This is a genomic window from Altererythrobacter ishigakiensis (assembly GCF_001663155.1).
In the GTDB taxonomy this organism is placed as follows: domain Bacteria; phylum Pseudomonadota; class Alphaproteobacteria; order Sphingomonadales; family Sphingomonadaceae; genus Erythrobacter; species Erythrobacter ishigakiensis.
On the sequence record NZ_CP015963.1, the window covers coordinates 225,697 to 283,367 of the forward strand.

52 protein-coding genes (2 of these 52 only partly in view) are annotated in these 57,671 nt (G+C 57.6%); 31 read left to right on the forward strand and 21 right to left on the reverse strand.

What is annotated here, in order from left to right; genetic code table 11:
* On the forward strand, positions 1 to 949 hold the 3' portion of the coding sequence (locus A6F69_RS01135) for an ABC transporter permease/substrate-binding protein (RefSeq protein ID WP_067596571.1). It extends 587 nt beyond the left edge of the window; 949 of the gene's 1,536 nt are visible here — the last part of the coding sequence; its start codon lies off the left edge, out of view; its stop codon occupies positions 947 to 949.
* Here the strand turns inward: A6F69_RS01135 and A6F69_RS01140 are convergent.
* Positions 946 to 2,010, reverse strand: coding sequence for a class I SAM-dependent methyltransferase (locus tag A6F69_RS01140; RefSeq protein WP_067596572.1), 1,065 nt, complete (start codon positions 2,008 to 2,010; stop codon positions 946 to 948). The two genes, A6F69_RS01135 and A6F69_RS01140, sit on opposite strands and share 4 nt — an antisense overlap.
* Positions 2,007 to 2,891 (reverse strand): prolipoprotein diacylglyceryl transferase, encoded by an 885-nt coding sequence (gene lgt, locus A6F69_RS01145; RefSeq protein WP_179946162.1) that lies wholly within the window; start codon positions 2,889 to 2,891, stop codon positions 2,007 to 2,009. The genes A6F69_RS01140 and lgt overlap by 4 nt, the downstream gene beginning before the upstream one ends.
* 160 nt (positions 2,892 to 3,051) lie before the next feature.
* Between lgt and A6F69_RS01150 the strand changes: the two genes are divergently transcribed.
* From A6F69_RS01150 to A6F69_RS01160, 3 genes are all read left to right on the forward strand, one after another.
* Positions 3,052 to 4,758 (forward strand): class I adenylate-forming enzyme family protein, encoded by a 1,707-nt coding sequence (locus A6F69_RS01150; protein WP_067596573.1) that lies wholly within the window; start codon positions 3,052 to 3,054, stop codon positions 4,756 to 4,758.
* A gap of 25 nt (positions 4,759 to 4,783) precedes the next feature.
* The gene (locus tag A6F69_RS01155; RefSeq protein ID WP_067596574.1) at positions 4,784 to 7,543 is read left to right on the forward strand and encodes a [protein-PII] uridylyltransferase; all 2,760 of its coding nucleotides are present in this window, start codon (positions 4,784 to 4,786) and stop codon (positions 7,541 to 7,543) included.
* An 82-nt stretch (positions 7,544 to 7,625) separates the two neighbouring features.
* Positions 7,626 to 9,941, forward strand: a complete 2,316-nt coding sequence (locus A6F69_RS01160) for a TonB-dependent receptor (RefSeq protein ID WP_067596575.1) — start codon at positions 7,626 to 7,628, stop codon at positions 9,939 to 9,941.
* Positions 9,942 to 10,004: 63 nt separating this feature from the next.
* Here the strand turns inward: A6F69_RS01160 and A6F69_RS01165 are convergent, their stop codons facing one another.
* Together A6F69_RS01165 and A6F69_RS01170 are read right to left on the reverse strand one after the other, a co-directional pair.
* The gene (locus tag A6F69_RS01165; protein ID WP_067596576.1) at positions 10,005 to 10,463 is read right to left on the reverse strand and encodes a hypothetical protein; all 459 of its coding nucleotides are present in this window, start codon (positions 10,461 to 10,463) and stop codon (positions 10,005 to 10,007) included.
* On the reverse strand, positions 10,460 to 11,137 hold the full coding sequence (locus tag A6F69_RS01170) for a YggS family pyridoxal phosphate-dependent enzyme (protein WP_067596577.1): 678 nt from the start codon (positions 11,135 to 11,137) through the stop codon (positions 10,460 to 10,462). The genes A6F69_RS01165 and A6F69_RS01170 overlap by 4 nt, the downstream gene beginning before the upstream one ends.
* A gap of 22 nt (positions 11,138 to 11,159) precedes the next feature.
* Between A6F69_RS01170 and A6F69_RS01175 the strand changes: the two genes are divergently transcribed.
* The 6 genes from A6F69_RS01175 to A6F69_RS01200 all read left to right on the forward strand — a co-directional run bounded on the left by A6F69_RS01175 (position 11,160) and on the right by A6F69_RS01200 (position 17,747).
* Positions 11,160 to 11,696, forward strand: a complete 537-nt coding sequence (locus tag A6F69_RS01175; RefSeq protein WP_245638309.1) for a thiamine phosphate synthase — start codon at positions 11,160 to 11,162, stop codon at positions 11,694 to 11,696.
* Between the two features lie 78 nt (positions 11,697 to 11,774).
* Positions 11,775 to 14,126: an FtsK/SpoIIIE family DNA translocase gene (locus A6F69_RS01180; RefSeq protein WP_067596579.1), complete on the forward strand. Its 2,352-nt coding sequence runs from the start codon at positions 11,775 to 11,777 to the stop codon at positions 14,124 to 14,126.
* 56 nt (positions 14,127 to 14,182) lie between these two features.
* Positions 14,183 to 14,473 (forward strand): hypothetical protein, encoded by a 291-nt coding sequence (locus A6F69_RS01185; protein WP_067596580.1) that lies wholly within the window; start codon positions 14,183 to 14,185, stop codon positions 14,471 to 14,473.
* 297 nt (positions 14,474 to 14,770) lie between these two features.
* Positions 14,771 to 15,706, forward strand: coding sequence for a hypothetical protein (locus tag A6F69_RS01190; RefSeq protein WP_067596581.1), 936 nt, complete (start codon positions 14,771 to 14,773; stop codon positions 15,704 to 15,706).
* 22 nt (positions 15,707 to 15,728) lie between these two features.
* Positions 15,729 to 16,775 (forward strand): 7TM domain-containing protein, encoded by a 1,047-nt coding sequence (locus A6F69_RS01195; protein ID WP_218916039.1) that lies wholly within the window; start codon positions 15,729 to 15,731, stop codon positions 16,773 to 16,775.
* A 3-nt stretch (positions 16,776 to 16,778) separates the two neighbouring features.
* On the forward strand, positions 16,779 to 17,747 hold the full coding sequence (locus A6F69_RS01200; RefSeq protein ID WP_067596583.1) for a sugar-transfer associated ATP-grasp domain-containing protein: 969 nt from the start codon (positions 16,779 to 16,781) through the stop codon (positions 17,745 to 17,747).
* Between the two features lie 6 nt (positions 17,748 to 17,753).
* Here A6F69_RS01200 and A6F69_RS01205 read toward each other — a convergent pair whose 3' ends face one another.
* The 6 genes from A6F69_RS01205 to A6F69_RS01230 all read right to left on the reverse strand — a co-directional run bounded on the left by A6F69_RS01205 (position 17,754) and on the right by A6F69_RS01230 (position 25,586).
* Positions 17,754 to 18,947 carry a fumarylacetoacetate hydrolase family protein gene (locus tag A6F69_RS01205; RefSeq protein ID WP_067596584.1) on the reverse strand — a complete coding sequence of 398 codons (1,194 nt, stop codon included), beginning with the start codon at positions 18,945 to 18,947 and terminating at the stop codon, positions 17,754 to 17,756.
* Positions 18,948 to 19,065: 118 nt separating this feature from the next.
* Complete coding sequence (locus A6F69_RS01210; protein WP_067596585.1) at positions 19,066 to 20,109, reverse strand: substrate-binding domain-containing protein; 1,044 nt, start codon at positions 20,107 to 20,109, stop codon at positions 19,066 to 19,068.
* 117 nt (positions 20,110 to 20,226) lie between these two features.
* A complete protein-coding gene (locus tag A6F69_RS01215; protein WP_083984625.1) occupies positions 20,227 to 21,615 on the reverse strand; it encodes an OprO/OprP family phosphate-selective porin in 1,389 nt (462 codons plus the stop codon).
* A gap of 136 nt (positions 21,616 to 21,751) precedes the next feature.
* Positions 21,752 to 23,002: an NADH:flavin oxidoreductase/NADH oxidase family protein gene (locus tag A6F69_RS01220; protein WP_067596586.1), complete on the reverse strand. Its 1,251-nt coding sequence runs from the start codon at positions 23,000 to 23,002 to the stop codon at positions 21,752 to 21,754.
* Positions 23,003 to 23,007: 5 nt separating this feature from the next.
* On the reverse strand, positions 23,008 to 23,412 hold the full coding sequence (locus A6F69_RS01225) for an acyl-CoA thioesterase (RefSeq protein ID WP_067596587.1): 405 nt from the start codon (positions 23,410 to 23,412) through the stop codon (positions 23,008 to 23,010).
* Positions 23,409 to 25,586 carry a S9 family peptidase gene (locus A6F69_RS01230; protein ID WP_067596588.1) on the reverse strand — a complete coding sequence of 726 codons (2,178 nt, stop codon included), beginning with the start codon at positions 25,584 to 25,586 and terminating at the stop codon, positions 23,409 to 23,411. Before A6F69_RS01230 ends, A6F69_RS01225 begins: the two co-directional genes overlap by 4 nt.
* A 130-nt stretch (positions 25,587 to 25,716) precedes the next feature.
* On the opposite strand from A6F69_RS01230, the gene A6F69_RS01235 reads away from it, so the two are divergent.
* From A6F69_RS01235 to A6F69_RS01255, 5 genes are all read left to right on the forward strand, one after another.
* Positions 25,717 to 27,522, forward strand: coding sequence for an aminopeptidase P family protein (locus tag A6F69_RS01235; protein WP_067602163.1), 1,806 nt, complete (start codon positions 25,717 to 25,719; stop codon positions 27,520 to 27,522).
* Between the two features lie 79 nt (positions 27,523 to 27,601).
* Positions 27,602 to 27,994 (forward strand): VOC family protein, encoded by a 393-nt coding sequence (locus A6F69_RS01240; protein ID WP_067602166.1) that lies wholly within the window; start codon positions 27,602 to 27,604, stop codon positions 27,992 to 27,994.
* A gap of 209 nt (positions 27,995 to 28,203) precedes the next feature.
* Positions 28,204 to 28,872, forward strand: a complete 669-nt coding sequence (locus tag A6F69_RS01245; protein ID WP_067596589.1) for an EF-hand domain-containing protein — start codon at positions 28,204 to 28,206, stop codon at positions 28,870 to 28,872.
* A 62-nt stretch (positions 28,873 to 28,934) separates the two neighbouring features.
* On the forward strand, positions 28,935 to 29,678 hold the full coding sequence (locus tag A6F69_RS01250; RefSeq protein WP_067596590.1) for a response regulator: 744 nt from the start codon (positions 28,935 to 28,937) through the stop codon (positions 29,676 to 29,678).
* Positions 29,679 to 29,680: 2 nt separating this feature from the next.
* A complete protein-coding gene (locus tag A6F69_RS01255) occupies positions 29,681 to 31,081 on the forward strand; it encodes a sensor histidine kinase (protein WP_067596591.1) in 1,401 nt (466 codons plus the stop codon).
* Here the strand turns inward: A6F69_RS01255 and A6F69_RS01260 are convergent.
* Positions 31,078 to 32,604 (reverse strand): helicase HerA-like domain-containing protein, encoded by a 1,527-nt coding sequence (locus tag A6F69_RS01260; protein WP_067596592.1) that lies wholly within the window; start codon positions 32,602 to 32,604, stop codon positions 31,078 to 31,080. The two genes, A6F69_RS01255 and A6F69_RS01260, sit on opposite strands and share 4 nt — an antisense overlap.
* 116 nt (positions 32,605 to 32,720) lie before the next feature.
* Here A6F69_RS01260 and pabB point away from each other — a divergent pair, with 116 nt between their 5' ends.
* The 5 genes from pabB to A6F69_RS01285 all read left to right on the forward strand — a co-directional run bounded on the left by pabB (position 32,721) and on the right by A6F69_RS01285 (position 36,662).
* Complete coding sequence (pabB, locus tag A6F69_RS01265; RefSeq protein WP_067596593.1) at positions 32,721 to 34,511, forward strand: aminodeoxychorismate synthase component I; 1,791 nt, start codon at positions 32,721 to 32,723, stop codon at positions 34,509 to 34,511.
* Positions 34,508 to 35,230 (forward strand): RluA family pseudouridine synthase, encoded by a 723-nt coding sequence (locus A6F69_RS01270; RefSeq protein WP_067596594.1) that lies wholly within the window; start codon positions 34,508 to 34,510, stop codon positions 35,228 to 35,230. Before pabB ends, A6F69_RS01270 begins: the two co-directional genes overlap by 4 nt.
* Positions 35,223 to 35,639 carry an alternative ribosome rescue aminoacyl-tRNA hydrolase ArfB gene (gene arfB / locus A6F69_RS01275; protein WP_067596595.1) on the forward strand — a complete coding sequence of 139 codons (417 nt, stop codon included), beginning with the start codon at positions 35,223 to 35,225 and terminating at the stop codon, positions 35,637 to 35,639. Before A6F69_RS01270 ends, arfB begins: the two co-directional genes overlap by 8 nt.
* Positions 35,640 to 35,760: 121 nt before the next feature.
* Positions 35,761 to 35,928, forward strand: a complete 168-nt coding sequence (gene rpmG, locus A6F69_RS01280; RefSeq protein ID WP_010233410.1) for a 50S ribosomal protein L33 — start codon at positions 35,761 to 35,763, stop codon at positions 35,926 to 35,928.
* 68 nt (positions 35,929 to 35,996) lie between these two features.
* The gene (locus tag A6F69_RS01285) at positions 35,997 to 36,662 is read left to right on the forward strand and encodes a LolA family protein (protein WP_067602170.1); all 666 of its coding nucleotides are present in this window, start codon (positions 35,997 to 35,999) and stop codon (positions 36,660 to 36,662) included.
* Positions 36,663 to 37,021: 359 nt separating this feature from the next.
* Here the strand turns inward: A6F69_RS01285 and A6F69_RS01290 are convergent, their stop codons facing one another.
* Positions 37,022 to 38,452, reverse strand: a complete 1,431-nt coding sequence (locus tag A6F69_RS01290; RefSeq protein WP_067596596.1) for an alkaline phosphatase — start codon at positions 38,450 to 38,452, stop codon at positions 37,022 to 37,024.
* Between the two features lie 104 nt (positions 38,453 to 38,556).
* On the opposite strand from A6F69_RS01290, the gene A6F69_RS01295 reads away from it, so the two are divergent.
* The 8 genes from A6F69_RS01295 (at position 38,557) to A6F69_RS01330 (ending at position 46,033) form a co-directional block, all read left to right on the forward strand.
* Positions 38,557 to 39,351 carry an exodeoxyribonuclease III gene (locus A6F69_RS01295; protein WP_067596597.1) on the forward strand — a complete coding sequence of 265 codons (795 nt, stop codon included), beginning with the start codon at positions 38,557 to 38,559 and terminating at the stop codon, positions 39,349 to 39,351.
* Positions 39,300 to 40,424: a GTP cyclohydrolase II gene (gene ribA, locus A6F69_RS01300; RefSeq protein WP_083984626.1), complete on the forward strand. Its 1,125-nt coding sequence runs from the start codon at positions 39,300 to 39,302 to the stop codon at positions 40,422 to 40,424. The genes A6F69_RS01295 and ribA overlap by 52 nt, the downstream gene beginning before the upstream one ends.
* A complete protein-coding gene (locus A6F69_RS01305; RefSeq protein ID WP_067596599.1) occupies positions 40,421 to 40,918 on the forward strand; it encodes a GNAT family N-acetyltransferase in 498 nt (165 codons plus the stop codon). The genes ribA and A6F69_RS01305 overlap by 4 nt, the downstream gene beginning before the upstream one ends.
* Positions 40,919 to 41,050: 132 nt before the next feature.
* Entirely contained in the window at positions 41,051 to 41,365 is a 315-nt protein-coding gene (locus A6F69_RS01310; protein WP_067596600.1) for a hypothetical protein, read from the forward strand.
* Between the two features lie 161 nt (positions 41,366 to 41,526).
* Positions 41,527 to 42,705, forward strand: coding sequence for an acyl-CoA dehydrogenase family protein (locus tag A6F69_RS01315; RefSeq protein ID WP_067596601.1), 1,179 nt, complete (start codon positions 41,527 to 41,529; stop codon positions 42,703 to 42,705).
* Entirely contained in the window at positions 42,705 to 43,937 is a 1,233-nt protein-coding gene (locus A6F69_RS01320; protein ID WP_067596602.1) for a CoA transferase, read from the forward strand. Before A6F69_RS01315 ends, A6F69_RS01320 begins: the two co-directional genes overlap by 1 nt.
* The gene (locus A6F69_RS01325; protein ID WP_067596603.1) at positions 43,934 to 45,163 is read left to right on the forward strand and encodes an acetyl-CoA C-acetyltransferase; all 1,230 of its coding nucleotides are present in this window, start codon (positions 43,934 to 43,936) and stop codon (positions 45,161 to 45,163) included. The genes A6F69_RS01320 and A6F69_RS01325 overlap by 4 nt, the downstream gene beginning before the upstream one ends.
* An 18-nt stretch (positions 45,164 to 45,181) precedes the next feature.
* Positions 45,182 to 46,033, forward strand: coding sequence for an HTD2 family dehydratase (locus A6F69_RS01330; protein ID WP_067596604.1), 852 nt, complete (start codon positions 45,182 to 45,184; stop codon positions 46,031 to 46,033).
* On the opposite strand, the gene ppk2 is transcribed toward A6F69_RS01330, so the two are convergent.
* Positions 46,030 to 46,818 carry a polyphosphate kinase 2 gene (ppk2, locus tag A6F69_RS01335; RefSeq protein WP_067602173.1) on the reverse strand — a complete coding sequence of 263 codons (789 nt, stop codon included), beginning with the start codon at positions 46,816 to 46,818 and terminating at the stop codon, positions 46,030 to 46,032. The two genes, A6F69_RS01330 and ppk2, sit on opposite strands and share 4 nt — an antisense overlap.
* Positions 46,819 to 46,873: 55 nt before the next feature.
* On the opposite strand from ppk2, the gene phhA reads away from it, so the two are divergent.
* Entirely contained in the window at positions 46,874 to 47,815 is a 942-nt protein-coding gene (gene phhA / locus A6F69_RS01340; protein ID WP_067596605.1) for a phenylalanine 4-monooxygenase, read from the forward strand.
* 17 nt (positions 47,816 to 47,832) lie between these two features.
* On the opposite strand, the gene A6F69_RS01345 is transcribed toward phhA, so the two are convergent.
* The 4 genes from A6F69_RS01345 to A6F69_RS01360 all read right to left on the reverse strand — a co-directional run bounded on the left by A6F69_RS01345 (position 47,833) and on the right by A6F69_RS01360 (position 53,045).
* Positions 47,833 to 48,087 carry a GlsB/YeaQ/YmgE family stress response membrane protein gene (locus A6F69_RS01345; RefSeq protein WP_067596606.1) on the reverse strand — a complete coding sequence of 85 codons (255 nt, stop codon included), beginning with the start codon at positions 48,085 to 48,087 and terminating at the stop codon, positions 47,833 to 47,835.
* Between the two features lie 71 nt (positions 48,088 to 48,158).
* The gene (locus A6F69_RS01350) at positions 48,159 to 48,953 is read right to left on the reverse strand and encodes an undecaprenyl-diphosphate phosphatase (protein WP_067596607.1); all 795 of its coding nucleotides are present in this window, start codon (positions 48,951 to 48,953) and stop codon (positions 48,159 to 48,161) included.
* An 81-nt stretch (positions 48,954 to 49,034) separates the two neighbouring features.
* Positions 49,035 to 51,182, reverse strand: coding sequence for a M13 family metallopeptidase (locus tag A6F69_RS01355; RefSeq protein ID WP_067596608.1), 2,148 nt, complete (start codon positions 51,180 to 51,182; stop codon positions 49,035 to 49,037).
* A gap of 132 nt (positions 51,183 to 51,314) precedes the next feature.
* Entirely contained in the window at positions 51,315 to 53,045 is a 1,731-nt protein-coding gene (locus tag A6F69_RS01360) for an ABC transporter transmembrane domain-containing protein (RefSeq protein ID WP_245638310.1), read from the reverse strand.
* A gap of 301 nt (positions 53,046 to 53,346) precedes the next feature.
* On the opposite strand from A6F69_RS01360, the gene A6F69_RS01365 reads away from it, so the two are divergent.
* The gene (locus tag A6F69_RS01365) at positions 53,347 to 54,582 is read left to right on the forward strand and encodes a polyhydroxyalkanoate depolymerase (protein WP_067596609.1); all 1,236 of its coding nucleotides are present in this window, start codon (positions 53,347 to 53,349) and stop codon (positions 54,580 to 54,582) included.
* Between the two features lie 11 nt (positions 54,583 to 54,593).
* Here A6F69_RS01365 and A6F69_RS01370 read toward each other — a convergent pair whose 3' ends face one another.
* From A6F69_RS01370 to A6F69_RS13235, 4 genes are all read right to left on the reverse strand, one after another.
* Complete coding sequence (locus tag A6F69_RS01370) at positions 54,594 to 55,175, reverse strand: carboxymuconolactone decarboxylase family protein (protein ID WP_067596610.1); 582 nt, start codon at positions 55,173 to 55,175, stop codon at positions 54,594 to 54,596.
* Between the two features lie 37 nt (positions 55,176 to 55,212).
* Positions 55,213 to 56,394 carry an acetyl-CoA C-acyltransferase gene (locus tag A6F69_RS01375; RefSeq protein WP_067596611.1) on the reverse strand — a complete coding sequence of 394 codons (1,182 nt, stop codon included), beginning with the start codon at positions 56,392 to 56,394 and terminating at the stop codon, positions 55,213 to 55,215.
* 81 nt (positions 56,395 to 56,475) lie between these two features.
* Positions 56,476 to 56,925 (reverse strand): MaoC family dehydratase, encoded by a 450-nt coding sequence (locus A6F69_RS01380; protein ID WP_067602180.1) that lies wholly within the window; start codon positions 56,923 to 56,925, stop codon positions 56,476 to 56,478.
* Between the two features lie 247 nt (positions 56,926 to 57,172).
* A complete protein-coding gene (locus tag A6F69_RS13235) occupies positions 57,173 to 57,295 on the reverse strand; it encodes a hypothetical protein (protein ID WP_281179643.1) in 123 nt (40 codons plus the stop codon).
* Between A6F69_RS13235 and A6F69_RS01385 the strand changes: the two genes are divergently transcribed.
* A protein-coding gene (locus tag A6F69_RS01385) for a hypothetical protein (RefSeq protein ID WP_144573548.1) crosses the window boundary here: on the forward strand, positions 57,294 to 57,671 show its 5' portion. It continues 177 nt past the right edge of the window; only the first 378 of its 555 coding nucleotides appear in the window; its start codon is at positions 57,294 to 57,296; its stop codon lies off the right edge, out of view. The two genes, A6F69_RS13235 and A6F69_RS01385, sit on opposite strands and share 2 nt — an antisense overlap.

Consider the following 57,671-nt stretch of genomic DNA (forward strand, 5'->3'; position numbering starts at 1 on the left):
AGGCCTGGCGCTGATTGCAGACGCTCTGCTGGGCCTGATCGAGCGCGGGATGGCGAGCCGCAAACGCAGCCTGGCGTTTGGTGGCCTGTTAGTGGTCGCGCTGGGCATTGTCTCGGCGCTTTTCACACAATTTGGCGGAGGCGAGCGCGACCGCATCCTTATCGGAGCGAAGGGATTCTCCGAACAATATGTGCTCGTGCGGCTGATCGGACAGCGGCTGGAAGCTGAAGGATACTCGGTCGAGTACCGTGACGGGCTGGGTTCGGCCGTTGCACATAGCGCGGTTTCCAGCGGCGATATCGATCTGCTGGTCGATTACACCGGCACGATCTGGGCCAATCAGATGAAACGCAGCGATAACCCGCCTCGCGAAGAGATGCTCAGCGAGATTGAGAGTTGGGAGCGCAAAACAAGCGGCACACTCGTTCTGGGTCGTTTGGGCTTTGAGAATGCTTATGGGCTGGCAGTCCGGGAAGATGTTGCCAATGCGCGCAATCTTCACTCGATCGCTGATTTGGCAGCTGTAGCGCCCGGGATGACGATTGGCGGCGACCCCGAATTTTTTGAAAGACCGGAATGGATTGCAGTGCGCGATGCCTACAGCTTGCGCTTCGGCCAGACCCGCAATTTTGCCCCCACGTTCATGTATAACGCGCTCAGATCAGGCGAAGCAGATGTGATCAGCGCATATACGTCAGACGGGCGCATTGCAGCTGACAATCTGGTCGTTCTGGAGGATCCACGCGGTGCATTCCCCAATTACGATGCAATCCTGCTGGTCAGTCCCGAGCGTACAGATGACGCAGCGCTGCGCATGGTGCTTGAGCCGATCATCGGTGCAATTGATGTCGATTCGATGCGCGAGGCGAACTACGCGGTTGATCGTGACCAAGACAAGATGACGCCTGAGAAAGCAGCGCGGCTGCTGGCGAAGCGGATCGGAATCTAGGGCGCGAAGCCAGCTGCGCCAGTGGGCCATCCTGTGCCTGCAACACCCAATACTTTGAAAAGCTCACCCATCTGATCAGGCGCCGTCAATCGCATGGACTGCCGGTCAAGCACCTCTGCCTTGTCGGGGGATTGCCGTTTGAGAGCTGCGAAACGCATCTGCGCGCCCAAAGCAGCCAACCATTCGCCTTGCGTGGACAGGCCCAACACATGGGCCCCCTGCCGCGTCGCCACATCCCGCAGAGCGCCGAAATCGACATGCGCGGTCAAGTCCATCTCTCCCGGCTGCGCCAAGACACTGAATTTCTGGTGTGCTCTGATCGCCTGCAATGTCGAACCCGCTTGCAGTTCCATCGCGCCATAGTCGATTATCAGCGCAGCACCGCCCTGCGTGACCAGACGATCCGTTAGCTCTGACATGACAGCAGCCGCAGCCGCGCAGGTTTCCAGCACCGTGCCAACCTCGGCATCGGCCCGCGCCTGAGGAACAACAACGTCCATCGGTTTGTCCCCCGCAATAAATGCCAGTTCGCCTTCAGCAAGCCCGACCATTCGCTCTCGCCAACCGGATTCGACCCGCAGCAACTGCCGGATCGGCAGCGCGTCGAAGAATTCATTCGCGATGATCAGCAATGGGCCGTCTTCGGGTAGACTGGTGACATCGGCGTGATGCACTGCATGCGGCAACGCCCGCTTTTGAACTTTGCGTAAGGTTTCAGACCCCTCAACGAAATGTACCTTCGGCTGCAAGCCATGCTGAGCAGCCGCACGCAAGGCATCGCTGGCCAGGGTGCCTCGCCCCGGCCCCAACTCGACATAGTTCACCACCTCTGGCCGCCCCGCGCGCATCCAGATATCGGCAAACCACAGACCGATCAGCTCGCCGAAAACCTGACTCACTTCCGGCGCAGTGATAAAATCCGCATCACCGCCCAGCGGATCGCGACTATTGTAATAGCGCGCATTGCTCTCACCCATATATTGAGCCAGGCTGATTGGCCCGTTTTCGCGGATCAGGCGGCAGAAAGACTCGGCCAAATCCCCCTGAGATGGATCATTCATGCTTGCGCGGGGCTGTTGCCGCCTGAACCAAGTGGCGCTTTGCGCAGCGCGTAGACAATTACTGCGAATCCCAGAACAATCAGGGGGATGGTCAGCCACTGGCCTTGGCTCAGCCCCGTCTCAATGACGCGGTCAGCCAGGTGTTCGTCCGGCTCGCGGAAGAATTCGTTGATGAAACGCGCTGCGCTGATCCCGGTAACAAAGATGCCTGTAAGCAATCCGGGGCGAAAGCGCGCACTTGTCTTCCAGAACAAAAGTGTCATAGCGACGAGCAGCAATAGGCCTTCAAGTCCCGCCTGATAAAGCTGACTTGGATGGCGCACGACATCGCCACCGCCAGGGAATATCATGCCCCATGACACATCTGTGGCGCGGCCCCACAATTCGCCATTGGTGAAGTTTGCAAGGCGCCCCAGCATCATGCCCATCGGCACACCAACGGACACGTAATCTGTAACTCTCAGGAACGACAGCTTCCCGCGCCAGCTGACCCACATCATTGCAACCATGACACCCAGCAGCCCGCCGTGAAAACTCATCCCGCCATCCCACAAGCGAAGCAGATCCCAACTGACAAAACCTTCGCCATTAAAGCTGGTGAACAGTTCCGGGCGGTAGAATGTCGCATAACCCAAACGCCCGCCCAAAATTACGCCCAGAGTGCAATAAAAGAACAGGTCATCGACGTGACGCTGCGCCATCGGTGCGCCGGGCTGCTTGATCATTTTGGTCACATGCCAATAGGCAAACAACACGCCCAGCAGGTAAGCGAGCGAGTAGAATCGCAGAGTAAAAAAGCCAAGATCGATCCCCTCTGTAAAGCCCAGATCGGCCCAATAGATCGGATCAGCAGCGCCAGTGGCGGCAAGTAGTGACAGCACGAAGCGAACCTCTATATAGAAGACACGTCAACCGGACATGCCAGTTCGGAAAGCCGCTATTGGCACAGCCAGAGAATTGGGGAAACCCCGTTGGCTTCGAGCGTTAGCTTGAAGAAGGGTCTTCACGGCTGTGACCTGAAAAATTTGGAGAGAGAACCTAATGCCCACTGAGCTGGACACCGCGCTTGAACACATCATTGGCGAACTGACTAAGGAAGGCCAGCCATTCGAAACAATACCCTTTGACCGCAACGGCGTATCAATGCCGTCCTTCAAGAACGCGCCACCCAGCCTCGCACATTATTTTGCGCATTTCTGCAATGAAAACAAAGATTTGACATTCCTGGTTGATGGCGATGTACGGCTAAATTTCGGCGAAAGCTGGGCAGCGGCAAGCTGTGTCGCACACGGTCTTGCGACCAAACATGGTGTCAAGAAGGGCGACCGCGTGGGGATCGCTGCACGCAATTCATCAAATTGGATGATCGCATACATGGGCATCGTCATGGCTGGCGGCTGCGTGACCTTGCTGAACGGTTTCTGGTCAGGTGACGAACTTGCCTATGGCATTCGCCTGGCGGAATGCGATCTGGTGCTTGCTGATGCTGGCCGCGCCAAGCGACTCGAAGGTACCGATCATCCTGCGAAGATCGTTTTGTTCGAGCATGACAGCACGCCGGCATTAGGCCTGGCGGAGGTCTGGGCCGAAGGTGACACCGCGATGGCGATGTTGGCTACACTTGGTCCTGATGATCTCGCCACCATCCTCTACACCTCCGGCTCAACTGGTAACTCGAAGGCGGCATATTCTGACCACCGCGGCGTTGTAAGCGGCGTATTCAGCTACATCTCGCAAAGTGCGATGGCCAAGGTGTTGATGGAATCGCGCGGAGAAGACGTGAGTGCTCAGCCTTGCGCGCTGATCGCTGTCCCGCTGTTTCATGTGACCGGCGAAGTACCACTCTTCCTGCAAAGCTTTGGCATTGCGCGGAAACTCGTGCTGATGCCGAAATGGGACGCGCGCGAAGCGCTGCGCCTTATGGAAGCGGAGAAAGTGACGTACTTCGTTGGCGTTCCCTTGATGAGCTATGAAATCGCGACGCATCCCGATCGCGACAGTTTCGACGTATCAAGCTGTAAGAGTTTCGCCGCTGGCGGCGCACCCCGCCCGGTCGATCATGTGAACAAGATCAAGGAAGCGTTCCCCGAAGGCTTCCCCTTGCTTGGTTACGGCCTGACCGAAACCAACGCAGTTGGCTGCGGCAACTTCAACGAGAACTACATGGCGAAGCCGGGGTCTACCGGGAAGGCCAGTGTGCCGCTGGTTGATTTGGCCATTCTCGACAATGATGGAAACCCACGCCCTAAAGGCGAAGTCGATGAAGTCTGCATCCGTTCAGTCGCCAACTTCCTTGGCTATTGGAACAATGAGGAAGCGACCAGTTCTGCTTTCACTGATGACCAGTATTTCCGCACGGGTGACCTGGGCTATCTCGATGCAGATGGCTACCTCTTCATCGTAGACCGGAAGAAAGACATTATCATTCGAGGCGGCGAAAATATTTCCTGCATCGAAGTCGAAGAAGCGATCTATGGCCACGATGCTATCGCCGAATGCTCTGTGTTCGGCATTCCCGATGATCGGATGGGCGAAGTGCCTGCGGCTGTATACTACCAGAAGGACGGGAGCACACCGATCAGCAAGGAAGAGCTCCGCGAGTATCTGCTTTCACGCATCGCGCCATTCAAGGTGCCGCTGCCCGAGCATATCTGGGTATCGGACAAAGCATTGCCCCGCCTCGGAACACAGAAGATCGACAAACGCACCGTTCGAACCATGTTCGCCGGTGATCTAATGGACGCTTAGGGCTGGATCGAAGGAGCAGGCTCGCTTGAATTCCGTCAAAGTCCCGCGCCAACGCGCGATAATCGATCGGCGCAAGACCGCCGAGGCGATAAACACGTTGGTAGAGGGTAAGGGCGACAAGGCCCGGGCGGAAATCGTCTCACTGCTTCGCGAAAAGCTTGCTTCAGGTCGCGCTGAGATCGCCAGCCGCCTGCAGGAGAAGCCCTCTGCGGGGCACGAGTGCGTGGCTGCGCAAGCTCTGCTGATCGATCAGCTGATCCGGTTGGTGCACGACCATGTTGTCGAAAATGTCTATCCGGTTGCCAATCGATCCAGCGCAGAACGGATCGCGATTTTGGCCGTAGGCGGCTACGGTCGCGCCGAAATGGCACCGCATTCGGATGTCGACATTGCTTTTATCACACCTACAAAGCGCGCGCCCTGGTGCGAGCAGGTGATCGAGGCAATGCTCTATTTCCTATGGGATCTTGGTCTGAAAGTCGGGCAGTCGAGCCGTACTGTTGATGAAACCATCCGTATGGCGAAAGAGGATCTGACGATCCGCACTGCATTACTTGAAAGTCGTTTCATCTGGGGGGATCGCGGACTTTATGAAGAGACCGGTCAGCGATTCTGGGCGGAAGTCGCCAAGGGCAGTGAACGTCAGTTTCTTACGCAGAAACTGGAAGAGCGTGATGCACGGCACAAACGCATGGGCGATAGCCGTTATGTCGTCGAACCCAATATCAAGGAAGGCAAGGGCGGCCTGCGCGATCTTCAGACGCTCTATTGGATCGGCAAATATATCCACCGGGCCCGAAGCGCGGCAGAATTGGTCGATGTTGGACTGCTGACCAAGGCCGAATACAGTAGTTTTCGCCGTGCCGAAGGCTTTCTGTTGGCTGTCCGCAGCCACATGCACATTATAACCGGGCGCGCCGAAGACCGGCTCACCTTTGACCTTCAACGCGAAGTAGCCTCCCGGATGAACTTCGCGGATCGCCCCGGCAAAAGTGCGGTCGAACGCTTCATGCAGTTCTATTTCATTCAGGCAAAGCGGGTTGGCAGTCTGACCGGCGTGTTCCTGTCTCATCTGGATGAGGAATTTGCCAAGAAACGCGCCCGCACTGGCTTCTTCGCCGGCTGGAAGCAGAAGGCACGCACTCTCAAAGGCTATCGGGTTTTTGGCGGAAGGATCGCCGCACCATCTGATTATTGGTTCAAGAATGATCCAGTCCGGTTGATCGAAATCTTTCAGCTTGCTGAGGCCAACGGTCTGGAAATCCACCCTGACACCATGCGTCAGGCAGACAGAGACAGCACGCTAATCAAAGCCGACATCCGCAATGACGAACGGGCCAATGCGTTGTTTGTTGAATTACTCTCTGGTCGCAACGACCCCGAGATGGTGCTGCGCTGGATGAACGAGGCCGGCGTATTCGGACGATTTGTACCGGATTTTGGCAAGGTCAACGCGCAGATGCAGTTCGACATGTATCATCACTACACAGTCGATGAGCACACTATTCGCGCGATTGGTTTGCTCTCGCGGATCGAGAAAGGCGAGCTAAAGTCTGACCATCCACGCTCTTCTCGCCTGATTCACCGGATCAATTCGCGCCGTGCGATATATGTTGCCGTCCTGCTTCATGATATCGCCAAAGGACGCGGCGGAGATCACTCTACACTCGGAGCTGAGGTGGCAGAACGGCTTTGCCCACGTTTTGGATTATCCGAAGACGAGACAGACTTGGTAGCGTGGCTGGTTCGGTATCACCTGCTGATGAGTGCGACAGCATTCAAGCGAGACTTGACCGACCCCAAGTCGATCGAAGACTTCGTTGGAGAAGTCCAAAGCCTAGAGCGCTTGCGCAATCTGATGATCCTGACAGCAGTCGACATCCGCGCGGTTGGACCGGGAACCTGGAACAGCTGGAAGGGACAACTGCTGGGCAGTCTTTACGATGCCGCGCATGAACGCCTGCGTCTTGGTCATATGAAGCATGGTCGGGATCAACGCATCGCCGCCAAGCAAGAGGCAGTTTCCGCTTTGCTGGGCGATAAGGTCGAGCTCTTGGATGAAGTCGGCAAGCTGTTCGATGATTCATACTGGATCGCCGAACCAGAAGATATGATTGCAAGCAATCTGATCCAGTATGAGGTTGCGCGAAAAATCGAAGAGCATCTTTCGATTCATTGTGAGTTTGACGAAACCCGCGGAGCAACTTTGGTCAGCGTAATTGCGGCTGATCACCCGGGCCTGTTCTTTCGCATCGCGGGCGGAATCGCGCTGGCTGGCGCGAATATCATTGACGCACGCATCCATACTACGCGCACCGGTTACGCGGTCGACAACTTCCTGGTGCAGGATCCGCACGGTCAGCCATTTGCCGAGGGCCAACAATTGAATCGGCTCGAAAAGTCAATTCGGGAAGCTCTTGCCAATCAGGGCGAGTTGGTACCGAAGCTTGCTGCTCGGCCCTTGCCAATTTCCCGTTCCAAGGCATTCAGGATCGCCCCGCGCGTCACCTTTGACAACAACGCATCGGGCCGTTTCACAGTGGTTGAGGTGAATGCTCGGGATAGACCGGCGTTGCTCAATCGGTTGGCCAGAGCGTTATTCGAAAGCAGCCTGGTGATACATTCCGCGCATATCACCGCCTATGGCGAACGCGCCGCTGATACGTTCTATGTCACTGATCTGCTTGGCTCGAAAATCACCAGCAATGATCGCTTGAAAGAGATAACAGAAAGATTGCTGCACGCAGCCAGCGACGAGCGACAGAAGCAGCTTGAAGAAGCCTGATTGGCGTTCGTCTGCTATTAGTTGCTTTTCAAGACTTTCGCGCTAATAGCGCGCCTAGAGGACTGAGAGGAGACCCCCCCAAATGAATACCAAATTTTCTTCATTGAAGACGCTTGCCCTGCTTGGCGCCGGCATGGCGATGCTGCCTGCATCTGCCTACGCACAGGACGCTGAAGAAGAGGAAGAGCAACAGACTGGCCGAACCAGCATTGCCGATGCGACCAACGTGATCGTGGTGACCGGCACTAAAACCCAGAACGCCGAAAACGTGCAGGATGTCCCGCTTGCAGTCACCGCATTCAACGCGGAAAGCCTAGAAGCACTCAAGGTTCGTGACGTTCAAAGCCTGACCTATTCAGCGCCCAACGTATCGCTCGACCAGATTGGCACCAGCCGCGGCACAGCCAACTTCTCGATCCGCGGTCTAGGCATTAACAGCTCGATCCCGTCAATCGACCCGACAGTGGGCGTGTTTGTTGACGGCGTTTACCTCGGGTTCAATGGTGGCGTTGTTTTCGACCTGTTCGATTTGGAAAGCGTTGAAATTCTGCGCGGCCCTCAGGGCATCCTGTTCGGCCGGAACACCACCGGCGGCGCGGTGTTGATCAACACCGGCAACCCGACTGACTACCTGACCGGGAAATTCCGTGCGGCGGTCGATGGACCGCTGTTGGATGGTGGCCGTGGCGGCGCAAATTATACCGTTAGCGGCGTAGTTTCAGGTCCGATCGTTGAAGACACCCTGCTGTTCAAGCTGGGCGGATATTACAACAAGGATGAAGGCTACTTCACTAACCTGTTCGATGGCTCGAACCACGGCAAGGCAGAGACCAAAATCCTGCGAGGAGCGCTGGAAGGTCGCTTTGGCGATCTTACGCTGACCGGCAAGCTCGACTATTTCACCAGCGATGGCGACGGCCCTTCAGGCCAGAACCGCGGTCTGTTCGAGCGTGACACTTTCGATCTGTCGATCGACGAGCGCGGTAACTACGACAACGAAATCTGGACCGGCTCTTTGACCGCTGAACTGGACATCGGCCCGGGCACGCTGACGAACATCTTCGGCTATCGCGAATATTCAGCGACAACGCTGGGCGATATCGACAGTCTGCCGATCTTCGGTTTCCATTCAAGCACAGAAACCGAGCAGGATCAGATTTCGAACGAGATCCGTTACGCGATCTCTACCGACAACTTCGATCTGACAATCGGCGGGTTCTACTTTGACCAGTCGATTGCCTACACCGAGACTCGTGACCTGCCGCCGCTCAGCCCGCTGACCTTCTATGGCGGCGGATCGCAGGACCACGAAGTCTTGGGCGCATTCGCGGCAGGTCAGTATTACCTGACTTCGGACTTTTCCGTTATCGCCGGTATCCGCTGGAGCCGCGAGGAAAAGAATGCGGGCGTGACTTATGTTCGCCCGCGTCCGGAATGTTCAGTTGTTGGCGGCACATGCCCAACCAGCGGCACAAACCCATTCATTCCGACCGAAAACAACGGTTTCGAAGATGGCCGCAGCTGGACCAACTGGTCGCCGAAATTCGGCTTCCAGTATGAATTCGACGACAGCCAGATTTATGCACACTGGACCCGCGGCTATCGCAGCGGTGGCTACAACTTCCGTATCACCAACGCGACGGTGTTTGAGACTGTAGTTGTTCCGGCAACTGGCGGTAACTTCGGCTTCGATGAAGAGCGCGTAGACAACTACGAGATTGGCGGCAAGTTCCAGACCAGCGATGGTGCATTGACCGTCAACGCTGCCGTCTATCTGACCAAGATCGATGACATGCAGCGCGAAGTGAACCAGAGTTCGCCAACTGCTGGTGTCTCGCAGTTCATCCTGAACACGGCGGACGCCGAGATCCTTGGCTTCGAAGCTGAAGGGCGCGCGCGGGTAACCGACAATCTGATCTTCACGGCGAACCTTGGTATCATCGATGACGACTACAAGAGCGTAGCCTTTGATATCTCCAGCGACGGCGCGATCGACGATGCAGACACTGCTCTGCGTCTGCCACGTGTGCCCGAAATCACCTGGGGCGTCGGCCTTATCCATGAGCTGATCTTGCCTGCAGGGGCGATCGTCAGCCGCGTGAACTATCAGTTCCGTGACGAATTCGCCTACACGGATAACAACTTCGGCTGGATCCAGGCTGCTGACAACCTTGATGCCAACATCACTTGGGAAACCCCGATGGATGGCCTGTCGGTATCAATCTACGGCAAGAACCTGCTCGATCAGGTTCAGGCTGGCGGGGACACCCAGCTCCCGTTCGGCGGCCCGCTTGGGAACGGCGTAAACCGTCCATTCGATGCCTACCCAGCTGCAGGCACTCTGTCGCCGCTGTCGAAGGGCCGCCAGATCGGTGCGGAAATGACCTTCGAATTCTAATTCGAGCAACATCGGAGATTATGGGAAGGGCGCTTCTTCGGAGGCGCCCTTTTCTTTTGCAGGCTATCTCTGCTCTGCGATCAGGAGCAGCGCGATATGCTTGTCATCAAAGCAGACAAAACCCCATTCCACGCTGACATTTGAGATCGGGTTCCACAATCCGTCATAACGGTTCGAGACAACTGTCAGCGAAGAGCTGTCGAATGCTGACAAGAAGTCCTGAGCGCAGCGAGACGCAGCGGTGAAACCAAGCCATTCCTTCGAGGGGTTGGAGATGTCGTTTGCGATCGCCTTTGTGATCTCGCCAAACGCTGTACGCGGGCTATCCGAGTCACCATGCGCATCAAGCAGTTCCCAATTGAAGCCGATGGGCAAGTATCCGTGCTTCTGTACAAATGCGTCAGCCACCGCAGAATGTAGTCCTGCGTCAGGTTGTGTCAGCCCATGTTGAAACGAAGTGCGAGCGCCTGCGTTCAGGCGAGGCAGCCATTCGGCTTCAAACCGCGCCAGCGCCTCACTCACTGCTCTTGCTTCCGCCGCTCGCCAAACAGAGCGGTCCCAACACGCACATGGGTCGAGCCGAGCATCACAGCGGTTTCGTAATCACCGCTCATGCCCATGCTCAGCTGCTCAAGGCCATTGTCGGAAGCCAGCTTGGCCAGATAAGCAAAGAATGGTGCAGGCTCGATGTCGAGAGGTGGGATACACATCAGGCCCGCTATCGGAATGTCGGCAGAATGCGCCAGTTCAATCAGCGAAGGCAAATCGGAGACTGCGCAACCGCCCTTTTGTTCTTCCTGGCCAATATTGACCTGGATAAAACACGGCACCCGCTTGCCTGCCTTATCCATGGCTTTGCCAAGTGCTTTGACAAGGCTCACTCGATCCAATGCGTGTATGCAGTCAAATAACGCTATAGCATCTTCGGCCTTATTTGATTGCAGCTGACCAATCAGATGCAGCTCGACCCCGGGATAGGCTTCGCGAATTGCCGGCCATTTCTGTTGCGCTTCCTGAACCCGGTTTTCCCCGAACACGCGATGCCCAGCTTCCAGCAGGGGTGAGATCTTCTCTGCAGGATGAGTCTTGCTGACTGCAATCAGTGTGACGCCATCAGGATCGCGGCGCGACGGCTTGCACGCCTTTTCAATATTGGCGCGGACATCTTCCAGGCGAGTTGCAGCTTCATTTGCCATGACGGCGCGCTATAGCGTGACGATGGCACAGTTCCAGTCCCTACCTGCGCTTTGGCTGCTTTCTGACGAACGCAACGATGCGGTTCTTGAATCCGCTTTGGCGCGATTGCCGCGCGGTTCTGGCTTCGTTTATCGCCATTATCATCTAGGCGATCCGCAGCGCTGGACCCGGTTTCGGGAACTAAAGCATAGCTGCCGAGCTTATGGCCATGCAGTCATTCTGGCAGACAGCGCATTGACGGCGCGCGAATGGGGAGCAGACGGGATCTACGGATCACCGCGCGCGCTATATCCGACCAGGCAAGACTTGCTGACGATCGCGACGGCGCACGACATGCGCGAGATTGGGGACGCGCATCGGGTCAAGGCCAATGCAGTGATGCTGTCACCTGCGTTTGCCACCAACTCGCATCCGGGCGCGCCGTGCCTTGGCACCAGCCGGTTCAAGATGCTCGCCCGGCACTCTCAAGTGCCGGTTATTGCGCTGGGCGGCATGAATGTTCGCAATGCCAAGCGCCTGAAATGCTCGCGCTGGGCGGCGATCGACGGGCTCAGTTAAGCAATCAGCATTCCGCACTTCGCTTGACCGCGAGTCCGGGAAGATTCATGGTGTGTTCTTACAGGAGATTTTGGCACCATGGCGACACGCTCGATGCGCAAAAAAGGACAGGCAGATTGGCGGGCGGCATTTCGTCGCTCGATGCGCCGCGCTGCGCAAATGGCGGGCGCAGGCGGCCTGCTGATCCTGCTGGTCTTTCTGACTCTGGCAATGGCCAGCTATACACAGACTGACCCGTCTGGTTCTACCGCCGCATCAGGCACTGACATTCGCAATTGGATGGGCGCGAGCGGGGCGTGGGCTGCGGACAAGGTCCTGGGCACATTCGGCATCACGTCAGTGCTGCTGCTGCCGCTCATATACATTGGCGCGCGCAAGCTGTGGCAAGGGATAGAGCACGAGGACGAAGAAGACACGACGCGCTGGTGGCTGCCGCTGGGCATGCTGCTGATCGCAATGGTGCTGCTTTCAACCTTCCTTTCGCTCGTCTTTGAAGGCCCCAACAGTACCTTGCCAGCCCAAATGGGCGGTATTTCGGGCCTTTTAGGCGCCAGTGCCATAGATGCCATCGCGAACCGATTTGGTGATGATTTGTCTGGATGGGTCACTGGTGGCCTGGTGGTTACCTGTCTTGCAGGCGGCATCGGCTTAACCACAAGGGTTTTCGCAATTGACTGGAGGAGCTTGCTGACTCTGCCTGATTTTGTTCGCGGTCTCTTGCCGGAGCGTTCAACGCGCGAAATCACCGATGACAATTCGGGTTCAACGATCAAGCGCGTCAAGGCCAAGCGCGCGAAGTCTGAAAACGAAGCGGTGCCGGAACCCACGCCGCGCCGTTCGCCAACGATCAGCGATCCCACGGCGGCGCCGAAGAAAGCCGTGCTGGCCAAGGCCAAGCAACGCGACATGTTTGCGAATTTCGATCTGCCTAATCTGGATCTGCTAGAGGACATGCCGGAGGATAAGGCGGTCAAGCTCGACAAGATGGCGCTGGAACGTAATGCGCGCCTGCTCGAGAACGTGCTCGACGATTTCAACGTCAAGGGTGAGATTACCGCGGTGCGCACTGGTCCGGTTGTCACAATGTACGAGCTGGAACCGGCGCCGGGGATCAAGGCCAGCCGGGTGGTGGGACTAGCAGAGGACATCGCCCGCAATATGAGCGCTATCTCCGCGCGTGTTGCGCCGATCCCGGGCAAAACGGTGATGGGTATCGAGCTGCCCAATGCTGAACGGCAGATCGTCAGCTTCAAGGAACTTGCCGCATCCGCTGCCTTTGCTGAGAACAAAGGAACGCTGCCGATCATTCTGGGCAAGGATATTGCGGGCGAGCCGATCGTCGCAGACCTCGCCGCGATGCCGCACTTGCTGGTCGCCGGTACCACCGGTTCTGGTAAGTCGGTTGGCCTCAACGCGATCCTCTTGTCGCTGCTCTATCGTTTCACGCCAGCCGAATGCAAGCTGATCCTGATTGATCCTAAGGTGCTGGAATTAAAGAGTTATGATGACATTCCGCACTTGCTGTCGCAGGTGGTAACAGAGCCGCACAAGTCGGTTCGTGCGCTCAAATGGGCGGTCGAGGAAATGGAGCGCCGCTATCGCATGATGAGCAGCGTCAATTCGCGCAATATCGGCGGTTTCAATGAGAAGGTGCGCGCTGCCGCAGCGAAGGGCAAGCCGCTCGGCCGGCGGGTGCAGACCGGCTTTGATCCGGAAACGGGCGAGGAGCTGTATGAGGAAGAGCAGCTCGATTACGAGCCACTGCCGATGATCGTGTTGATCGTTGACGAGCTGGCCGACCTGATGGTCACCGTCGGCAAGGAGATCGAGGTGCTGATCCAGCGGCTGTCGCAAAAGTCGCGCGCGGCGGGCATTCACCTGATCATGGCGACACAGCGCCCTTCGGTCGATGTCATCACAGGTGTGATCAAGGCAAACCTTCCCACCCGTATCAGCTTCAAGGTGACCAGCCGGATCGACAGCCGCACGATCCTGGGCGAACAGGGCGCGGAGCAGCTGCTGGGGCGTGGCGACATGCTCTACAAGCCGAACACGGGCGCGCTGATCCGCGTTCACGGGCCCTTCGTCAGTGATGACGAGGTGGAACGGGTTGCCAACTATTGGCGCGGCCAGGGCAAGCCCGAATACATCGACGCGGTCACCGAAGAGCCCGAAGATGGCGGCGGGCTTAGCTTCGAAGACGAGTTGACCGCGTCTGACAGCCCGGAAGAGCGCAAATACCGCCAGGCGTGTCAGATCGTGATCGAGAATCAAAAGGCTTCTGGATCATGGCTGCAGCGCCAGATGGGTGTAGGCTACAACACGGCAGCCAAATGGATCGAGCGGATGGAAGCCGAAGGGCTGGTTGGCCCCGCAAACCACGTTGGCCGCCGCGATATCTACCGCGACCAAGACGGCAATCCTATTTAGCGTCTATAGAGCTGAAATTGGGTAGAAAGCGGTCATCAAGCGTGTAGGATTAGCGGATGACTGGTCGCCCCAAGTTTAAGCTTTCGAGGCTTCGTGAAATTGGTTGGGCGAAGTGGGACCCAATTGGACTGAGTGGGACCGAAGATTGGTCCGAAGATGAATACGACAGTTATCTACTCCAAGCGGCTGGGCGCTTGTGGAATGGCGAGAGCCGACAAGAAGTGACGAGCTACTTGGTCAGTATTGAAACTGAATACATGGGCCTTGGCGAGGCACCCGGCATTCATCAACGGGCAAATGAATTTGCTGACGCGCTGAGTAATTATGTAACCGAGCTCCGCGCCTGATGTCCGCTATTGGGTCGTTAGCGGACAATCGTGGATCGCACGGATCTTGGTATCCAATCACCCTCAAGATCATTGGTTAGCGGGTTTTGGCGGAACGCCGCATTGACGTCACAATTTGTGACGCTTTTGGAACTATTTTAACACCTTGAATAACCGATTTGGCTCACAAAATTGGGGGTCTGCTCGCACGGGGTGTATATACCCGCGTGTATCGGGCGTGCGACCCGCGCATGGTTCGCGCGTGGTTTAAAATCAGGGTTAGGAATTTCTAAACGACATCTGCGTATTCGTGCGTAGATGACTAAGAACAAAGCCTACAGGGGGATAGGCCGCGCTTTCATGCTCGTCTTGAGCATCGCGTGCCTCGGTTTCACACCAGCAAGTGCCATGGCGCAGGAAGGGGGGTGGACCCTCGAGCCAAGTGCCCGCGTCGAAGCGGGCGTGGTCAGCGCGGAAACAGCGACACGTGACGAGCAGATCGTGGTTGACGGCGACGCGCTGACCTTCCGCAGTCAGCTCGCTTTTGATCTCGAGGACGAGGATACACGGTTCCGCCTGGAGGCCGACCGGATCGAAGTCGTTCGCCTGGGCGATGGCCGCCGTGACAGCAACCGTAATCGCATCACCGCGCAGTTCGATCAGGAACTGAACGAAGACTGGGATATCCAGCTCCGTGCCCGATACTACGACGATCTGGTGACCGCGGAATCCTCCGATACCGACGAGATTCAGGGTTCGGTGCAGGTCACCTACGAGCCGAAGCGCGCCCACCGCTTCCGCGCCAGAGCCACCTGGCGAGAGCGTGAATATGACAACGGGACCGGCGGCGCGCAGACCACCGGCGAAGGGCCGCGGCTTGATGTGCAGTATCGCCACCGTCTTGGCCGCTACCACTACGTGACCCTAGATGCGCGCGCCGAAGAGATCAATTCGGATGATCCCCGTCGCGGTTACCAGCGCCAGTCTGCCAAGGTTTCCTACACCCATCCGCTGACCCGTGACCTGCGCGTCCGGCCTGCGGTCGAATATCTCAACACAAAGTTCGACGGACGACTGACCGAAACCGGTGCGCGTCGCAATGACGAACTGTTCGTGCCGGAAGTCGAGCTGATGTGGTGGCCCGACCGCTGGCGCATCGAAGCCGAAGCCAAATATATCACTTCGAGCAGCAACCTCGCGACCCGTGATCGTGAGGGATACCGTTTCACTCTGACGGTTGGGTATGCTCTCTGAGCTGATCTCTAATCTACGCCGAGTGTGGGGGCGCGCCACGCCGCAAGTGCGGCGCCCCTTCTACATCGGCCTTGCCGTCGGGGCTGTCCTGGCGGCGCTTGTGCTTGCCGGTTTCCTGAACACCGGCAGCTTTTTCGCCATGCCTTCCTCCTTCGAAGGTACGGCAACCTCCTACGCAATCTGGGGCCTCAGACCATCCAACCTGTTGATGGTCTTGCCCTTGGGCGCGTTCCTCGTGGTGCTCGCCCGCAGCTTTGTCGGGGTGAAGGCGTTTGGTCTGTTCACCCCCATGCTGATCGCGTTGGCCTTCCTGCAAATCGGCCCGATCATGGGCCCGATAGTTCTGATTTCCTCGGTGCTTACCGGAATGATCGTAACCCCAACCTTGCTAAAATTGCGGATGACGCGCGTTGGCTTCCTGGGTGTGCTGATCTCACTCGTTGTGCTTGTCCTTGTGGGCCTACAGATCATCCTCGATACCAACTTGCAGGTGGACGCATTCCCCGTGATCGTGACCGCGCTGGTCGTTGAGCGCTGGTGGAAACAGTGGGAAAAGGACGGACCGAAAGAGGCCGCCTTCATCGCCTTCAGCACGTTCATTCTCGCACTGGTCATCCAGTTTGTGATGGTCTCGCAATTTGCGCTGGCTCTGATCGAGATGTCACCGCTGTTGATGCCGGCGTTCACCGCAGTAGCGATCGCGATACTCGGCCGATACCGCGGGTTGAGACTTTCGGAGATCAAGCGCTTTGCACCGATCTGGCTTGAACGGCGACGAATGGCGCGCGAGCAAGCACTGGAAGACGACGAAGTTGAAGAGCTGTTCAAACGGCGCGCCGGCATCGGGATTGAAGAGGCCAAGGAACGCGCGCCTCCGGTCGAAGGTATGTGGGTCATCCGCTCCGCGGAAGATCTGACTGATCGAAGGCGAAGGCGACGCGTGCCGCAGCCAATCCGGAAACCTGATAGCGGGGCTCAGTTTGAGCCTCGCATTGGCGCATCTGAGGCCAAGCGCAAACGCCCGCTTGTCTACAACGCGTGGATCGTCCGCGAAGAAGAGGACGTCTGACCCATGTTCATGGATTTGATGAAACGCTTTGAACGCAAGCATGCGAGCCCTGCCGCCGCTCCTGAAGCGCTGCGCCCGGCACACAAGCCCAAACCACAGGACCTGAGTGCTTTCGAGGAAATTCTTGGCATCAACCAGCGCAATGCCATCATTGCCAAATACAATCCGCGCATCGCGATCGAACGGGCACGTGACAAGGTCGCAGCGAAGGTGGCGCTGGAGGCCGCGGGGATCGCATGTACCGGGACAGTTGCGGTAATCGATGACTACCAGTCGATGATGGCGTTCAAGCCAGAGCGAGACATGCCTGATAGCTGGGCGATCAAGCCCGCCCGCGGCTCTCAGGGCGACGGGATCCTGCTGGCGCTGCGCCGAGAAGGGAATACGTGGTACAAGGGATCTGGCACGCCGATGACGCCTAATGACGTCATCAACCACATCAACAAGATCATCGACGGCGGTTTTTCAGGCGACTCTGCGAGCGAAGACGCCGCGCTGATCGAACCCTTGATCCGCGCCGATCCGGCAATCGCCCATCTGGTGCCTGAGGGGCTGCCAGATCTGCGCGTAATTTGCCTCCACAACACGCCGCTGATGGCCATGCTGCGCCTGCCAACCAATGAATCCGATGGTAAGGCCAACCTGCACCAGCGCGCCATTGGCGCGGGCGTTTCTCTCGAAACCGGGCGAATAACGCGAGCGCTCGTGAAAGGCGAAGTCATCACACATCACCCTGATACTGGCAAAAAACTGATCGGTTTTCAGGTCCCGCATTGGGATCGCGTGCTTGAGCTGGCCGGCAAGTGCGGACCTGCGATCGGGCTCGGCTACTCGGGCTCAGACATCGTATTAGACGTCAATGACGGGCCGCTAATCATTGAAGTAAATGCCCACCCCGGCATCGAGATTCAGAACATAAACCAGGAAGGCCTGAAAGCGCGTATGCATGCCGCCGGCGAGGATTTCAAATGAGTAGCGTTACTCCGCAACTTCGATGCGTATGTCACCAAGCCGCGTAGAACGGTAAGTCACGACATCACCCGGCTGAAGGAAATGTCCGCCTTCGAATTCGTTCTCTAAGAAGGCCTCGATGATTGTCGGTATCAGGCCCTCGCCACGCGCCCAGCCGCCCCCGAAAACCCAATTCGCGCCGCCTTCGATGATGTCACCGCGTGTGGGAGAAGTGAAGATGACCCCTTCCGCTGTACCCGACATCAACGTAATGCCCGCATCAATCTGCGATTGTGGCGTCATCTCGAAGTAATTCCCTTGATACAGGAAGCGCGCGGTACCCATCTCGCCAAACGCCTTTTCAGCCAGCTCACGAAAATCGAGTGTCATCTCACCGCCGCGGGCATCCTGGCGTGGCTCTCCATTGACGAAAGTCATGAATCGCTCACTAGCAATGAAGCTCTTCCAATCGCGTGGAATCACCAGGAATGCCCCTGAAGGATAGAAGTCCGCGCGGCTTTTGGAATCGCTGAAGCCGCTACCGGAATCGAGATTGTCCGGATCGACCATCCGTGTGAGCGTCGCGCGATCGGTAAAATCACCGCAAAGGAACACGCCCTTGGTCGCAGCATCAAAATCTTCAAGCGACGCGACAGGCCGATCAAAGCGCATGCACAGTTCGATCTCATAGTCGAGCAGCACATCATCACGCGCCTCAACCCTTGTCCGCGCCGGAGTGGCCATACCGAATTTGGGGAACATGAAGACCGCGCTGCTCGACGCCTCTTCGGCGTGCTCAGGGAAATTGGTGCCGGTCCCGATGTGCCGGTCACCGGCGGGTGCAGCCGGAAGCAGGTCGGACATCTGATAAACTGCCTGCAGACCGTCGAGCTCTGCAAGGGCAATCAATTGTTCGTCGGATAATAATGCCAACACCTCGAATGGATCTGCGCTCGAATTGCCTGTCGCTTGTGACAGGTTTACCGCGCGAATAGTGTCACCGGAAAAATCCGTCACCATTAGTGTCGCAGGCTGAGCGTTCGCCTCCATAGTCTGCGCTAAAGTGACCGCCTCATCCAAAGGGGCGATCTTCATTTCCAGTGGCGCGTCCTCGAAACTGGCCGGATTGAACCTGGGATCGGGTGACGTCGCCCATAGTGCCAGCAGTATCCCGCCCGCTAACAGGGTCAGTATTGCAGATGCCTTTGCCAGCTTTGCCATGCTTTGCCCTCCAACCGGTCTTGAGCCGAGCCTAACGTCATTCGCCGGCAAAGAAAACGCCGCCCTGCCATTGGGGGCAGAGCGGCGCCACTTTTGAAGCAATCGGGAGGGAGAGGGATTACTTCAGATCTTCGCCCGTCATCGGTGTGTATTCATTAACTGCAGCTTCGTTCTTGGCGCGCTCTGCATCCGGTGAAGGGACAAGGCCGATCTCGCTGAGCGAACCGCCCGGCCCCCAGCTCTTGGCCCACTCTTGCAAATACTGATCCAGACCCGGGATTGCATTGCGATGCGCTGCCTTCACATAAACGTATAGCGGACGTGCGCCCGGATATGAGAAGTTCGAGATGTTCTCATAAGTCGGGTCGACGCCGTTCATCGGCAGGCCCTGCACCTTATCCGCGTTTTCTTCGAGATAGCTGAAGCCGAAGATACCGATCGAACGCGGGTTGTTCTCGATTTTCTGAACGATCAGATTGTCCTGCTCGCCCTGGTCGACATATTTGCCGTCAGCGCGCACCTCGGTGCAGACCTGATCATACTTGTCTTCGTCGCTCTCCTTCAGAGCTTCCATCTCTGGATTGCTCTTACAGCCAACTTCGAGAACGAGTTCCTTAAGCGCATCGCGCGTGCCAGAAGTGGACGGCGGGCCGTAGACAAAAATCGGCTCGTTCGGCAGTGACGGATCAACGTCTGACCATGTTTCATTGGTCTGCTCGCCGCCATAGGGGCTTGCCGCCAGTGCTTCGTAAACGATCTTTGGCGAAAGGTTCATCATGATGCCGCCTTGCGCCGAGGCAAAGGCAAGACCGTCCAGGCCGACCTGCAATTCAACGATGTCTGTGACGCCGTTTTCCTGACATGCTGCAAATTCGCTCGCCTTCATACGACGTGATGCATTGGCCATATCTGGTGTGCTGGGCCCAATGCCCGAGCAGAACAGGTTCATGCCGCCACCAGTTCCGGTCGATTCAATCAGAGGCGAGTTGAATTCGGGGTTTGAGCGCGCAAAACTTTCCGCAACCAGCTTGGCGAACGGAAACACCGTTGAGGAGCCAACTGCGCGGATTGAATCGCGGGTTCCACCGCCGGCGCTTTCACCGCACGCAGCGAGCGCGAGGCTTGAAATTGCAAGAAGTCCAATAGTTTTAATGTGACGCATTGAGGTAGTCCTTGATTTGATCCCTGGAGAATTGTCCTCTGCCTAAGGGAACTGCGTGACAGGAATATGACAGTTGTGAGTCGGTCATGAGCCTATTCTCATGGCCGTCTCGATTGATCAGAAGTCGATCTGCGCGCGCACTCCGACGACATCTACGTTATAGTCCGTGTCGCCGGTTGCAGTCGGATGTACCGCATTCGAATAGTCGAGCTTGCCATAGTTCGCGAGCAGCATGGTGTAGTCAGTCGGCTTCCAGACCAGCGAGAGGAAATAGCCGTCCTGTGTCCCGCCAACGATCCCAGCGTCGCTCAAGTCGAGGCGATCATAGCGGGCGTTGAGCTGGACCGAGCCCATACCGCCTTCACCCACTGGATTGGCTGGCTTCGTACGGTCAAACTTGCCGCCTTTGTAGCCACGTGTGTCGCCTTTGGTGAGGAAGTAGCCTACCTCTGCGTAGCCGCCAAAGAATGTCGGGTCGGCCGCGCCCATCGGCAAATTCACATTCTGCCAATGCCCTTCAACCACGCCGTGGAACGGACCCGCAATGAATGCGCCTTCAAGTCCAAAACCGAACTCGCTGGTCGCGCCCAGATTGCCGGTGTTGACGAAGCGTTCCGAGGTAAAGTGGACCAACGGACGCTGGCGATAACGAACGGTCTCACCAGCTTCGAGGTCTGAATAATGCACTGAACCACCAAAGTGTAGCTGAGCGTCGCCCGCCTTGGGGCTGAAAACAACGCGGCCATCCGCGCTCCAGTTCTTGTTGGAGAGGTCTTCCATATTGTCCGTGAAAAGACCGGTCTGGATCAGAACATCGCCGCTGCTGAAAGTGGCCGCTGCACCTACACGACGCTCGAATCCGAACGCATCGGTGAATGCCGCACGTTCGATAAAGCTGGTGTGAAGCGAGCTGGTCAATTCTTCCAGTGACTGGAAATTGTTCATCTGGCCAACCGCGATTTCAGCATCGCCGGCTTCGTAAGAAATCAAGGCATCCGTCACGGCAACGTCATTGCCCGCGAAATCGACTTCGAACTTGTAACCGAAACCGCCAGGCATATCGCCTGAAACGCCCAAACGTGCGCGGCGCGCTTCGCTGCCAAAACCGTCACTACGCCCTGTCGAAGATGGCACCGAGGTGAAACCAGCATCATATTGCAGGCGCCCACGCGGCTTGAAGCTCCAGCCCCCATCCGCTTTGATCTCCGGCGCGCCTTTGAAGGCGATGCTTGCGCCAGCGCCAGCTGCAGCAACTGCCGCAGTTGCTGTCTCGCTTGCGGTGGATGCAGCTTGCGATGCTGCTGCGGCCTGCGTAACTGCGACGTCTGCCTTGGCTTCCGCCTCAGCCAGTTCCGCTTCGAGCGAGTCGATGCGTTCAGCCATTGCAGCCATCGTGGCGCGCATTTCAGCCAGTTCTGCAGCAAGTTCAGCGTTATCTTGCGCCAGAGCCGGCTGAGCAAACAACATTGCGCTGACAGAGGCGGCGAGAAGCAAATTACGTTTCATTTTTGTGATAATCCCGTGATCGTTCTGCAACGCACCTATGACGAGAAAATTACAGTTTTGAGACAGGGCAAAGCGCCGCATCTTCAGCGGACTTAAGGCTCGGAAATAAAGAGATAATAGTTTTTCACAGGGCGAGCTATCTTGAGCGCCAGGCGCGGTACTTTTTGGCCCGTCGCGCCGCACGCCATTGATCAGCAACAAGAGCAATTGTCGCTGAACCGCCGTCGCCTGGCGCCTTGCCCTTTGCCATTTTCTCAAGCTGCTGCTTGGTCAGCGCCATAGTGGCGAGGCCATTGAGAGTCGCGCTTTTGAATCCGGCCTGGGGAAGCGAAACTTCTGCGTTTGTACCTTCACGCCAATGCTTTGGCAGATTCGGATCGCTGGCCAGCGCACGCGCAATTCCCAGCAATTGCACCCCAAAACCCGCTTCATCTTTCGCCAGCGCTGCTTCAGCAACTTCCATCTTCGTGATGCCGCCGGTCACCATGATCGGCATATCGGCAACCTTCGCGATCTGACGGGCGAAATCGATAAAGTAAGTTTCCCGCTCTCCAGTTGAGCCTTCCTGCGGATTTCCTTGCATGGCAGGGCTTTCATAGCTGCCGCCGGAAAGCTCGACGAAATCCAGCCCGTGACCATTGAGCCATTCAACCACCTGGCGTGCGTCTTCGAACTCAAAGCCGCCGCGTTGGAAGTCCGCCGAATTGAGCTTCAGGCCCACGCCGAAGCTGAGCTTCACACGCTGGCGCACCGCTTCGACAATCCGCAGCAAGAAGCGCGCGCGGTTTTCAAGGCTACCGCCCCACTCGTCATCGCGCTTGTTGGTCAGCGGCGACAAGAATTGACTGATCAGATAGCCGTGAGCGCCGTGGATTTGCACGCCGTCAAAGCCAGCCTCCTCCGCCATCTCCGCCGTATCAGCAAAGCGCGTGATGATTGCTTCGATTTCGTCTACTTCCAACCGGCGGACCGGTGCGAAGAGCGAGGAAAATTTGCCAAGATTGAGCTCCACACCCGAAGGCGACACTGCGGTTTCGCCCAGGCTCTTGTACAGCTGGCGACCGGGATGGCTGATCTGCAGCCAAAATTGCCCACCATAGGATTGGCCGATCTCCGCCCATTCCTTGAACGGCGCCAAATCAGTACCCTTTTGCAGCACAACACCGCCCGGGCCAGTCAGCGCAGACGGATCGACCATGACATTGCCTGACAGCAGCATGCCCGCGCCACCAGCCGCCCACTGACGGTAAAGCGCCAACAGCTTCTCACTCGGATATTGCCCCGGCTGTACCGCCATGTTCTCCTCCATCGCCGCCTTGCAGATGCGGTTTGGGAGCGTGCTGCCGTTGGGCAGCGTTAATGGCTGAAACAATGGGCTCTTGGTCATGTGGCTTAATCCCCCGATAGCTGAAAGGGCGCTATCACTTCTGGGCGTACGCGCACAAGCCGCTGGGTTTGCCGATCAAGCATCGCCCATGTGGTGCGGGCAGACACGATGACCTTGCCTGTTTCGTTTCTGAAGTCGACCCGACGGTCAGACTTGGCGCCCTTGGCTGCGCCATCGATCCAGGTTTCACCCGTCACGCTTTCGCCAGCAGCGATATTGCCGCGATAATCAATCTCGTGCCGGATCACGACCCAGAAGTATTTCGCATTGTCTTCCGATCTCGCTGCAGTATCCCAATGGGCCGTCGCGATATCCTGAACCCAGCCAACCCAAACCGTGTTGTTGACATGCCCGAGCTCATCAATGTGCTCGGGCAATGCCGTGAATGTTCGAGTGAAAAGAGAGGTCAATCGGCCCCCTCAATGTCCGTCAGGCCCATCTGCCACAGGATAAAGGCGAATTCTTCCGCCACTTCATAGACCGAGTTCCAGCGACCTGATTTGCCGCCGTGCCCTGCGCCCATATTGGTTTTCAGCAGTAGCTCGTTGTCATCGGTTTTTAGGTCACGCAGCTTGGCAACCCATTTGGCCGGCTCCCAATAGGTGACGCGCGGATCGTTAAGGCCAGCTGTCACGAGGAGTGGCGGGTAGTCCTGTGCCGTCACCTGATCATACGGCGAATAGCTGAGAATGTAGGCAAAGGCTTCCTTGCTCTCGATAGGGTTGCCCCATTCCTGCCATTCCCCTGGGGTCAGCGGCAGGCTTTCATCAAGCATCGTGTTGAGCACATCGACGAAGGGTACATGGCTGACAACTGCGCCATATTGCTTGGGATCTTGATTGATGGCTGCGCCCATCAGTTCACCGCCGGCAGAACCGCCTGACGCCGTGACCTTGCCTTCGCTGGTATAGCCCAGCTCAATCAACCCGCGCCCCGCATCAACGAAATCGTTGAAGGTGTTGCGGCGCTCAAACATCTTGCCTTGCAGATACCAGCGACGACCCAGATCATCCCCGCCACGAATATGCGCGATGGCATAGGCAAAACCGCGATCAACCAGGCTGAGGCGTGTGGTCGAGAAGCCCGGCGGAACGGCATAGCCGTAGGAGCCGTATGCATAGAGATGCAGCGGGCCGCCCATCTCTCTGTCTTTGCGCATCACAATGCTGACGGGGACCTTGGTGCCATCCCGCGCAGTGATTTCGACCCGCTCGGTCGTATAGAGTGAGGCGTCATAACCGCTCGGGATTTCCTGTTGCTTCAACAGCTCAAGCTCGCCCGATGCGAGATGATAGTCGTAAACCGAATCCGGCGTAACCATGCTTTCGTAGGCAAGCCGCAGCTTGCTGACATCATATTCGGGATTGTTCGAAAGGCCGGTGTTGTAGCTGGCCTCTGGGAAATCGATCGACTTTATGTCGGAAGCATCGGCGTAACTGCGGATCTGGATCTGGTCCAAACCCTTCAACCGCCCTTCGGTGACATAGAAATCCTTGAACAGTTCAAATCCGGTCAGATAGAATTCGTCTGATCCGGCGATCACGGTTTCCCATTCGCCGGGGTTTTCCAGCGAAGCCTTGGCGAGGCGGAAATTGATGTGATCGTCGTTGGTCCAGATGAAAATTTCACCGTCGCGCACATCGACCGAATATTCGACACCTTTCTGGCGCGGTTTGATCAGGATCTGCTCACCGGTCGGGTTATCCGCGCGCACCAGCCGCACTTCGCTGGTCTCATTGTCGCCTGCACCAATGATCAGCCAGTCGTCCTGCGCACTGAGGCCGGACCCTACGCTGAAAGTGATGTCTTCTTCCTTGTAGATAATGACATCGTCTTCAACAGGCTTACCAATCGTATGCAGTCGCACATTGTCGACCCGCCAATTTTCGTTGGTCTTCCCGTATGCGATCATGGTGTCGCCCGCGAGCCAGATCAGCCCGGTACGCGTTTCGGGAATCTCGTCGGATAGCATCTCACCGGTCTGCAGATCCTTGATCCGCGCGGTATAGCGCTCGGCCCCGCTCGTGTCGGTTGAATAGGCCATAAAGCGGCCATTGTCGCTGATCGAAAGCGCACCGAGGCGGAAGTATTCATGACCTTCCGCCAACTCATTTTCATCCAGAATCATCTCTACATCACCGCCCGCGGCCGGACGACGATAGTGCTTGCGATACTGCGCACCTTCTTCGAATTCGGACCAATAGACCCAGTCGCCATCCTTTTGCGGAACGGTGCTGTCATCTTCCTTGATCCGCGCCTTCATCTCTTCGAACAAGGTATCCGTCAGCGCCTTCTGCGGTGCCATGCGTGCTTCGAACCAGGCATTCTCCGCTTTGACGTAATCAAGCACGTCCTCATCATCTATCGTCGGATAGGACTGGTCTTTGAGCCAGTGATAGGGATCGGAAATCGTGATTCCGTGATGCGTGTAAGTATGCTCGCGCTTTTCTGCGATTGGCGGCGCGGCGGGTGCCTCGCTGGTCACTATGTCTTTGTCCTCTTGATTGGCGGCATGGGCGGCGGCGATCGGCATCGCCATAAGGCAGGCCGCGATCGCACTCGACGCGATGCGTGTGAAACTCATGGGATTTGCATCCTTCCTTGCGACCCCGGCGCGGGTGGAAACATGCGCCAGGTAAGACTATGTGATGAGTCGTTTAGAGATTAGCGCGCATGCCGCAAGCATGAAGCGAACAACACGCAGGATCGATTATATGTTGATGCAAACCCACGAAGCGCGACTGGACGCACTCAGGCAGGAATTGAAGCGCCGCGAAATCGACGGATTCATCATACCCATTTCGGATGAGCATATGAGCGAATACGTCGGCGCCTATGCCCAGCGGCTCGAATGGCTGACCGGCTTCGGCGGCAGCGCGGGTAGCGCAGCTGTACTGCTGGAGACCGCAGCGATATTTGTGGACGGTCGCTACACTGTGCAAGTGCGTGAGCAAGTGGATGAAAAACTGTTCGAATATCGCTCCGTTCCGAAGGATACGATCGGCGGATGGATCGCTGCCAATGCCAGTGAAGGTGCGCGCATCGGCTATGACGCATGGCTGCATAGCCACGCATGGGTGAAAACAGTCGAGAAGCAAATGGCGAAGATCGGGGCAACGCTCGTTCCGGTTGACGGCAACCCCCTAGATGCTGTGTGGCAGGATCAGCCGGAGCCCTCGGACGCTGTGGCGATAATTCAGGATGACGAGCACGCCGGGCGTTCTTCAGCTGAGAAACGGGCCGAGATTGCCGATTGGCTCAAGGCCGAGGGGCATGATGCAGCGGTTGTATCCGCGCTTGATTCGGTGGCATGGTTGCTCAACATCCGCGGATCCGACATTGCGCATACACCGGTCGCACTAAGTTATGTCATCGCGCATGCGGACGGCACCGCAGAATTATTCATCGGCGAGGAGAAAGTGACTCCAGAGCTGACGCAGCATCTGGGCAATGCCGTCACAATCCGCGAGCGCGGCACTTTTGCTGACGCGCTGGGTCAGATGGCGGGCAAAAAAGTTGCGGTTGATCCGAACTATGGCGTGGCGGGGATTGCGCAGGCGCTGGAGGCAGGTGGCGCGACCGTCAGTTTCGACCGCGATCCCACCATCTTGCCGCGCGCGATCAAGAACGCGGTCGAGCAGCAAGGGCATCGAGATGCGCAGGCACGCGATGGTGTCGCTGTCAGCCGATTCCTGCGCTGGATCGAGGAAACTGCGCCATCTGGCGAAGTGGATGAGCTGGCTGCGGCCGCCAAATTGCTCGAATTCCGCTGCGAACTGGGCAACCTAAGAGATATCAGCTTCGACACGATTTCTGCCGCGGCAGGTCACGCAGCGCTGCCGCACTACAAAGTCGATGAAGACAGCAATATTCCAATTCCGCCCAGCTCTATCTTCCTGTGCGACTCGGGTGGTCAATATCCGGCGGGCACAACCGATATCACGCGCACCGTCTGGGTTGGACCCGGTGAGCCGACTGCTGAAATGAAGGACCGTTTCACCCGTGTACTCAAGGGCCACATCCAGATTGATCGCGCTATCTTCCCCCAAGGGACCTGCGGCGGTCAGCTGGATGCTTTTGCGCGGCAGTATCTGTGGGAGGCAGGTGTCGATTATGCACACGGCACTGGGCACGGCGTGGGCAGCTTCCTTTCAGTCCATGAAGGGCCGCAGCGTATCGCCAAACTTGGTGGTGGTCAGCCCGGAGCGGATGAGGAACTGTTCGAAGGCATGATCCTCTCCAATGAGCCCGGATATTACAAGGCAGGCGAATTCGGCATTCGTATAGAGAACCTGATCCTGACAGTACGGCAGGACATCGAAGGTGCAGAGGGCGACTATCTTGGTTTCGAATGCCTGACCTTTGTGCCGATCGACCGTGCACTGGTTGAGAAGTCCCTCCTGACCGCTGACGAGATCACGTGGTGGAATCATTATCACGCCAAGGTGTGGGACATTCTCAGCCCGCAGATGGAAGGCGAAGATCTGGCATGGCTTGAAAGGCATTGTGCTAAGCTTTGAGCTTGTAGCACACCGTATGTTCCCTTAATGTTCTCACGCTACAAGTCGCGACAGACGCGACTACACTGGGAGAGACATGATGATCGGATATGTAACGCTTGGCACGAACGATCTGCCACGTGCGGCCAAATTCTATGACGCGATTGCAGCAGAAATGGGCGTCGGAAGAATGATGGACTTCGATACGTTTATCGCGTGGGGTGCGTGGGATGGAGGCGCAGGTATTGCCGCTACCAAACCGTTCGACGGCAAGGAAGCCACAGTCGGGAACGGTACGATGGTGGCGATTGAAGCCAAGGACAAAGAACAGGTCCACCGGCTTTATGACATTGCCATGGCGCATGGCGGCAGCGATGAAGGCGCGCCCGGACCTCGCGGTGAACCCGATGAAAATGGCAAGGTCTTCTACGCAAGCTATTTCCGTGATCCGGACGGTAACAAGCTCAACGCATTCTTGATGGCGGACGCGTGATCCGGATTGCGGTCAGCTGAACGCACGGCGTCGCGCGATACAAACTGCGACAAATCTTGCGCTGAATGACAAAATCCTGCGACAAGCACTCGCTAGGATTCAGATACGAACTGCACAGGATCGGCGGGCGAACGTGACGACCCCCTACCCCAAGCTTGCCGGTCGGCTCCTGCGCAGTTCATCTGAATCACTCGCAGGAGAATTGCAGAATGCGTAAACTCACAAACACTCTCGCCGCCAGCGCACTAGCCTTGAGCACCGCCAGCATCGCATTGGCCGACGATCACCACGGCAAGCGCGGGCCCGATGCTAATGGAGACGGCGAGATCTCTCTCGAAGAAGCGCAAGCTCATAGCGCGAAGATGTTCGCGCGCGCGGATGCCGATGGAAACGGACAGATCGACGAAGCTGATCGTGCGGTTCGGCAGGCTGAACGCTTTGCCAGAATGGATGCGGATGGCGACGGAGAGGTCTCGCAGGCAGAGATGCAGGCTGCCCGTGAAGCACGCCGCGCCGAGCGCAAAGAACGCAAGGGCGAGCGTGCAGAGCGCATGTTTGCCCGCGCGGATAAAGATGGCAGCGGCGGCTTGAAAGAAGCCGAAATGCGCGCCGCCCGTGAAGCAAGGCGCGCACGTATGAAAGAACGCCGGGACCATGAAGGACGCCAAGGACGTCGAGGACCAGCACGCGCCATGGCTATGTTGCGTCGGGCAGACACAAATGGCGACAAGATTGTGACACGCGCCGAATTCGACACAGCAGTCGAGGCCCGCTTTAATCGGATGGATTCCGATGGATCCGGCGTTATTACCGCCGAAGAGCGAAAGGCGGCGCGTGAAGCTCACAAGGGAAAACGAGAAAAGCGCGGCGCACGCTGATAGCAATAATTGACTGGCATACGGTTGAGCCCAAGCGAATGCTACGGCAAGAGTGACGCAATATGTCTGAGCAAGCAGCGCCAAAAAAAATCCTGCTGGTCGATGATGAACCGACTTTGCGCGAGCCCCTGGCCGATTACCTGACCGGTCAGGGGTTTGACGTCATCGACGTAGAAAGCGCCGCTCTCGCCCGTAGCTATCTCATGCGCGAACATGCCGATCTGGTCCTGCTCGATATCATGATGCCGGGCGAAGACGGCCTGTCTCTAACGCGACATCTGGTTGAGAATGGCGACACCCCCATCATCCTCTTGACCGCGCAAAGCGAAGCCATGGATAGGATCCTTGGGCTTGAGATGGGTGCGGACGACTATGTCACCAAGCCTTTTGAGCCACGCGAGCTGGTTGCACGCATCCGCAGTGTCTTGCGTCGCGCCACAAAGAACGCAGACATGAGCGACGCCGAAGAAGATTGGCAATACGTGTTTGAAGGCTGGAAGCTCGATCCACTAAAGCGTCGCCTGACTGATCCCGCAGGGGTTCTGGTTCCTGTCTCTACCGCCGAATTCCGTATGTTGCGCGCCTTTCTCGATCGCCCTCGCATTGTGCTCGACCGCGACCAATTGCTCGATATGGTTCAAGGCCGTGAAGCACATCTGTTTGACCGCGCGGTAGACAACCAGATCAGCCGTCTGCGCGGCAAGATAGAAAGCGACCGCCGCAACCCGCAGTTGATCCTGACTGTGCGTGGCGGGGGCTACCAATTGGCAGCTGATGTGACCCGCGTACCAGCTGAGGCTAGCTGAGCATGCGTTTGTTACCCAAGAGCTTGCTCGGCCAGGTGATGCTGGTCCTCGCGCTGGGGCTGTTCATTGGCCAGGCGATATCCGGTGTCCTGCTGTTTCGTGCGGCGGAGCAGCGCCGCGATGAGATAGCAATCAACCAGATCGCGTTGCGCGTTATCAATGCCGAGGAGCGGGCGGCTGAACGACGAGCGCTGCGCAATGCTATGCAAGAAGAACGCAACAATGCTGTTTCACGCCAACCACAGCGCGCGCGCGCCAACGCATACTCCTGTTCGGAAAGTTCCCCTGTCAAGAACAGCGAAAAGCGTGTTGCTAGGTATGAAGAAGCTTTGCGCGAAACGCTTCTCGACCAAGAGATCCAGCCTCAGCAAGTTGTGGTCACAGTGCGGCGAGCAGGCGATGATCCAGCAATCGCGAACCGGCCCCGCTTACAGAAGAGGCTGGGCCCAGGCGATTGGTCGCGAAGACAGATAATCGTCGCCGGCATAGAGCGCGCTGATGGTTCCGGCTGGGACGTCGTTCGCCAACCTCTGCCAAGACGACCGGACGGAGCTGTGCGTACGATAATATTCCAGACTCTGGTAACCTTTGCCGTCCTGTTCGCCTTGCATTTCCTTGTTCTCAGGCGGATTACGCGCCCGCTCGCTGCCTTGACAACGCGCGTCAGCGATTTCTCGGAAAACCCGGACAAAGCGGTGCACCTTGAAGAGCGCGGACCGGCCGATACCCGCCGATTGATCGCCGCACACAACGCCATGGAAGCGCGGATTGCTGCCTTGCTCGACGAGAAGGACGTCATGCTTGGCGCTATCGGGCATGATCTGAAAACTCCGCTCGCCGCATTGAGAGTTCGCATCGAGTCCGTTCCTGATGAGACACAACGAGCGCGCATGGCTGACAGTATAGAGGATATCACCCGTACGCTGGATGATATTCTGGAACTTGCGCGCGTCGGCAGACCGGGCGAGCAGCTTGAGAATACGGAACTGAGTGCGCTGGTCGCTTCGGTTGCAGAGGAATATGAGGATCTGGGCAAGCCTGTCACTTTGGGAGATATCCCGCGTATTGCCTTGCCGCTTCGCTCTACTCTCCTGCGCCGCGCAATCCGCAATCTGATTGATAACGCGCTGCGATACGGCAAGGAAGCGCGCCTTAGTCTCGCAGAAGACGATGGGCATGCGATGATTGCAGTCGAAGATAATGGCCCGGGTATTCCCGCGCAGCAGATCGCCGCGATGCTGGAGCCTTTTCAGCGGGGCGAAGGCAGCCGCAATCGCGCCACGGGAGGCGCAGGTCTGGGATTGACGCTCGCGCGCGCCATTGCACTTCAGCACAATGGCCAGCTGACCCTTGCAAACCGGCCGGAAGGGGGGCTGCGCGCGGAGATCCGTTTGCCGTTTTAACGCATCAGACTGCCAAGGACATTTCGCACAAAAGCGTTGGCACCGGTGCGCACAGGGTCTGCACTCGATTTCTTACCCATCGCCGCGGCAACGCCGATTGACACAAGCGACCCGGCCGCGGCCTTGATCCCAGCTTTGCCGGCCTTCTCCCACCAGCTGGCAGTCTTTCGGCTGCGCTTGCCGACTTCCTCCTCGCCCTTCTCTTCGACTTCCTTGGCGGTTTCTGCGGCATCCAGCGCTTTTGCCGCCAGCACTTCTTCAGCGCTTTGACGGTCCACCCGCTCATCATATTTGCCTTCGACCGGAGAGATCGACTGGATGATCGCACGTTCCTTTACGGTAACCGGGCCAAGGCGAGAGCGTGGTGGCTTGATCAGCGTGCGCTGAACCACAGTAGGCGCGCCGTCTTCGTCCAATGTCGACACAAGCGCCTCACCAACCTTCAGCTCTGTAATCGCCTCAGCAACATCGAGATCGGGGTTGATACGGAACGTCTCCGCCGCGGCTTTGATCGCGCGTTGATCGCGCGGAGTGAAAGCACGCAGGGCGTGCTGCACGCGATTGCCCAACTGGCCCGCGACCTCTTCCGGTATATCGATCGGGTTTTGCGTGCAGAAATAGACGCCAACGCCTTTCGAACGGATGAGGCGGACGACTTGCTCGATCTTTTCTTCCAGCGCCTTGGGCGCGTCATCGAACAACAAGTGGGCTTCGTCGAAGAAGAACACGAGCTTGGGTTTTTCCGGATCGCCCACTTCCGGCAAGCTCTCGAACAGCTCAGCGAGCAGCCACAGCAGGAAAGTGGCATAAAGCTTCGGGCTTCGCATCAATTTGTCCGCGGCGAGCACATTGATATTCCCGCGCCCTTGCTCATCACATTTCAGGAAATCATCGATTTCCAGCGCCGGTTCACCAAAGAACATGTCCGCGCCCTGGCTTTCGAAGCTTAGCAGCTGGCGCTGGATGGCCCCCACTGATTGCTTTGAAACATTGCCGTATGTGCCGGACAGCTCCTTTGCGTTCTCTGCCGCCCACATCAGCACCGCCTGCAAATCTTCGAAGTCCAGCAGAAGCAAGCCGTTGTCATCTGCATGGCGGAAAATGATCTGCAACACGCCTTCCTGCGTGTCATTCAAATCGAGCAGACGCGAAAGCAGCAGGGGCCCCATTTCGGAAACAGTCGTGCGAATCGGATGGCCTTGCTCGCCGTAAAGATCCCAGAAAACCGCCGGATTGTCTGAATAGTCATAATCGTCCATGCCGAGTTCTTTGGCGCGGCCTTCCAGCTTGTCAGCATGCTTGAACTTAGGGGAGCCGGGCATGGAAATGCCCGACAAATCGCCCTTTACGTCCGCAACGAATACGGGGACCCCATTGGCAGAGAAGCTTTCAGCCAGTCCCTGCAAGGTCACAGTCTTACCCGTGCCGGTCGCACCAGCGATAAGCCCGTGCCGGTTCGCGCGGCTCAGATCGAGATATTGCTTCTCACCATTTGCGGCGAGCCCAATGAAAATACTGCTCATGATGTGTTCTTGCGTCCCCAACGCCTAAAGAAATTGCGCTAAACTGTCTGGCGCAGCCTAGCACAGGTGGTCAAGTGATAGACTTGTCGCCACGATTGGCTAAGGCTGCGTGAGCAATGGGACAGCCTACGCCTTTTATCTTGCTTGATGATGCTCGCCGGGAAGGCGGCGCGGCTGCGCATCTTTTCGAGAATCCGCGTCAAATATTTGTCGCAACCCGCGGGGATGAAGTCGCCAGTATTTTGCAGGATGCAGATAACGCGAGGCGGAGCAGCGGCGGGACGCTGGCTGGCTATATCGCGTATGAGGCCGGATTGGCGCTGGAGCCAAAGCTTGCCCCCTTGGTCGACACGCGCGGCGGTGCGGTTGGGCCATTGGTATGGCTCGGCCTGTTTGAAGATGAGCAAGAGATCGCCGCTGAGGATGTGCCGCAATGGCTCGCATCGCGCTCTGAAGGCTCGGGCTCGCTAGGCCCGCTTGAGCCGCAGCTGTCAACCGGGGGATATATCGAGGCTTTTGCGCGGCTGCAGGAAGCAATTCACGCCGGCGACATCTACCAGGTCAATCTGACGTATCAGCTTGATGGCGCCTATCGCGGCGATCCGGTGGCACTTTATTCCCAGCTGCGCCCTGCGGCCGAAGCGGGCTACGGCGGGCTGATCTTTGACGGTTCGCATTGGCTATTGAGCCTTTCGCCCGAGCTCTTCGTCTCGCTCAAAGGTGATGCGGCGAAGGTTAAGCCGATGAAGGGCACAAGGCCGCGCGGTGACACGGCTGAAGCCGATGAAGCGTTGGCTGACGAATTGGCCAATTCGGTCAAGGACAAGGCTGAAAACCTCATGATCGTTGACTTGATGCGCAATGATCTGAGCCGGGTGGCCGAGGCGGGCAGTGTGCGGGTGGAGGCACCATTCACTGTAGAGAGCTATCCGACCGTGCATCAAATGGTCTCGAGCGTGCACGCAAAGCTGCAATCGGGCAAAACCGCCATCGATCTGATCCGCGCGATTTTTCCCTGCGGCTCGATCACCGGTGCGCCCAAGATACGCGCGATGGAGCTGATCAACGAGGTCGAGCGCGATGCTCGCGGCCCTTATTGCGGGGCAATCGGGCGCATCAGTGCAAATGGTGATGCGGCGTTCAATGTTGCGATCCGCACGCTTCGCCTGACGCCGGAAGAGAACAATCGCGGGCGTGCGGTGATGGGCGTCGGCTCTGCGATTGTTGCTGATAGCGAAGCCATGGCAGAGCGGCGCGAATGCGAGATAAAAGCCGGTTTTGCACGCCGCCTGAGCGATTGCGATCTGATCGAAACGATGCTGTTCGACCCGGAAAGCGGGATTGATCTGCTGGAACTGCATTTGGAGCGGATCAAGGCGTCGGCTCAGGAACTGGGGTTCTCGTTTGATCGACATGCTGCGCGCAACCAGATTCAGGCGCTGTGTTTTGATCTGGAGCAGCGTAGCAAGGTGCGTCTGCTTGCTTCGCGGCGCGGGGAATTGGCGCTTGAGACTGGGCCCGTTCCTGATGCGAAGGACGATCCCATTAAGTGCATTGCACTGCCGATGCCGGTCGATCCGGGCGATTGGCGCTTGCGCCACAAGACGACAGATCGCGGCTTTTACGAAGAGGCGCTGGGCGCTGCAAAGGCCGAGGGCGCGAACGAAGCGCTGCTCGTCTGTCCCGAAGGTTTCGTGACCGAAGGTAGCTTCAACAATATCTTTGTTGAGCGCGATGGAGTACTATTTACTCCACCCGCCACTCTGGGCCTGCTGCCCGGCGTGCTGCGACGCTCGCTTTTGGAAAGCGGCAAAGCTCGCGAAGAGCAATTGACCCTAGATGACCTCGAAAACGGCTTTTTGCTCGGCAATGCTGTGCGCGGGCTGATGAAAGCTGAATTGATATGAATATCGAAATACTTTTCGAAGACGGCGAAGCGCTCGTGATCAACAAGCCAGCGGGGCTTCCGGTTGATCGCCCCAAGCGCGGCGGTCCCGCACTTTGGGACCATATCGAGCAGCTGAAGCTGGGTTTTCAACGCCCGCCGGTTGCCGTGCACCGGCTCGACACTGATACCAGCGGCTGCCTGATCCTTGCGCGCAACCCGAAGGCGCTGAAGCGTTTCAACAAGGCCTTCGAAGATCGGCTTGTTGGCAAAACCTATCTGGCAGTGATGGATTTTGAGCCATCCGAGCAATCCGGCACTATCGAGCTGAACCTTGCGAAGATCAGCTCTGCAGAAAAGGGCTGGCGCATGATTGCTGCCAAGAAAGGCAAGCCGGCCATCTCGCATTGGGAGCTGCTGCAGACGATCGGAGAGGGAGATCGCAAACGCTCGCTCATTCGTTTCCGTCCAGAGACGGGCCGCACGCACCAGTTGCGGGTCCACGCCTTGCAGGGGCTCGGCGTCCCGCTGCTGGGTGACCCGGTTTACGGACCAGTGCGCGGCCAGAACAAGGGCGCTCCGCGCACCATGCTGCACGCTGAAGCCATTCATATGACCCGTCCGGGCAAGGATCCGGTCAGCGCGTATGCTCCGTTCCCTGAGGATTTTATCCGCGCGGGGCTGACCGCGCCCGAACCACCCCCACCGCCCATCCGAATTCCTGTTTCCGACGATGGATGACGATCTGATCGCCCGCGCGCATGCTTTGGCCGAAGAGAGCTTTCTCGCCGGCAGTGGGCCGGGTGGACAGAATGCGAACAAGGTCGCGACTGAAGTTCAGTTGCGGGTCAATCTCTACAAGCTGCGCCTACCGCCGCCGGTATTTGCGCGCTTGAAAGACATGGCAGGGAGCAAGCTGACTGCGTCCGGCGATCTCCTGATCACGGCCAAACAGCATCGCACGCAAGAGGCCAATCGCACCGCTGCGCGGGGCAAGCTCGAAGAATTGCTCAAGAAAGCGCATGAACGCCCAAAGATACGCGCGAAGAGCCGCATAAACCGTGTCGGCAAGGCCCAGCGGCTCAAAGAGAAGAAAGCGCGCGGGGAAGTGAAGGCAAAAAGAGGCAAGATCAGCCGGTCCGATTGGTGAGTCATGCTTGACTTTTGCCCCAGAATCACCCAATGGCGCGCCTCTGGATGGCGGCGCTGCGCGTGCCGCCTGTATTTTTTCGGCTGAACATCAGCCTTTTTACAAGTTTTAGGATACCGTCATGGCGAAGCCAGCAACCGTCAAGATCAAGCTCGTCTCGACTGCAGACACGGGCTTCTATTACGTGACGAAGAAAAACCCACGTAACATCACAGAGAAGATGACCTTCCGTAAATATGACCCGGTTGTGCGCAAGCACGTCGAGTTCAAGGAAGCCAAGATCAAGTGATCTTGCTGAACAGTCGCAGAGCCACAGGTTCAGTGACAGTTCAACGCAGCGCGACTAGACAGCGCAGCATGAGCATCTTTGCATTTCTTTCCAAACGCCCGCTGCGCGCTGCGCTGGCGGGTGTTGTTTTGTGCGCCCTTCCTGCTTCGCTGGCGCCCACTGCCCCCGCAGTCGCACAATCCGAAGCCGGGGACCTTAACCGCGCGGTGAGCGCGCTCCGCCAGATTTCGACGTTGAAAGCCGACTTCTCGCAGACTGACCGTCTGGGACAGACCGCCAATGGCGTGCTGACGCTGAAGCGCGGCGGAAAAATCCGGTTCGATTATGGCGAAGATCAGGATCTGCTGGTCGTCTCGAACGGCCGCTCACTGTATCTGGTGGATTACGAAGTAAGCCAGGTGCAACGCTGGCCCATCCGAAATTCGCCTTTGGGTGCTCTGCTCGATCCAGAACGCGATATTTCCCGCTACGGCAAGCTGGTCCAAACCGGGAATCCTGACGTTGTCAGCATCGAGGTGCGCGATCCCAAACGTCCGGAGTTCGGTATGATTACCATGATCTTTGTCCGTGACGTGACGGCGCCGGGAGGACTGGAGCTCAATACCTGGGTGGCGCTGGATGCACAGAACAACCGTACAACTGTGCGGCTAAGGAACCATCGTTACGGCGTGACAGTCGCTGACAGCGAATTTCGCTTCCGCGATCCACGACAATCGTCTCGTCGCCCGCGCTGAACGGTTCAACTTCGCGCGGTTGTAAGAACGCGACAAGACGCAGTTCGCCATTCATTTACCTGAAAGCTGAGAAGAGGTAGTTTCCTCTTGTGAATCGGACGAAGGCGGGTTTCCCCCCTGTTGCCCAGCCTTCAATAAAGGTCCGTTTTGCCAAGCGTGACGAACGCTAACACTGAACCCTCGCGCCAATGCCCCCGGTGCGAGGGTTTTTGTTATCCGCCCTGTTTTGCGCACTCGACTCCGCGAGCGCGATTTCCTCGCGGCCTGCGGACAAGTCTGCGCCGCTGCGGGCGGCCGGTCGGCCTTGTGGTCTATCTACAGATAGCCCGATCCAGTTCTTAGATTATCACCTTGGCCTCTTAGTCATCCCATCCAAACGCGTTGACAATTATGTCATAGATCACGTTCTGCTCGATAACGCCGCGCACACGCTCTGAACCGGGGCCATGACCATAAAGCGCAACATCTTCGCCGCCATGCGTTTCGCTGCTGGTGGGGATCGCAGCCTGTTGCCGCGCCTGTACGCCGGTGTCAGGAACCGGCCGCTCCGCCATATTGGAGATAGCCCCGGGGCCGTTGTGGTATCCCAGAGTGGTGTAAGGCTTGCCATCGGTTGCCGTTGTGGCCTGAGCCAGTTCTTCAGAACCGCCTTCGGGTGGAACTACCAGGCCCAGGATGTCATTCCCGCGCCGCGGATAACCCGACATGGTGAATACATGGCTGTGATCCGCGGTGACCAGGATCAAAGTCTCCGCCGGATCGGTATTGTCGATCGCGTATTGGATCGCATTGGCAAACTCGACCGCTTCTTCGAGCGCGTAGCCCGCCTGCCCCGCATGGTGACCGTGATCAATCCGGCCCGACTCCACCATCAGGTAATAACCCTCAGGATCGCCCTTCAGCCGCCCGATCGCCTGCTGAGTCATCTCGGTGAGTGTCGGCTCGGTAGAATCTTCCGCGCGATCCACGGTGTATGTCATATGACTAGGCGAGAAGAGCCCGAATACGGGCTTGTCAGATGGTGCAGCGGAAAGCTCTGCTGACGTCGAAACGAAGCTTCCGCCTGTGCGCTGTACCCATTCGACCGGCAAGTTGGCATCTGCGTCGATACGTCGTCCGCCGAGATCTGCGCCGAAAAACGCAGCTGTGCCGCCTCCGAGGGCGACGTCGAACGTGCTGTTCACGAGCTGCGATGCAATATCATCGCAGCCTTTGCCTCGCTGATCCTCGGGAATCCACGCATCGGCCTCCCAACCGCGATCAGGTGAACGCGCATAGACACTTGCAGGGGTGGCGTGGGTAATCCGCGCGGTGGACACAATGCCCAGCGCCATCCCACGCTCGGTAACTTGCTCACCCAGGATCGGCAGCGCGTTAGCTTGTCCACTTTCGCAATCACCCGCCCTCACATCAGGGCCAACACCCAATACGCCGATTTTGGTCTTTACGCCCGTGTGCATCGCGCTCGCGGTTCCTGCGCTGTCGGGAACCTGCGCGTTGCTGTTATAAGTCTTGACCAGCGCGACATTGGCAAAATTCTCGAACGGCAGGACATATTCCTCTCCGCTTTGCCCTTGCTTTTGCCCTGCATAGATCCGCGCAGCCGTGACCGTTGAAACGCCCATTCCGTCACCGATAAACAGGATGACATTCTTTGCCTTCGGTTCTTGAGCTTCGACGGGCGCTGCTGATGCGCTGGCAATGCCTTGCTGTCCGTAACTGGCAGGCGAGCAGGCTGCGAGCGGCAAAGCGGCGGCAGCGGCAAGAATGATAGATCGGCGCAGGGTCATCGGGTTATCTCCTCTTGGGGCAGCACCGCTATCCCTAATCTTTGTGACGGGAAAGCTAAAGGTGTGCTGGACCGAAAAGAATCCCGCCCCTAAGTGCTGTGGCTATGGTTTCTATCTCGACTTGGAATATCAACTCTGTGCGGCTGCGGCTGCCAATCGTGGAACGCTTTCTGAAAGAGGAAGCACCCGACGTACTATGCCTGCAGGAAATCAAATGCCAGGAACATCAGTTCCCCGCAGCTGCCCTGGCAGAGCTTGGTTATGAGCACCAGGCTATACATGGCCAGAAAGGCTATCATGGCGTCGCCACCATCAGCCGTATTCCGCTGAAAGAGTTCAGCCGCCACGACTGGCAAGCAAATGGCGAGGCGCGGCATGTCGGTGTCGAGTTGCTTGGCCCCGGCAAGGGCATGGTGCTGGAAAATGTCTATGTACCTGCAGGCGGAGACGAGCCGAACCGCGCGAAGAACCCCAAATTCGGACAGAAACTCGATTTTCTAAGTCGGATGACCGATTGGGCTGCGCAGATTGATCGCCCGACCATGATTGTAGGTGATTTCAATATCGCGCCGCTTGAAAGCGATGTGTGGAATCACAAGCAATTGCTCAAAGTGGTCAGTCACACGCCGATCGAAGTAGAAACGCTCGCCAATTTCCAGGCCGCACATGATTGGGTCGATCTGGGGCGCAAGTTCATTCGTGATCCGGAACGCTACTACAGCTGGTGGAGCTACCGCGCTAAGGATTGGAAAGCGAATGACCGCGGGCGCAGGCTTGATCACATGTGGGCGAGTCCTGAGCTTGCAAGGCAAGCCAAGAGCCACAGATTGCGCGAAGATGCGCGCGACTGGGAAAAGCCCAGCGATCACATCCCGCTAATTACGGAGTTTGCACTCTGACGACGGATGCAGCCTCTCCCACCCCTTCGCGGCGTGTCGCGCAGGCTATTGATGCGTTGCGCCACGGCTGGCCGATTGCATTTGAAGACGGGCCCGTGCTGCTGCCCGCAGAAACCGCAATTGCGAGCAATGCCGTTTCGGCCAAAATGCTGATCTCGGCAGCACGTGCGGTCACGTTGAAGCTGGCCAATCAGCGCGAATCCGCGGTCCCAAATGCGCCAGCCCTTATCCGCAGCGGCGACCCGTTTGAATTGGCTGAAGCCCGCGCGGTGGCAGACCCGGCGTTGGATCTGAAACATCCCTTCAAAGGACCCTATAGGGCTGAGGCGTTCGAATGGCGCTCTATCGCAGAAGCTGCATTGGAATTGGCTCGGCTCGCAGGGATCCTGCCCGCGTTTCTGGTCGACCCCGAAAATGCCGGGGAAACCGTGCCGATTGCAGTGGGTGATCTTGAAGAGTGGTCTGATCGCGATCAGCTCGCGATTGCCACTCGGGCGCGCCTGCCGGTTTCCGCATGCGATACTGCTGAGATTGTCGCGTTCCGCAGCACAGATGACACTCGCGAGCATGTGGCGCTCATCATCGGAGAGCAACGCGGCGACAAGATACCGTTGGTTCGGCTGCACTCCGAATGCCTGACCGGCGATATTCTGGGCAGCTTGAAATGCGATTGCGGGCCTCAGCTGGATGCAGCGCTAGCTGCCATGGCCGAGGTCGCCAACGAAGGTGGTTGGGGCGCGTTGCTTTACATGCGGCAGGAGGGGCGCGGCATCGGTCTGATCAACAAGTTGCGCGCCTATCGCTTGCAGGATCAGGGGTTTGACACCGTCGAAGCAAATGAACGGCTGGGGCTGCCAGATGAAGCGCGCGATTTTCCAACCGCAGCGCGGATGCTGGACTTGCTCGGCGCCCGCACAATTCGCTTGATGACCAACAATCCAAAGAAGGTCTCGGCACTTGAAGCCGCAGGAATCACAGTCAGTGAACGTGTCGCGCATCAACTGCCGGACAATCCGCACAATGCGCGTTATCTAGCCACCAAGCGCGACAAGTCCGGACATTTGCTGAAATGAGCTTCTCCTATCGCCGCGAAGAGCCCGATGATCGGCGTCCGATTTTCAAGCTTACCGAGGCGGCGTTCAAGGACATGCCTTACAGCGATTGTGATGAGCCGGATTTGATAGACCGTTTGCGCAAGGACGGTGATTTAGCCCTGTCCTTGGTAATCGAAGCTTCGGAAGGGATTGTCGGGCACATCGCCTTCTCACCAGTGACAATCAGCGATGGCACGCGTGACTGGTATGGCTTGGGGCCAGTATCGGTCTGGCCGGAACTGCATGGGAAGGGGATCGGAACTGCGTTGATCAATCGCGGAATAACCGAAATGCGCATGCAGGGCGCAAAAGGTATCGTGCTGCTGGGCAGCCCTGAGTACTATTCGCGCTTCGGGTTCAAGTCTGATCCCAAATTGCAATACCCCGGCCCGCCAGCTGAATACTTCCAATATCTGGCGCTAAGCTCTTCTGTGCCCACTGGAGTGGTAAGCTACGCACCCGCATTCGGCTGAACCGCCACTCGACTCGCCGCATTCCCGACAAGATCTGGCACTTTTTGCCCTTGGCGACCCGCCGCTCCTCGCGCTAAGCCGCGCGCCTGCCGCGAGTTAGGACGCGGACAGCATCTTTAGGAGCTAACAACCATGAAAAAATTTGCATATTCACTGCTGGCTGGCGCGGGCGCGTTGGCACTAACCGCATGTGGCGGCGCAGATGATGCATCCATCGAAGCCGAGGCAGACACAGTTGAAATGCCTGCCGATGCCGCGCTTGAAGGGGTCTCGGAAGATGCGGTCGCCGATACCGAAGCAATGGTTGAAGACACCGCTGTAACCGATGAAGACGCCAATGAAGCAGCGGACGCCGCTGCTGATGTTGCTGCTGCAGCAGAAGAAGCTGCAAACGCAGCAAACGCAGTCGGCAATGCTGTCGATGCCGCGGAGAATGCCGTAAACTGATCGCCGCCTTAATCAGGTGAAAAATGCTGGGCGGACGGGTTGCCATCGGGCGATTCGTCCGCTTTTGCTTTTTAGCGAGAGGAAGCCTGCCAGATTGAGCAGGCGACATTACGCGCCTATCCCCCGATTGACCGCGTGAGCAGGAGAGGACCCAAATTCACATGTCGCAAACTGGAATGGACCCGGAAACCTTCGAACAATTCATCGAGCAGCTTGACCGCTATGTGCGGGAGCGGCTGATCCCGGCCGAAAAGGACGTGATCGAGAACGATCGCCTGCCCGATGACATCGTTACAGAGATGAAGGAAATGGGTCTTTTCGGCTTGACCGTGCCCGAAGAATATGGCGGCGCAGGGCTGAATACGACGCAATATGCGAGCACGGTGCGTTCCATGAGCTATGCTGCTCCCGCGTTCCGCTCGATCTTTTCGATCAACGTCGGCATGTTCAATTCCGCGATCAAGAATGGCGCGACCGAAGAGCAAAAGGCCGAATGGTGGCCGCGGATCGCGGCGGGCGAGATAGCATGTTTCGGCCTGACCGAACCGGGTTCTGGTTCAGACAGCGCCGCGATGCAGACCTTTGCCAAGCCCGATCCCAGCGGTAATGGCTGGGTTCTGAACGGCACAAAACGCTACATCACCAACGCCCCGCACGCGAATGTTGCGCTGATCATGGCGCGCACAGAGAAAGAGGCATTGCCCAAGAATGCCCATGTAAGCGCCTTCATCGTGCCAATGGATACGCCGGGGGTTTCAACTGGCAGTCCGGACAAGAAGATGGGCCAGTCAGGCGCGCACATCTCTGACGTGATGCTCGACGACGTGCATGTTCCAGGCGAGGCGCTGCTGGGCGGAGAGACGGGCAAGGGCTTCCGTTTTGCCATGATGAGCTTGGACAACGGACGCATTTCCGTGGGCGCGGCCAGCACCGGCTATGCCCGCCGCGCGCTCGACAGTGCGCTGCGCTATGCGAACGAGCGCAAGGCCTTTGGCGAGCCGATCGCGAATTTCCAGCTGATCCAGCAGATGCTCGCGGAAAGCGAGACTGAAATCTATGCCGCTGAAGCCATGATGGCGGATGTCACCGCGCGCGCTGACCGCGGCGAGAACGTCATTACCAAGGCAGCTGCCTTCAAGGTCTTCGCATCCGAGATGTGCGGGCGCGTTGTTGACCGCGTTGTGCAGATTTATGGCGGCGCAGGTTACTTGGCTGAATATGATGCGGAGCGTTTCTTCCGCGATGCGCGCATCTACCGCATCTACGAAGGCACTACTCAGATCCTGCAGCTGCAAATCGCCAAGCATATGCTGCGCGAGTGGAATGCGGTGCACGGCTGATGTATCAGCTACTCAGCGATCTTTCCGTCATCGAAGTCTCAAGCTTCGTCGCATCACCCACCATCGGGCTGTATTGCGCGCAGATGGGTGCCGAAGTGATCCGCGTAGATCACAAGGCCGGCGGGCTCGACTACGACCGATACATGCTGACCAAGGAAGGGCGTTCACTCAGTTGGGAGAACTTGAACCGCGCCAAGAAGTCGGTCGCGCTGGACTTGCGCACCGGGGAAGGGCGCGAGCTATGCGTCGAGCTGGCGCGCAAAACAGGTCAATGCGTTACCAACCTGCCCGAGAAAAGCTTCCTTAGCCATGCGGCCTTGTCTGACAGGCGACCCGACATGGTCAGCGTGCGCATCATGGGCTGGCACGACGGGCGGCAAGCAATGGACTTCACAGTCAACGCCGCAAGCGGATACCCGCTGATGTGCGGGCCCGAGGATTGGGATATGGCCACAGCACCTCCGGTCAATCAGGTGCTGCCCGCGTGGGATTTTATCACCGGGGCCTATGGTGCCTTTGCCCTGCTCGCCGCGTTGCGTCACCGCGATGCAAGCGGCGAAGGCAGCGAAGTGCGCATTCCCTTGGGCGATGTCGCCATCGGCACCATGGCAAACAGCGGATCGATGGCGGAAATGCTTTATCGCGGGGCAGACCGTGAGCGTTTGGGCAACGCGATCTGGGGAGCATTCGGGCGTGATTTCAAAAGCCTCGACAATCAGCGTTTCATGGTGGCGGCGCTCACCCCCAAGCAGTGGGATGGGCTCGTAGCCGCCTTTGGCCTTACCGGAAAGATCGCTGCGCTTGAGGCGGGATTGGGTGTGCGCTTCGCCGACGGTGACCGCCCCCGCTTCGAGCATCGCCACCGGTTGTTCGACCTGTTCCAGCAGGCGGCAGGGCAGCACGACTATGGCGATCTTGCCGCGCGGATGAGCGAGCACGGCTGCACTTTCGAGCGCTATCGCACCATGCACGAAGCAGCAAACGATCCTGAGTTGGTGGCCGACAACCCGCTGTTCGGGCCCTCGCCCGCAAACCCGTCTGGCTTCGAATATCCCGCTACGCGCAGCTTTGCGAATATGCCCGAGAAGCAAGTCGGTGACCCTGCGCCTGCGCCATATCTTGGCCAGCACAGCGAAGAGGTTTTGGTCGAGAGGCTTGGCCTGTCCTCTGGCGCGATTGGCAAGCTGGTCGATGCAGGCACGGTAGCTCTTTCAGACAAGGAAACACGATGACCAAGAGACGCGCAGCTATTGTTTCACCATTGCGCACGCCGGTGGGCAAGTTCCTCGGCACGCTCTCCCCGCTTGACGCGGGCAAGCTCGGTGCAGTGATCCTGAAAGCGCTTATCGAGCGCAGCGGAATTGATCCATCGCGGGTCGACGATGTCGTGTTCAGTCAGGGCTATGGAAATGCCGAAGCGCCCGCTATCGGCCATTGGAGCTGGCTGGCCGCTGACCTGCCGATTGAAGTGCCGGGATTTCAGTTGGATCGCCGCTGCGGCTCTGGTGTGCAGGCAGTCGCGACCGCGGCAATGATGGTTGAGACCGGCATGGCGGACGTCGTCGTGGCCGGCGGTTGCGAGAGCATGTCGAATGTCGAGCATTATACGACTGACCTTCGTCGCGGCGTGCGCATGGGCGATATGACGCTGCATGACCGCCTCAGCCGCGGACGGTTGATGAGCCAGCCGATTGAGCGGTTCGGCATCATCACGGGGATGATCGAAACCGCAGAAAATCTGGCCAAGGATTACAACATAACGCGCGAAGAAGCGGACGAATTTGCTGTTCGCTCGCACCAGAACGCTGCCAAGGCCTGGGAAGAAGGCAAGTTCGCCGATAATCTGGTGCCTGTTGAAGTGCCACAGCGGCGCAAAGATCCAATCGTGTTCAATCACGATGAAGGTTATCGCGCGGACGCCAGTGTGGAAACGCTCGGATCGCTGCGCGCTATCGATCTGAAGCGTGATCCCGACGCCATTGTCACTGCGGGCAATGCCAGCCAGCAGAATGACGCGGCGGCGGCATGTCTGGTGGTCGCTGAAGACAAGCTTGAGGAAATGGGACTTACGCCTTCACTGTGGTTCCATGGATGGGCAGCCGCAGGTTGCGACCCCAGCCGCATGGGTATCGGACCTGTCCCGGCAGTAGAGCGTCTTTTCTCGCGCACCGGTATGGGCTGGGACGATATCGGCCTGGTGGAGCTCAACGAGGCCTTCGCCCCGCAAGTGCTCGCTGTGCTGAAGGGCTGGGGCTGGTCAGATGATGACAGCCGCCGCGATATCCTCAACGTCAATGGTTCGGGCATTTCGCTAGGCCACCCGATTGGGGCAACCGGGGGGCGTATATTGGCCGATATGGCCGCTGAAATGCATCGACGCGATGTTCGCTTTGGTCTTGAGACGATGTGTATCGGGGGCGGGCAAGGGATCGCCGCCATATTCGAACGCGCGGCGTAATCGTGATAGAGTACCCGCATGACTGAGTGGGACAATTGGATCGGACGCGAGCAGGTTCAGCGTGACACGCTTGATACTGCGCTGGCGAATCGTTGGTTTGCGACCTTCGATTTGGAAGCTTCGGCTATCGGCATGATGCCACAAGGCATTCATTTGTGCTTGTGCACGCCGGAAGCGCCGCAGGCCGCGCTGGGTGGAGACGGCCACCCCGCCCGCGACAAAAGCGACGAGAGCTTCTTCCCGCCAATCCCGCTTCCTCGCCGGATGTGGGCCGCAAGCGAGATAGAGTTTCTCGAACCCATTCCCATCGGCGCGGATATCGAGCGCATCAGCCGCATCGCTTCGATTGCCGAGAAAGAAGGCAAGACTGGCAAGCTGGGTTTTGTTGATGTTGAGCATATAACCAAGGCCGATGGTGGCATTGCGGTGCGCGAAAAGCAGACACTGGTCTATCGCGATGCGGTGGCAGGCGATGCTCCGCTCAGCCCGCCCGAGCCTACCAGTGCAACATTCGATGCCGCTTCATGGGATCAGCATCAGCAGATCACACCCGATCCGCGGCTACTGTTCCGTTTCTCCGCGCTCACTTTCAACACGCACCGGATCCACTACGATCTGCCCTACGCGCGCGACGTTGAGCGCTATCGTGGCTTGGTCGTGCACGGACCGCTGATGGCGAGCCTGCTGCTGCAAATGGCCGCGAACGAGCTGGGCGAAAACAAGCTAAAGAGCTTCAGTTTCCGAGCCGTCAGCCCAGCGATTGCTGACGAGCCGCTGCATCTGGCGATGCGAAAGACAAGCGAAGGTTACGAACTAGGCACCTTCGCGTCTGATGGAAGGCAATGCGTGAAAGCATCTGCTACCATTTAGTCTTCTATATCGACGGGGTAGTTTTCGAGGGGCTGCAGCACTGAATAGCTCTCTGCTTGCGGTTCGCGGCCTAGCTCCGGAAATTCGAGCGGGGCAGGCTCGACGTGCATATCGGGTAGCCGGTCCAGCAAGTCGCGGATCAAGGTCAGCCGCCCCCGCTTCTGGTCATTGAAGTCCACCAATGTCCAGGGCGCCCAATCAGTGTGGGTTGCCTTCAGCATCGCTTCGCGCGCGTCGGTATAGGCATCATACTTGTCGCGTGCAGCCAGATCGATCGGCGAGAGTTTCCAGCGCTTGAGCGGGTCCTCCAGCCGCTCTCGCAGGCGTTCTTCCTGATTCTCCTGATCAGTCGTCAGCCAATATTTGAACAGCAGAATGCCGTCATCGACCAATTGCTGTTCAAACACCGGAGCCTGCTTCAGGAATGCTTCCACCTGAGCCTGACTCGCAAAGCCCATCACCTTTTCAACGCCCGCACGGTTATACCAGCTGCGATCGAAAAGCACGATTTCGCCCGCATGCGGAAGATGGCTTACATAGCGCTGGAAATACCACTGCGACTGTTCGTCTTCACTCGGCTTTGACAGAGCGACTGTCCGGCACTGGCGCGGATTAAGCCGACCACCAACCGCGCGGATCGCACCGCCCTTACCTGCCGTATCGCGCCCTTCAAAGATTACGCAGATACGCGCGCCGGTAGAGCGTGCCCAGCGTGCCATGGCAACCAGTTCTTCCTCTAACGGTTCAAGCAAATCCTCATATTGCTTGCGTTTAAGCTTCTCCAAGCGCACCTCCTGTTTGCACAGCCCATAGGGGCGTGGTATAGTTACAACTGAAACTATGGCTACACTTGCAGAACCACAGCAGGATTATTCGATCCTGCCCGATTTACCGGCGGATGTCTTTACTGCGCCGCTGAAAAAGCCTGCACATGTGGGCGATGACTGGCTTGAGCCGGCGCAAACTGACTACAGCTCGGAAGACCATCAGGTCTGGGATGACTTGTTTGCACGGCAAATGGAGGTGTTGCCCGGGCGAGCGGCAACTGCGTTCATGGATGGCCTCGAGAAACTTGATCTGGGACGCGGCGGCGTGCCTGAATTCGGCAAGATGTCGGAAGAACTGGGCGCGCTCACGGGCTGGAGTGTCGTGCCCGTCCCGATGCTGATTCCCGATCACGTATTCTTTTGGCATTTGGCCAATCGCCGTTTTCCGGCGGGCAATTTCATCCGCACGCGCGAGACCTTCGATTACATTCAGGAGCCTGACGTCTTCCACGATGTCTTTGGGCATGTCCCCATGCTGACCGACCCGGTTTTCGCAGATTATATGCAGGAATATGGCCGGGCCGGGTGGAAAGCCATGCGCTACAACCACTTGAAGGCTTTGGGATCGCTTTACTGGTACACAGTCGAATTCGGGCTGATTGAAGAAGCACCTGACGATATTCGCGCTTATGGTGCTGGCATCCTGTCAGGCCCCACGGAAGCTGTCTTTTCCGTCGAAGCGGAAAGTCCCAACCGGATCATGCTGAACGTCGACCGCGTCATGCGTACAGACTATGTGATCAGCGATCTGCAGCCGACTTATTTTGTGATCGAGAGTTTCGAAGATCTCTATCGCCAGACTGTCGAGCGCGATTTTGACCGGCTTTATCGCAGCCTTGGCCCCAGCTTTACCTATGCCAATACGGCCGTGATTGACGTCGATAATGTTCTACATCGCGGTACACAGGAGTACATGATGCGCGGCGGTCGAGGATCGGGCGCTACGCCCATCTGATCAAGATTGATTTCAACTTAGGCCGACTTACGGCTTAGTATCAACTTGCTCATTACTACGAGTAGCGCTGCGCCCAGTATCGATGCACCCAGCGCCGTCCAGCTCAGTCCACCCAGAAAGGCCCAATTATTCGCGAACAAACCCGCGAACAATGCCCCGACCAGTCCGACGCCGATATCACGCCGAATGCTGGGCACATCTTCAGTGCGCGTAATAATTGCGGCCAGCCAGCCGATCAGTGATCCGATAAAGATAAAGCACAGTAGAGACATAGTGGTTCAGCGCGTTTGGATTGGGTTCCAATATTATCTCAACACAGAGCTGAGGCAAAAGGTTCCAGAACTTAGAATAGGACCAACAGGGCGGCGCCGAGCAAAACCCGATAAACGACGAATACCATCATTGAAGCTTTCTTAAGAAAATTCATCAGGAAAGCCATCGTCGCGAATGCGGCAATAAAGGTGAAAACGCCCGTCAGCAACGCGTCCCATTGCATCTGTGCACTCGCTTCGGCCAGATCCAGAACCGCGAGCAATCCCGCGCCTGCAACCGCGGGGATCGCCAGGAGGAACGAAAAGCGCGCTGCCTCAACCCTTTTGTAGCCCAGAAAACGCGCCATGGTCATGGTGGAGCCAGAACGGCTCGTTCCCGGGATTAGGGCCAGCGCCTGGGCCAAACCGACCAGAACAGCATCGCGCAAAGTGACATCTTCAAAGCTCTTTTCCTGCTTGCCGAATTGATCGGCCAGTCCCAGCAATACGCCGTAGACAATCAGGTTGATCGCCACGAGATCAGTGATGCGGAAGCTTTCGAGATAGCCGCCAAGCTTCAAGAACAATCCCAAGGCGACCGCTGGGATTGTTCCAACCACCACCCACCAGAACAGCCGTCTTTGCAACGGATCATCGCCGATCCCGACAGCGGAAAATCCCCCCTTGGCGAGGCCCAATACATCACGCCAGAAATAGATGATGATGGCCAGCAAAGACCCGACGTGCACGGCAACATCTATCAGCGGGCCTTGATCGGGTAAATCCGTCAGATAGGGGATCAGGATCAGGTGACCCGACGAAGAAATAGGCAGGAACTCGGTGATCCCCTGAACGATCGCGATGAGCAATTGCTGGAAAAGTGTCATGACTTGCGCCTCTTGTGCGAAGGGCAGGACAAGTCAAGCGACTTGCCCTGCCCTCAAGCAGTTTTCAGGCTGCAACGCCTCCTACCAGATACGAATACGCTCTTCCGGCGGCAGGTATAACGCATGCTCTTCCGTCACGTTGAAAGCGTCATACCATGCATCCAAGTGACGCACCGCGTTGTTAAGGCGGAAAGTACCCGGCGGGTGATTTGCCGTCATCACGCGGTTACGCAGGCTCTCTTCGCGCTCCATCCCGCGCCAGATCTGCCCAAAGCCGAGGAAGAAGCGTTGGTCACCGGTGAGGCCGTCAATCACGGGCGCCTCTTCACCGCCCAAAGACAGGCGGTACGCGCGATATGCCATCTGCAAACCAACTACATCACCCAGCGTTTCGCCCATCGACTGAGGGCCACGCAGACAGACTGGGCCTTCCGGACTGTCAACCGGGCAGTAAGCTTCGATGAATTCGGCCATGCGCGATGTGAATTCCTCGAACCCGGCACGGTCCTCGTCCTGCCACCAGTTGCGCAGTTTACCAGTCGCATCATATTGCGACCCCTGATCATCATAACCGTGTCCGATTTCATGTCCGATCACGGCACCGATCCCACCATAATTTACAGCCGGGTCGGCTTCTGCGTTAAAGAATGGTGGTTGCAGAATCGCCGCCGGGAAAACGATCCGGTTGGTGAGCGGCGAGTAATACGCGTTAACCTGCTGTGGCAGCATGCCCCACTCTGTCGGGTCCACCGGCTTGTCGAGATCAGCAAGCGCATCGGCCTGTGCCCAAGCTGTGGTGTTGATGCGATTGGCAAGCGGATCATCGGCGCTGATCTCAAGACCTTCGTAAGTTTCAAACTCATCAGGGTAGCCAACCATCGGCACGAAGCCATCGAGCTTGGTCTTGGCTTCCGCGATCGTCGCATCAGTCATCCACTCGTTCTCATCGAGAGCGGCTGCCATTGCGAGCTTCAGATTGCCTACAAGCGTTTCCATACGCGCCTTGCTTTCCGGAGGGAAATACCGCTCCACATAAAGCGCTGCCAGCTGTTCGCCCAATTGCCCCTCAACCGCTGCAATAGCGCGTTTCCAGCGCGGCCGCTGCTCTTCCCGTCCACCAATAGTCTTTCCGAAGAACTGGAAATTAGCGTTGTCGAGTTCGCTCGATAGGACCGAAGCATTGTTGGAAAGAAACTGAGCGGCCATATTAGCCTTGATCGTCGCCAACGGTGTCTCTGTGAGCAGCTGCATCATCGCCGGCAAACCGCCACCGATCATGGCAAGTTGCTCGGGTGTCAGTTTGAGTTCTTCGATTTCCTCATCAGTCGGTGGCAATTGTCCCGCCAAGAAGCGCGTCTGACCATCGAATTTACCAGCTTTGAGCAAGGCCTCGATCGGGAAGTCGCCCGACATCGCAAGCAAGTCTTCCGGCGATAGCTCATTATAGGTCAGATTTGGGATACGCAGCATCTGCCGCGCCCATTCAAGTTCAGCGACCTTGTGTTCAAAGGCATAGACTGCCTCTGCGGCGGCTGCCGGATCAGCATAGCCTGCCGCCTCAAGCAGCGTCGTCAGATATTCCTTATAGGCCGCACGGATTTTGAGATTGTTCTCCGAATCGACCAGATAATAGTCGCGATCGGGCAGGCCCATACCGTCAAAGCCGATCGAAACGGCATGCTGTTTGGGATTGCGCGCATCGACCGTCACGCCAGCACTCACCAGAGCCGGATATCCTGGGGTCTCGAACAGCGTTGCCAGGCGAGCGAGGTCTGGTGCAGCGAAAATCTCGTTCAGATAGGGTTGCGCTGGAGCAAGACCCTTCGCGTCAATCGCGTCCATATCGAAATAGGCATTATAGGCATCCACGATGCGACGCGCAGTCGTGCCCGGTTCCGGATCAGAGGCGACAAGGTCGGCGATCAGTGATTCAACATCATTGGTCGATTTCTCGATCAACACATGAAATGCGCCGAAGCTCTGCCGGTCGGCCGGGATTTCGTTACTGGCAACCCAGATACCATTTACATAGGCATCAAAATTGTCGCCAGGTGCACGGCTCTGATCGATTAAATCCAGGCCGACACCCCAGGTCCCGAAATCCATCGTTGGAGTGGATGGTGCTTCTGCCGCCGCTTCGGTTTGAGAAGCGGACTCATCAGCCATTGCCGGTGTCGCGAGCACAAGCGCCATCGCGCTGGTTCCACTGGCGAGCAGTCGTTTAATCATGAAATTGCGTCCCCATAAATCATATTACATCAGGCGCCGGAGCACCTTCTCCGATTAAACGATCTAGCGGTAAAAAAGTTCTCGTGCTGCTGTTGGTCGGGCCGAAGCGCAGTTTGTCGAGAATTTTGGGCTTCAAGCCGCTTCGTGTGAGGCGAATTGCAGTTTCGCCAACCGCGCATATAGGCCGCCTGCACCGGATAGCTGCGCATGAGTCCCTTGTTCCGCGATTTGGCCTTCATCGAGCACGATGATGCGATCCGCTGCGCGCACAGTCGCCAAGCGGTGTGCGATAACAAGCGTGGTGCGATCCTTCATTAGTTCATCCAGTGCTTGCTGGACCAGCTGTTCACTTTCCGCATCAAGCGCGCTCGTCGCCTCGTCGAGCAACAGGATCGGCGCATCGCGCAAGAGCGCCCGGGCAATTGCAATCCGCTGCTGTTGGCCGCCGGAGAGGCGCGTGCCGCTCTCACCCAGGTAAGTGTCAAGTCCGTCGGGCAAGTCGCGCAAGAAACCTTCCGCGTTCGCCGCTCTGGCAGCTTCCCAAATTTCCTCTTCGGTTGCATCCCAGCGTCCGTAACGCAGATTGTCGCGCGCAGTGGCGCTAAACAGCACGCCATCTTGCGGGACAAAGGCAATCCGTTCGCGGACTTCAGCCGGATCAGCTTTCGTCAACGGGATACCATCCAGCCGGATGGTGCCTGCCTGCGGGTCATAAAAGCGCTCCGCAAGTTGAAAGATAGTCGATTTGCCAGCACCAGAAGGGCCGACGATTGCAACAGTTTCGCCAGGCTCGATTTCCAGCGTAAAGTCCTTCAGCGCAGCAGTTTCTGGCCGCGTCGGATACCGGAATGTTACATTGCGGAACGACAGAGCGCCGCGTGGCGGCACTGGTAGCGCCTGTGGTTTCACCGGCGGCGCGATAGTGGGCTTGGCATTGAGAAGCTCGTTCAGACGGCTTGCCGCTCCGGCGCCGCGCAGCAAGTCACCGTAGACCTCGGTAAGCGACCCAAATGAGCCCGCAACCAAACCGCCCGTGATGACGAAAGCCGCAATCGTACCGCCAGAGATCGCCCCTTCGGCCACAGCAATCGCGCCGCGCCACATTACCATCGTAATCCCACCAAAGATCAGCAGAATGACAATTGAGGTCATGGCGGCGCGCAATGCGATCCGGCGCCTTGCGGTGTCAAAGGTTCGCTCTACGGCGCCGCCAAAACGATCGCCTTCGCGCCCCTCCTGGCCAAAAGCCTGAACGATCTTCATGGATGACAGGACTTCGGTCACCATCGCGCCAACATCTGCCACGCGGTCCTGACTTGAGCGCGAGATACTGCGGATCCGGCGCCCGAAGAATACGATAGGTGCAATCACAACGGGTATTCCGATCAGCAGCCCCAAAGTCAGCGTGGGAGCCAGAAACAGCAGCAGCAGCGTGCCACCAATCGCAGTCAAAGTGTTGCGCAAAGCAATAGACACTGTTGTGCCAACAACCTGCTCGATAATCGCGGTGTCGCTGGTCATTCGGCTCGAAATCTCTTTCGGACTATTCTCTTCATAGAAACTGGGCGACAAGCGCAACAGGTTGCGCTGAACTTTTAGCCGTAAGTCGGCGACCACGCGTTCGCCGATCCAGCTGACGAAGTAAAAGCGCAGAGCTGTCCCGATACCGAGAACAACCACGATCATGAGCAAATACTGGAATGCGTGCGAAATATCGGAATTCGTCGCCGTGCCGCCAAAGGCCTCGTCAATAATAACCTTGAAGCGCCACGGAATCGCGAGCGTCGCCCCTGCCGTGATTAGCAGAGCTACGAACGCCAGCAGGATCTGACGCGGATATTTTGCCGCTTCGGCATAAACCATCTTGAGCGGCCCAAGTGTCTTAGCCTTGGGCGGCTCATCAGGATTCACCGTTTCGCTTTTACCCCGGCGAAATAGCCCTTTGCGGCCGCTTTCCGGTTCTGTTGTGTCGTTTTGCCCGTCCATTGCTTGCCACAATTAGTCATGCGTAGCGCAAATTTCACGTGATAATTCTGCATACTCGCCATGCGATTCCAATAATCGTGAAATATTGTGCATTGCACAATGTTCTTGATGGGTCCAAGAAGCCTCGCTCAACCGCTCGACAAGAGGCGGGATACCTAACAACATACAGGGGAACGCCTTGCTTTATCACGCCTACGAGTTGCAGAGATCATGGCTTAACAGCGCCAGCGCTGTTGCTTCGATCAGCGCTGAGTTCCTGACCAATCCGGCCAACCCGCTTTCCTATATGGGCGTGGGGCCAATGGCGGCTTCGGCGCTGGATGTTTTCGCGCATGCAACCGCGTCTTACAGCAAGCCCGCCTTTGGTATCGAATATGTCGACATGGACGGTGAGCGTCATCCGGTTGAAGAAGCAACCGTTGTCAATCGCCCGTTCGGTGACCTGAAACGGTTTCGCCACACCGGCCTGCCTGAAACTTCGCCGCGCCTGCTGATTGTCGCACCGATGAGCGGGCATTACGCCACGCTGCTGCGTGGTACAGTCCAGCGCATGCTGAAAAGCTGTATCGTCTACATTACCGATTGGGCTGATGCGAAACTGGTGCCGATGCATGAAGGCACGTTCGATCTGGACGACTATATCGATTACTTGATTGCGTTCCTTGAACAGATTCGCGTCGAGGGCCAGGGCGAACGGCCGCATATGATGGCGGTTTGCCAGCCATCAGTCCCCGCTTTCGCCACGACCGCGTTGATGAACCTGCACAAGGATCCGGCAACACCAAAAACGCTGACGATGATGGGCGGGCCGATCGACACGCGCGAAAGCCCGACCACGGTGAACAATCTGGCTATGGAACGCCCGATTGAATGGTTCCGGAATTCAGTGATCGCCACTGTTCCGATGAACTATCGCGGGTCAGGTCGGAAGGTTTATCCAGGCTTCATGCAGCTCGCCAGCTTCATGAGCATGAACTTGGGCAGCCACATGATGAGCCATTACGAGATGTTCAAGCATCTTACGGAAGGCGATGAAGACAGCGCGCAAACGACCAAGGACTTCTACGACGAGTATCGCGCCGTTTGCGATATGACCGCAGAATTCTACCTCCAGACGGTCGAGGAAGTGTTCCAGAAGCATTCGATCCCCAACGGCGAATTCCGCCACAAGGGCGAGATCGTCGATCTGCACAAGATCAGGGACACCGCCCTGCTCGCAATCGAAGGTGAGCGTGACGATATCTCCGGCCTTGGACAGACAAAGGCTGCGCTGGATCTGGCAACGGGCCTGTCAGCCAAGAAAAAGCAATACTACATGGCCGAAGGCGCAGGGCATTACGGCATCTTCAACGGCAGCAAATGGCGCAACAATGTGGCGCCGGTTGTCGAGGATTTCATTGCCACCCACGGGTGACGACTGTTCCGTCAGGGACGTAGGTCAGGATCGGCCTCGTCTTCGTCCTCCAGCTGTATGCCGAGAGTGTTGAGGAACATTGAAACCTGCGTGTATTGGCCAACCGTAAAGGCCAAATCCATGCGGCCTTTGGTCCCCAGCTCTTCGAGCGCTTCCCATGTCGCGTCAGACACGTGATGGTCTGACACCAGCTCATCAGCCGCTCTCAGCATCGCAGCCTCGATGGGTGTCCAGCCTTCGGCGTCAGGCCCTTGCTTGATCCGAGCAATGTCCTCGTCAGTCAGACCACACATCTTGCCAATGCGAGTATGCTGCGCAAACTCATAGCCTGATTTGCACAGCCAGCCGACCCGCAGGATCACGATCTCGCGCTCGCGTGGTGGCAGGCTGTTCCTTCGGGAAAGGATGTAGTTGCCCCACGCAAGAAACGCCGAGAGAGCGTCCGGCGCATGCGCCAATGTGCGGAAGATATTGAGCACGCGCCCGCCGCCAACCTTGTTGTCAGGGTCAGCGAAGGGGGCGAGTGCCTTTGTCTGCTCCTCGTCGAGCTGCTCTAGGTCGAGCGGCTCGACACGAGGAGACTTCAGCCGCATCAGATTGCACGCCTCAAATAGCGAAGCGGTAGGCGCATCAGAAGACCTCGAACATTCCGGCTGCGCCCATGCCGCCACCCACGCACATGGTCACAACGACATATTTCGCGCCGCGACGCTTGCCTTCGATTAGCGCGTGGCCAACGCAGCGCGCGCCGGTCATGCCGTATGGGTGACCGATCGAGATCGAACCGCCGTTGACGTTCAGAATGTCATTGTCGATGCCGAGCTTGTCGCGGCAGTAAAGCACCTGCACGGCGAAAGCTTCGTTGAGCTCCCACAGGCCAACCTCGTCCATCTTCACGCCGGTTTGCTTGAGCAGTTTCGGAATCGCGAAAACCGGGCCAATGCCCATCTCGTCAGGTTCAGTGCCGGCAACAGCCATACCTACATAACGACCGAGCGGCTGAAGCCCTTTTCGCTCCGCAACCTTGGCTTCCATCAGAACGCTGGCGGAGGAGCCGTCCGACAACTGCGACGCATTGCCTGCGGTAATGCACATGCCAGGACCCATGACAGGTTGAAGCGCTTGCAGACCTTCGAGCGTGGTCGAAGGGCGATTGCCTTCATCCTTGGTGATCGTGGTTTCGACCATCGAGACTTCGCCGGTCTCCTTGTCCTTGATGCCCATCGTGGTGGTGACAGGCACGATCTCGTCATCGAACTTGCCTGCTTCCTGGCCGGCGGCAGTGCGCATTTGCGATTGCAGCGCGTATTCATCCTGCGCTTCGCGGCTGATATTGTAGCGCTTGGCGACGGTTTCTGCCGTGCCCAGCATTGGCATGTACACGTCCTTGTGCATCGCGATCAGCGACTTGTCAGGTGCAACGCGCATCTCCGGTGTCTGGACCAGAGAAATCGAGTCCTGACCGCCGCCGACGACGATATCCATATTGTCGACGATGATCTGCTTGGCAGCGGTGCTGATCGCCATCAGGCCCGAAGAGCACTGACGGTCGATCGTTTGTGCAGCCACGGTAACCGGTGCGCCGCCGCGCAGAGCAACCTGGCGACCGATGTTGCCCGCTTGCGTGCCCTGCGTGAGAACAGCGCCCCAAACGACATCATCGATTTCGCCCGCGTCGATGCCGGAACGCTCGACAGCTGCCGCGAATGAGAACGAGCCGAGCGTTGCGCCCGGAGTGGCGTTAAAGCCGCCTTTGTATGCGCGGCCGATCGGCGTGCGCGCGGTAGAGACGATGACTGCATCACGTGACATAATGGGGGGGTCCTTTCAAAAGGTAATACGATCCAGCCCCGCTTTGGCGCGGGGCAAAATTCAAATTAAACTGCGGTCAGATTAAACGAAGAACTGCGTGATCCACTCGCACATCAGAGCGGGCTTATCCTCGCCTTCGATCTCGATGGTGATCTCTGCAGTTTGCTGCCACTGACCGGGGCGCTTTTCGATCATCTCGACCAGCTTCCAGTGGCCGCGAATGCGCTTGCCGACGCGCACAGGCGCGATGAAACGGGTTTTGTTGCCGCCATAGTTCACACCCATTTTGACATTGTCGATCCGGGGCATGTCGCTGTTCGCGGACAGATACGGGATCATCGACAGTGTCATGAAGCCGTGCACGATAGTGCCACCGAACGGCGTAAGCTTGGCTTTCTCTTCATCGATATGGATGAATTGGTGGTCGCCTGTCGCGTCAGCGAACATGTTGACCTTGTCCTGCGTCATCTCGACCCATTCGCTGGTGCCGATGTTCTCGCCGACTTTTGCGGCCAATTCCTGCGGGCTCATGATGTTCTCCTCTTCAAATGCGCTTTTGTGGCGAGACTCGCCTGTCATTTGAGAGCTTCATGGCGCATGACGGCGCCGAGCGCAATGAAGTTTCCGTAAACGTCAACCTGCCGTTACGGCATCGCGGTCCCAAAGAGGCACTCCCGCGCCAAAGAACTCGGGCAACCGCCATCGCGGCAGGAGTCCGGGTGTTAGCGCCCTCTTTACCTTGAGGCGCTAGCATTGGGCGCATGGCGAATTCTTATACTCAAGCCTCGCGCGCGCCGATCAGTCGGCATCCCGCTTTCGTGCCGCTTTGCGCCGTATGGCTCGCGGCTTTGTTGAGTGGATGTATTGCGGTCTTGCCAGATGGCCTGATCGCTTCGAGCATGGCGCAATTCGCAATCCCCACTATCGCCAAAAGCCAAGCGGTACTCGCCGCAGTCGCAGGCGTTGCAGGGGGGCTTGTTGGATGGGCGGGTGCAAAGGTCATTGCTTCGGCTCAAACTGACCGGCAAGCAGAGCTTGAAGGTTACGACCCGCATGTGATCGAAGAAGAGGCTGCAGTTGCCCTGGCAGACCACGAGGATGATCGCTATTCCATCGCAGACGATTTGCCTTTGGTCGAGGCCGAACCTGAAACAGAGGCTCCGTCGCCAAACGAGCTGATACCTGACGACACGTCAGTCCCCGCCGATCCAATTGTCGAAGTGATGGAGGCAAAGGAGCAAACCCCGCAACACGGCAAGGCAGTCAATCTGCTGCGC

Coding starts and splice junctions, on each gene's coding strand:
- A6F69_RS01140 (WP_067596572.1), bottom strand. CDS start 2,010: ATGAATGATCCATCTCAGGGGGATTTGGCCGAGTCTTTCTGCCGCCTG.
- A6F69_RS01150 (WP_067596573.1), top strand. CDS start 3,052: ATGCCCACTGAGCTGGACACCGCGCTTGAACACATCATTGGCGAACTG.
- A6F69_RS01160 (WP_067596575.1), top strand. CDS start 7,626: ATGAATACCAAATTTTCTTCATTGAAGACGCTTGCCCTGCTTGGCGCC.
- A6F69_RS01170 (WP_067596577.1), bottom strand. CDS start 11,137: ATGGCAAATGAAGCTGCAACTCGCCTGGAAGATGTCCGCGCCAATATT.
- A6F69_RS01175 (WP_245638309.1), top strand. CDS start 11,160: ATGGCACAGTTCCAGTCCCTACCTGCGCTTTGGCTGCTTTCTGACGAA.
- A6F69_RS01180 (WP_067596579.1), top strand. CDS start 11,775: ATGGCGACACGCTCGATGCGCAAAAAAGGACAGGCAGATTGGCGGGCG.
- A6F69_RS01185 (WP_067596580.1), top strand. CDS start 14,183: ATGACTGGTCGCCCCAAGTTTAAGCTTTCGAGGCTTCGTGAAATTGGT.
- A6F69_RS01190 (WP_067596581.1), top strand. CDS start 14,771: ATGACTAAGAACAAAGCCTACAGGGGGATAGGCCGCGCTTTCATGCTC.
- A6F69_RS01200 (WP_067596583.1), top strand. CDS start 16,779: ATGTTCATGGATTTGATGAAACGCTTTGAACGCAAGCATGCGAGCCCT.
- A6F69_RS01205 (WP_067596584.1), bottom strand. CDS start 18,947: ATGGCAAAGCTGGCAAAGGCATCTGCAATACTGACCCTGTTAGCGGGC.
- A6F69_RS01210 (WP_067596585.1), bottom strand. CDS start 20,109: ATGCGTCACATTAAAACTATTGGACTTCTTGCAATTTCAAGCCTCGCG.
- A6F69_RS01215 (WP_083984625.1), bottom strand. CDS start 21,615: ATGAAACGTAATTTGCTTCTCGCCGCCTCTGTCAGCGCAATGTTGTTT.
- A6F69_RS01220 (WP_067596586.1), bottom strand. CDS start 23,002: ATGACCAAGAGCCCATTGTTTCAGCCATTAACGCTGCCCAACGGCAGC.
- A6F69_RS01230 (WP_067596588.1), bottom strand. CDS start 25,586: ATGAGTTTCACACGCATCGCGTCGAGTGCGATCGCGGCCTGCCTTATG.
- A6F69_RS01235 (WP_067602163.1), top strand. CDS start 25,717: ATGTTGATGCAAACCCACGAAGCGCGACTGGACGCACTCAGGCAGGAA.
- A6F69_RS01240 (WP_067602166.1), top strand. CDS start 27,602: ATGATCGGATATGTAACGCTTGGCACGAACGATCTGCCACGTGCGGCC.
- A6F69_RS01245 (WP_067596589.1), top strand. CDS start 28,204: ATGCGTAAACTCACAAACACTCTCGCCGCCAGCGCACTAGCCTTGAGC.
- A6F69_RS01250 (WP_067596590.1), top strand. CDS start 28,935: ATGTCTGAGCAAGCAGCGCCAAAAAAAATCCTGCTGGTCGATGATGAA.
- A6F69_RS01255 (WP_067596591.1), top strand. CDS start 29,681: ATGCGTTTGTTACCCAAGAGCTTGCTCGGCCAGGTGATGCTGGTCCTC.
- A6F69_RS01260 (WP_067596592.1), bottom strand. CDS start 32,604: ATGAGCAGTATTTTCATTGGGCTCGCCGCAAATGGTGAGAAGCAATAT.
- pabB (WP_067596593.1), top strand. CDS start 32,721: ATGGGACAGCCTACGCCTTTTATCTTGCTTGATGATGCTCGCCGGGAA.
- A6F69_RS01270 (WP_067596594.1), top strand. CDS start 34,508: ATGAATATCGAAATACTTTTCGAAGACGGCGAAGCGCTCGTGATCAAC.
- arfB (WP_067596595.1), top strand. CDS start 35,223: ATGGATGACGATCTGATCGCCCGCGCGCATGCTTTGGCCGAAGAGAGC.
- rpmG (WP_010233410.1), top strand. CDS start 35,761: ATGGCGAAGCCAGCAACCGTCAAGATCAAGCTCGTCTCGACTGCAGAC.
- A6F69_RS01285 (WP_067602170.1), top strand. CDS start 35,997: ATGAGCATCTTTGCATTTCTTTCCAAACGCCCGCTGCGCGCTGCGCTG.
- A6F69_RS01290 (WP_067596596.1), bottom strand. CDS start 38,452: ATGACCCTGCGCCGATCTATCATTCTTGCCGCTGCCGCCGCTTTGCCG.
- A6F69_RS01295 (WP_067596597.1), top strand. CDS start 38,557: ATGGTTTCTATCTCGACTTGGAATATCAACTCTGTGCGGCTGCGGCTG.
- A6F69_RS01305 (WP_067596599.1), top strand. CDS start 40,421: ATGAGCTTCTCCTATCGCCGCGAAGAGCCCGATGATCGGCGTCCGATT.
- A6F69_RS01310 (WP_067596600.1), top strand. CDS start 41,051: ATGAAAAAATTTGCATATTCACTGCTGGCTGGCGCGGGCGCGTTGGCA.
- A6F69_RS01315 (WP_067596601.1), top strand. CDS start 41,527: ATGTCGCAAACTGGAATGGACCCGGAAACCTTCGAACAATTCATCGAG.
- A6F69_RS01320 (WP_067596602.1), top strand. CDS start 42,705: ATGTATCAGCTACTCAGCGATCTTTCCGTCATCGAAGTCTCAAGCTTC.
- A6F69_RS01325 (WP_067596603.1), top strand. CDS start 43,934: ATGACCAAGAGACGCGCAGCTATTGTTTCACCATTGCGCACGCCGGTG.
- A6F69_RS01330 (WP_067596604.1), top strand. CDS start 45,182: ATGACTGAGTGGGACAATTGGATCGGACGCGAGCAGGTTCAGCGTGAC.
- phhA (WP_067596605.1), top strand. CDS start 46,874: ATGGCTACACTTGCAGAACCACAGCAGGATTATTCGATCCTGCCCGAT.
- A6F69_RS01345 (WP_067596606.1), bottom strand. CDS start 48,087: ATGTCTCTACTGTGCTTTATCTTTATCGGATCACTGATCGGCTGGCTG.
- A6F69_RS01350 (WP_067596607.1), bottom strand. CDS start 48,953: ATGACACTTTTCCAGCAATTGCTCATCGCGATCGTTCAGGGGATCACC.
- A6F69_RS01355 (WP_067596608.1), bottom strand. CDS start 51,182: ATGATTAAACGACTGCTCGCCAGTGGAACCAGCGCGATGGCGCTTGTG.
- A6F69_RS01360 (WP_245638310.1), bottom strand. CDS start 53,045: ATGGTTTATGCCGAAGCGGCAAAATATCCGCGTCAGATCCTGCTGGCG.
- A6F69_RS01370 (WP_067596610.1), bottom strand. CDS start 55,175: ATGCGGCTGAAGTCTCCTCGTGTCGAGCCGCTCGACCTAGAGCAGCTC.
- A6F69_RS01375 (WP_067596611.1), bottom strand. CDS start 56,394: ATGTCACGTGATGCAGTCATCGTCTCTACCGCGCGCACGCCGATCGGC.
- A6F69_RS01380 (WP_067602180.1), bottom strand. CDS start 56,925: ATGAGCCCGCAGGAATTGGCCGCAAAAGTCGGCGAGAACATCGGCACC.
- A6F69_RS13235 (WP_281179643.1), bottom strand. CDS start 57,295: ATGCTCGAAGCGATCAGGCCATCTGGCAAGACCGCAATACATCCACTC.